The sequence below is a fragment of the Streptomyces sp. NPDC088252 genome (assembly GCF_044740965.1).
Classification (GTDB): domain Bacteria; phylum Actinomycetota; class Actinomycetes; order Streptomycetales; family Streptomycetaceae; genus Streptomyces.
On sequence record NZ_JBIURS010000003.1, the window covers coordinates 375,882 to 431,188 of the forward strand.

The following is a 55,307-nucleotide window of genomic DNA, read 5'->3' on the forward strand; positions in this document are numbered from 1 at the left end:
GGAGGTCATGCCGGAGGACAAGGTCGACGTCGTCAAGGAACTCCAGTCCCAGGGCCGTTCGGTCGCCATGGTCGGTGACGGCGTCAACGACGCGGCGGCCCTCGCCCAGGCCGATCTGGGCCTGGCGATGGGTACGGGGACGGACGCCGCGATCGAGGCCGGCGACCTGACGCTGGTGCGCGGGGATCTGCGGGCCGCGGCGGACGCCATCCGCCTCTCGCGCAGGACGCTGGGCACCATCCGTACGAACCTGTTCTGGGCCTTCGCCTACAACGTGGCCGCCCTGCCGCTCGCCGCGGCCGGACTGCTCAACCCGATGATCGCGGGCGCCGCGATGGCGTTCTCGTCGGTCTTCGTGGTCGGCAACTCGCTGCGGCTGCGCGGGTTCAGGGCGGCGGCGTAGGACGGCGGCGTCCGGGCCGTCCCTCGGCCCGCCCGCACGAACCGCACCCGGGTTCCCGGCACCGTCCGTGCCGCGCCCGCGAGTGCGGTTTCGTGCACGGCACCGACGACCGGGTGACGCCCGGTCGTCGGATGGTCGTCGAGGAACACCACCGGGCACCCGCCCGGTGGTGTTCCTCGCGAGCACACACTGCGGCCGGGCCTCGGCGCAGGCACCCGCTCCGGATCAACCCGCGGCGCGGGCGCGTCAGGCGAGCAACACATGACGCCATCGTCTCGTCCCCTGGCGTGTCCCGGAGCCCGGTCACGGCACTAGGGTCGTCCCATGACCGACAGCTCGCGCGGGAGCGGAAGCAGCGGAAGCGGAAACAGTGGCCACGAGGCGGGCAGCACCGACGCCGCTCTCCGTGACCGCTGGCGGGAGGCGCTCGTCGGGGCGCGGGGCGGGGCGTCCGGGCCCGATCCGTTGCCGTATGCCGACAATCTGCTGGCGCGCTGGGCCGAGCCGCAGCGGCGGTACCACACCACCGCGCACCTGGTCGCGGTGCTCGACCGCATCGACACGCTCGCCGGTCACGCGGCCGATGCGAACGCCGTGCGCCTCGCCGCCTGGTTCCACGACGCGGTCTACCGTCCCGACCGGTCCGAGAACGAGGAGCGCAGCGCCGCCCTCGCCGAGCGTGCCCTGCCGGAGGCGGGCGTACCGGCCGACGTCACGGCCGAGGTCGCCCGGCTCGTCCGGCTGACCGTCACGCACGATCCGGCGGACGGCGACACCGACGGCGAGGTGCTGTGCGACGCGGATCTGGCGATCCTGGCGGCGCCCCCGAAGGAGTACGCGGCGTACGCGGCGCAGGTGCGGGAGGAGTACGGCTTCGTGCCCGACGACGCGTTCCGCGAGGGGCGGGCGACGGTGCTGCGCCAGCTGCTCGGACTGCCGCGGCTGTTCCGCACGCCGTACGGGGCGGAGCGGTGGGAGTCGCGGGCGCGGCAGAATCTGCTGACCGAATGGGAACTGCTCAGTCACTGAGCAACGCGGTCCGGCGGCGGTCTCGGGAATGCGACGCCGCCGAGCGCTGTTGGCAGCTGTCATGCCCGACTCTGCCGCTCACCGCTCACGCATGCCACTTGCCGTGTACATTCTCGGCCTCTCCGTCTTCGCCCTGGGTACCAGCGAGTTCATGCTCTCCGGGCTGCTGCCGCCCATCGCCGACGACATGAACGTGTCCATTCCCCGCGCCGGACTTCTCATATCCGCCTTCGCGATCGGCATGGTGATCGGCGCCCCGCTGCTCGCCGTGGCCACGCTCCGGCTGCCCCGTCGCACCACACTGATCGCCCTGATCTCCGTCTTCGGCCTCGGGCAGGTCGCGGGCGCGCTGGCTCCGACGTACGAGGTGCTCTTCGCCTCCCGTGTCGTGAGCGCCTTCGCCTGCGCCGGATTCTGGGCGGTGGGGGCCGCGGTCGCCATCGCGATGGTGCCGGTGAACGCACGCGCCCGCGCGATGGCCGTGATGATCGGCGGCCTGTCGATCGCCAATGTGCTGGGCGTGCCCCTGGGCGCCTTTCTCGGTGAGAACCTCGGCTGGCGGTCGGCCTTCTGGGCCGTGGGTGCGGCGTCCGCCGTGGCGCTGGTCGGGGTGGCGACGCTGATTCCGCGGATCCCGCTGCCGGAGCAGAAGCCGCGGCTGAAGCGGGAGATGAGCATCTACCGGGACCGGCAGGTCTGGCTGTCGATCGTGATCACCGCGCTCGCGGCGGGCGGTGTCTTCTGCGCGTTCAGTTATCTGGCCCCGCTGCTGACGGATGTCGCCGGGCTGGACTCGGGCTGGGTGCCGACCGTGCTCGCGCTGTTCGGGATCGGCGCGCTGGTCGGCACGACGATCGGCGGCCGGGTCGCGGACGCGCATCTCTTCGGGGTGCTGATGAGCGGAATCGCGGCCTCGACGGTCTTCCTGGTCGCGCTGGCGCTGTTCGCGTCGAACCAGGTCGCCGCGGTCGGGCTCTCGTTCCTGCTGGGGGTGTCGGCGTTCTACACGGCCCCGGCGCTGAACGCCCGGATGTTCAATGTCGCGGGAGCCGCCCCGACGCTGGCCGGTGCGACGACGACGGCCGCGTTCAACCTCGGCAACACGGGCGGCCCCTGGCTGGGCGGCACGGTGATCGACGCGGACTTCGGTCTCGCGGCGACGGCATGGGCGGGGGCGGCGATGACGGTGCTGGCGCTGGCGGCCGTACTGCTCTCGCTGCGGCTGCACGGCGGAGGCAGGTCGCGACGGGTGACCGGGGCTCCGGCCGCGGCGTCGTCCCGGGCTGCTGAGGAGATCTCAGTGAAGGCCGCCGGCTGACGGCTGATCAACCGGGTCCGGTGCTGGATCACGGAGGGCCGGCACCGGACGCCCCTTGGGCCGCCGGAGCCCGGCCTCCGTGATCCGGCGGACGAGTTCCTTCGAGCCGATCTGCCGGGCCCCGGCCCGCACCGCGTCCGCGTACCGCGATTCCGGTACGTCGTAGTGGTCCCGCTCGAAGGCGCGCGGCGGGCAGCCGATGGATGCCGCGAAGGCGTGCAGTTCCTCGAAGGACACGTCGCTGACCAGGTGGGACCAGAGCCGCCCGTGCCCCGGCCAGTCCGGCGGGTCGATGTAGACCGTCACCGCCGCAGTATCCCGCCCAGCGAACCGACCGGCGCGACGGCGACGGCGGCCTTGGTGCACACCCAGTGCGGGTCCGGGCCCAGTTCCGGTTCGACGTCCAGGGCGTGCGGGTCGCCCGCGTCGCAGACCGGGCACAGCGGCCACCGCCCGTACCGTTCGAGCAGCGCGTCCTGCACGTCCTGAGCGACGAGGCCGACCACGAACGCGGCGCCGTCCGGCCATTGTTCGACCCACCAGCGGCGGTGGGTCACGGCGTCCTCGACCAGCGAGACGATCCCGGCCTCGGCGACGTCACCTGCGGCGAGATCGGCCATGACCAGCGCTCGGGCCGTGTGCAACGCCTGTTCCAGGGGATTCATCTCCATGGGCCCATTGTCACCCCGCCCGCGAACCCGCTTCCCGCGCCCGCCCCCGCCGTTTCCGCGCTGTCGGAGGCGCTGCAGTCGGCACGGCCGGAAGCACTGCCGGAGGTGCCGACGGAAGGGTCGTCGGCGGCACCGCCGGACAGGTCCGTCAGAGGCAGGGACCAAAGGGGGCTTGACGGGCAACCGGGTTGAAAATATCTTTCAAATGTGACCCATGACCTGAAGGAAAGTTTCAGCGCTGATTCACCGCCCGCCCCGGCGGCTCTCGCGGCCAAGGTGCGCACGCTCGCGCCGTCCATGACCCGCTCCATGCAGCGCGTCGCCGAGGCCGTCGCCGGTGACCCCGCAGGCTGCGCAGCCCTCACGGTCACCGGTCTCGCCGAGCTCACCGGCACCAGCGAGGCGACCGTGGTCCGTACGGCCCGTCTCCTCGGCTATCCCGGCTATCGCGATCTGCGCCTGGCCCTCGCCGGGCTCGCCGCGCACCAGCAGTCGGGCCGGGCTCCCTCCGTCACTGCCGACATAGCGGTCGACGACCCGATCGCCGACGTGGTCGCCAAGCTGGCCTACGACGAACAGCAGACCCTCGCCGACACGGCCGCGGGGCTCGACACCGTCCAGCTCGGCGCCGCCGTGGCCGCCGCCGCCACCGCCCGGCGCATCGACATCTACGGTGTGGGCGCCTCCTCCCTCGTCGGGCAGGACCTGGCGCAGAAGCTGGCCCGTATCGGACTGATCGCGCACTCCCACACGGACCCGCACCTCGCGGTGACCAACGCCGTGCAGCTCCGCTCCGGCGATGTGGCCATCGCGATCACGCACTCCGGCTCCACCGTCGATGTCATCGAGCCGCTGCGGGTCGCGTTCGACCGCGGTGCCACGACGATCGCGATCACCGGCCGCCCCGACGGCCCGGTGACGCAGTACGCCGACCACGTGCTGACCACCTCCACCGCCCGGGAGAGCGAGCTGCGGCCCGCCGCCATGTCGAGCCGTACGAGCCAGCTGCTCGTCGTCGACTGCCTGTTCATAGGCGTCGCGCAGCGCACGTACGAAACGGCCGCACCGGCGCTCGCCGCCTCCTACGAGGCGCTGGCCCACCGCCACACCCCGCGCCCCCGCTGACCCCGGAGCGCGTCGAACCGACCGCACCGGACCCGGACCCGCACCCGCACCCGCACCCGCTGAACCGTACGAGATCGAGAAAGCAGAGCTGCTCTCCATGACCTCCACCACCGACGCCGACACCAGTTCCCCCGACGGATACGGGGAGCTGCGCGCCCAGCTCGAAACGCTCACCACCGAGGCGTTCCGGCCCGAGCTCGCCGAGATCGACCGTCTGGACACGCTTGAGATCGCCCGGATCATGAACGGCGAGGACCGGTCCGTCCCGGCCGCCGTCGGCGCCCGGCTCCCCGAGATAGCCGCCGCGATCGACGGCACCGCGGAGCGCATGGCCCGCGGCGGGCGGCTGATCTACGCGGGCGCCGGCACCGCGGGCCGGCTCGGCGTGCTCGACGCCAGCGAGTGCCCGCCCACCTTCAACACCGACCCCTCGGAGGTCGTCGGCCTGATCGCCGGCGGCCCGTCCGCCATGGTCAAGGCCGTCGAGGGCGCCGAGGACAGCAAGGAGCTGGCCACCGCCGACCTCGACGCCCTGGATCTCACCGCCGACGACACCGTGGTCGGCATCTCCGCCTCCGGCCGGACGCCGTACGCGATCGGGGCCGTCGAGCACGCCCGTACCAAGGGCGCGCTCACCATCGGGCTGTCCTGCAACGCGGGCTCCGCACTGGGCGCCGCGGCCGAGCACGGCATCGAGGTCGTCGTCGGCCCGGAGCTGCTCACCGGCTCCACCCGGCTCAAGGCGGGTACGGCCCAGAAACTCGTCCTCAACATGCTCTCGACGATCACGATGATCCGGCTCGGCAAGACGTACGGGAACCTGATGGTCGACGTCCGCGCCTCCAACGAGAAGCTGCACGCCCGCTCCCGCCGGATCGTCTCGCTCGCCACCGGGGCGTCCGACGAGGAGATCGAGGCCGCTCTCGCCGCGACCGACGGCGAGGTGAAGAACGCCATCCTCACCATCCTCGGCCAGGTCGACGGCCCCACCGCCGCCACCCTGCTGACCGCGGCCGACGGCCATCTCCGCGCCGCCCTCGCCGCCTCCCCCCGCACCGCAACCTGACCCACCGGCTCCACCCCGCACCCCCGCACAGCAAGGCACCACGCACCATGGCAACAGAAGACAAGAACCGCGCCACCGCCGCCGCGATCCTTCCGCTCGTCGGTGGCGCCGCGAACGTCAGCTCCATCGCCCACTGCATGACCCGGCTCCGGCTGGGTCTGCGCGACCGCTCGCTCGTCGACGACGAGGCCCTGAAGGCGATACCCGCCGTCATGGGCGTGGTCGAGGACGACACGTACCAGATCGTCCTCGGGCCGGGCACCGTCGCCCGGGTCACGCCGGAGTTCGAGCAGCTGGTGGAGGAGGGCAGGGAGGCCGCACCGGAACCGGCCGCGACCGAAACCGCCGCCCACCCCCAGGGCCCCGCTTCCACCTCCACCTCCGCCGCCGCTTCGGCGCCCGCTTCGGCGGACGAACTGGCTGCCCAGGGCGCCGCGATGAGGGCGGCGCGGAAGGCGAAGAACGCCACCCCGTTCAAGCTCTTCCTGCGCAGGATCGCGAACATCTTCGTGCCGCTGATCCCGGCGCTCATCGGCTGCGGCATCATCGCCGGTCTCAACGGCCTGCTGGTGAACCTGGGTTGGCTGACCTCGGTCACCCCCGCCCTCGCCGCGATGGCGTCCGGCTTCATGGCGCTGATCGCCGTCTTCGTCGGCTTCAACACGGCGAAGGAGTTCGGCGGTACGCCGATCCTGGGCGGTGCGGTCGCCGCGATCATCGTCTTCCCGGGCGTCGCGAACATCGAGGCGTTCGGCCAGAAGCTCTCCCCCGGCCAGGGCGGTGTGCTGGGCGCACTCGGTGCGGCGGTGCTCGCGGTGTACGTGGAGAAGTGGTGCCGCCGCTGGGTGCCCGAGGCACTGGACGTCCTGGTCACCCCGACGCTCACGGTGCTGGTCTCCGGCCTGGTGACGATCTTCGGCCTGATGTACGCGGCCGGTGAGGTCTCCACCGCCATCGGCACGTTCGCCGACTGGCTGCTCTCCAACGGCGGCGCGGGCGCGGGCTTCGTGCTCGGCGGTCTCTTCCTGCCCCTGGTGATGCTGGGCCTGCACCAGGCGCTCATCCCGATCCACACCACCCTGATCGAGCAGCAGGGCTACACCGTGCTGCTGCCGATCCTCGCGATGGCGGGCGCCGGCCAGGTCGGCGCGGCCGTGGCGGTCTACTTCCGCCTCCCCCGCAACGAGTCGATCCGCCGGACGATCAAGTCCGCACTCCCGGCCGGCCTGCTGGGCGTCGGCGAACCGCTGATCTACGGCGTCAGCCTCCCGCTGGGCCGCCCGTTCATCACGGCCTGCGTGGGCGGTGCGTTCGGTGGCGGCTTCATCGGGCTGTTCAACCAGCTCGGCGACAAGGTCGGCTCCACGGCCATCGGCCCGTCCGGCTGGGCGCTGTTCCCCCTCCTCGACGGCAACCACGGCCTCGGCACCACGATCGCGATCTACGCGGGAGGCCTGCTGGTCGGCTACCTCGCCGGGTTCCTCGCGACGTACTTCTTCGGCTTCGGCAAGGACCTGCTGACGGAGTTCAACGTCTCCCGGGAACCGGCGGCCTCCGCGATCGCGGCAACGGACGGCCCGATGTCACCGGCCCCCGGCCCCGACACCCCGGCGAAGGAACCGGCCGGGGTCTGACCCGGATACGTGGATGAGGGGTGGTACCCGCACTGCGGGTACCACCCCTCATCGGCGTCCACGGCTTCTCAGACCGGGAAATCCCCCGTGAGGAGCGTCGTACCGAACGGCTCCGGCAACGTGAGGGGCTTCCCGAACGGCACCGGATCGGACTGCTTGTACGTCCCGTCCTCATTCGGTTCCGTGAACAGCGTGGCCATCGCCCCACGGGTGTCGAAGCGGTCGATCAACAGGGAAGGGCGGAGTCACAGCCGGGGCGGCGCCCTTCCGGCCCTCGGCCCCGTCGAACCGATCCGGCCCGCGCCATACTGGCCGGGTGACCGCTGCACGCATTCTCGTCGTCGAGGACGACCACGGCCTGCGCGATGTCCTGGCCCGTGGCCTGCGCGACGAGGACTTCGACGTCGTGACCGCCGTCGACGGCGCGACCGCCCTCAAGACCGTCGACGAGTCGGTGCACGCGGTCGTGCTCGATGTGGGGCTGCCGGATTCCGACGGCCGCGATGTGTGCCAGGCCATGCGTGGTGCCGGGATCACCGTCCCGGTGATCTTCCTGACCGCGCGCGGCGATCTCACCGACCGGCTCTCCGGTTTCGCCTCCGGGGGCGACGACTACCTGGTCAAGCCGTTCCACCTCAGCGAACTCGCGGCCCGCGTCCGCGCGGTCCTGCATCGCGTCGGCCACCACGACAACGCCCTCGCCGACAGCGCGGGCGCGATGCGGCTGAACCCGGTCAAGCACGAGCTGACGGTCCACGGCCGGCCCGTGGCCCTGACTCCGACCGAGTTCCGTCTGCTGGCGTGCCTGATGTCCGGCCCCGGGAGCGTGGTGCGCCGCCGGGTCCTGCTGCGGGCCGGCTGGCCCGAGGGAGCCCAGGTCAGCGACAACACCCTGGACCAGTACCTGACCCGCCTGCGCCGCAAGCTCCGCGAGGCGGACAGCCCGCAGACCATCAGCACGGTGCGAGGTGTGGGTTACCGCTTCGGGGCTCCGCCTCCGTCCCAGGGGCGATGAAGGGCTGCCCCGCTCCTCTGAGGCGGCCCGGTGCGCCGCATGCCGGTAGCCGGTGTCAGCGGCCGGTGGATCCGTCGATCCGCTCGCGGAGGATGTCGGCGTGCCCGGCGTGTCGGCCGGTCTCTTCGATCATGTGCACCAGGACCCATCGCATCGATGGCGCCGCCCCCCGGCGCGGCGCGCGCGGGGCGGGAAGAGCCAGATCCGGGCAGGCGTCGATGACCTGGTTCGCTCGCTCGACGGTGTTCCGGTAGTCGGCGAGCACGCCGTCGACGGTGTCCTCCGCGGACGGCCGGAAGGTGGCACTCCAGTCTCCGGCGTCCTCACCGAGGAAGTAGAACCGTTCGACGGACGCCAGATGCCTGAGCAGCCCGAGAAGGTTGGTGCCCGAGGGCACTCCGTCCGTTCGGACCTGCGGCTCCGGCACGCCTGCGACCTTGTCCGCGACCGCGTTCCGCAGATGGTCGAGGAAGCCCCGCAAGGTGGCCTTCTCGTCGGCGCCGGTCGACGGCGGTCCGGTTTCCCTCGCCCGAGTCCGGGGTCGTCGCGCACTGTTTTCCGGCATCGAGTCACTCCCTTCCGACGTGACGTGCGGGTCGGGCGGTCATCGGGCGGTCAGTTGGACGAGCAGGACGTTGTCGATGACGGTGGCGGTCTCGCCAGCGGGCCCGGTGGCCCGGCGGCGGGGCATGTCGGCGCGCAGGACGGACCAGTGCGCGGGGTCGAGATCGAGTTCGGCGGCGATCTCGGTGGGTGCGGGGTGGTGGATGTCGGGATCCTGGTTCCATGACCAGGGCGCGGTGGAGCCGTGGTCGACGATCAGCAGGAGACCGCCGGGGCGCAGAGCCCGTGCGGCGGTGCGCAGGACTCGGCTGCGCGGCAGCGCGAACGGCGTGTGGAAGTACTGGGCGGAGACGAGATCGAACCGGCCGGCCGGGAAGCTTCTGGCCAGATCGTGCTGCTCCGTGGCGACCCGGTCCGCGACGCCGAGATCCTCGGCGCGTTCCCGCACCTGTTCGACGGCGGTGGTGGAGATGTCCACGGCCGTGACGTGCCAGCCCCGCTGGGCGAGCCAGATCGCGTCACCGCCGGCGCCGCAGCCGAGATCGAGGGCGGCGCCGGGGCGCAGCGGTGCGGCGGTCTCGGCGAGCAGCGGGTTGACGCGTGCGTCCCAGGTGCGCCGGGTGCGGTAATGCCGCTCCCAGAACAGCTCGGCGTCCTCGTCCGTCGCGCCCCGGTCGCTCGCGGCGTCCGCGGTGGGTGTGCGTCGGGTGGAATCCATCTGAGGTGCCCCTTCGTCGGCCGGCGTGCCGAGCGTGATCCGATACGCACCTTCGACGCCGGTGATGTACCGACAGCATCGACACCGCCGTTTCACCCTTGCAAGAAAAATTGCGGATCCGCATCATCGGGGCATGGACAATCCCGCAGAAGACGTTCTGGCCGGAGTCGGGCCGCGTCTGCGTGCCCTGCGCCGGGCGCGGGGCGCCACACTGGCGGCCCTGGCAGACGAAACCGGCCTCACGGCGAGCACCCTGTCCCGCCTGGAGAACGGCAAGCTGCGTCCCACGCTGGAGCAGCTGCTGCCCCTGGCTCGGGCGCACGGCGTCCCGCTCGACGATCTCGTGGCGGCGCCGCCCACCGGCGACCCGCGCATCCATCTGCGACCGGTGCGGCGGTCCGGGCTGGTGATGGTGCCACTGACCAGGCGGGCCGGCGGTATCCAGGCCTACAAGGTGATCCATCCGCCCGCCGGCCGAGCACCCACGATGAACCTGCAGACCCACGAGGGATACGAGTGGTTCTACGTCCTCGACGGACAGGCCAGGTTCGTGCTCGGCGAGCAGGAGTTCCGGCTCGGCGTCGGCGAGGCAGCGGAGTTCGACACCCGCGTACCGCACTGGATCGGCAGCGCCGACAGCCGGCCCACGGAGCTGCTCGCCCTGTTCGGCGCGCAGGGAGAGCGCGCACATCTGGCACCGTCCAGGCACTGACCGCCCCAGCCCCGCGCCGACCGGGTCCGACCCACGGGGGCGGCCTCCCCTCCACCAGCGCGGTCGCCCTGCCGTCCGTCGGCTCCCCGTCGCGCCGCGGATCGCACTCCCCACGAACTTGTCATGAGCAACACCAACAGATCGGCTCAGGGCAGTTACATTTACTTCAGCGAACCATGGCGCGCGGAAGTGGCCGCGATCATCGAGTGGGCAGCCGGACCCGACGACGAGACCCCCGACCGCTCCCGACGCGATCGAAACGACACCGGACGACAGCATCCGACGAGAGGACGGGAGGGCGAGGCGTGACGGTGTCGACAGGCACGGCCAAGGGCTCCGACAGGCCGGTGAAGCGCCTTCTCACTCCCCGGACCCTCCGCGGTCGCCTCGCCCTGATGGCCCTCGCCACCTGCGCCCTGTGGATCGGCGTCCTGACCACCGTCTTCAACCTCGCCCTCGACAACCGGCTCCACGGACAGGCCGACGACGTCCTGCGCACCCGCGCCGAAGCAGTGGCGGCGACGGTGGACGTACGACCCGACGGGCGGCTCGTCGTCCGGGAACCCACCGAGGACCGGGCCCTGGACGTCGGGGTCTGGATCTTCCAGGGCGACACGGTGGTCGAGAAGCCCCCCACCGCGCCCACCGGCCTGCAGGCTCAGGCGGCCCGGCTCGCCGGAGGCCGCGAGACGTTCACGGACACCAAAAGCGGTGGGGCGTGGCGGCTGTACGCGTTCCCCCTCGACACCCCCGCCCGGCAGGGACACCCACCCACCCAGGCCGGCACCGTCGTCAGCTCGGTCAGCCTCGACCCGTACCGCAGCACGGCGGACACCGCGCTGGTCGGCTCCATCGCGCTGGCCGTGCTGCTGCTGGCCACCATCTATCTGCTGACCCGCCTCGTCGTACGACGGGCCCTGCGCCCCGTCGCCGCGATGAGCGAACAGGCCACCCGGTGGAGCGCCGCGGGCGCCCCCGAACGGTTCGGCGCCGAGGGCCGGCCCGCCGAGCTCGCCGCGTTCGCCACCAGCCTGGACGCCCTGCTGGACCGGCTGGCCGCCGTCCTGCGGCACGAGCAGCAGCAGGCCGCCGAGCTCTCGCACGAACTGCGCACCCCGCTCGCCCGCATCACCGCCGAGACCGAGTGGCTGACCGGGCGTCCGCGCTCGGCCCAGGAACGGGAAACCTCCCTGGAGGCCATCGCGGGCGCCGCCACCACCATGCAGCAGATCTGCGACTCGCTGCTTTCGGAGGTCCGTACCCGCAACGCGCGGACTCCCGGCCGCTCCCGCTTCGCCGCCATCGCGCACCGCCTGGCGGCACGCAACGCGGCCCTGTTCCCCGACACCCCACCGGTGACCGTCGCGGCGGCAAATGACGCAACCTCCGACGGCGAACCCGGCGGCAGCCCCGGCACGGCAACCAACACCGCACCCGGCACCGCACCGGACGTGAGCATCGGCGTCTCGCAGGACGTCGCCGAGCGCATCCTGACGCCGCTCCTGGACAACGCCCGCCGCTACGCCGCCCACACGATCACCCTCACCTGCGCGGCGGGCGCGGGCGAGGTCACGGTCCACGTCGACGACGACGGCCCCGGCGTCCCGCCGGACTTCGTCGCCTCGCTCTTCGAACCCGGCCGCCGCGCCCGCCCGGAGGACGGACACGACGGCGCGGGTCTCGGTCTGGCCCTGGCCCGCCGACTGGCCAGGGCCGCGGGCGGCGACATCGCACTGGACGCCGCGGCCCCCGGCGCACGCTTCGTCGTCACCCTTCCCGCGGGCTGACTTCCCGTGCGCCGGCCGTCTCGACGGCACCGTCCCGCGCGACATCGCGCCGGGTCCGGGTCAGGAAGACGACCAGGCCGAGGATGACCGCGAGGAACAGGACGCTGGTGCCGACCGTGCCCAGCCCCAGCCCGCCGTCCGCGGTGGGCTGCGACAGATAGTCGCCCAGCGAGGCACCGAGCGGCCTGGTCAGGACGTACGCGATCCAGAACGACCACACCGCGTTGAAGTCCAGCGTGCGGTGCGCGAGCGCAACGGCCGCGATCAGTGCGGCGAACACGACCGCGGAGAGCCAGTACCCCAGGTTCAGCTTCTCCGCCGTGAGGTCGCCCGCGGACGTGCCCAGCGCGAAGGTGAACAGGATCGCCAGCCAGTAGAACGCCTCGCGGCGCGTCGTGCGGATGGTGTGGATGGACAGCGTCCGCTCACTCGCGTACCAGGCGAAGAACGTGACGGCGAGCGCCACCGCGAACACCACCGTGGTGGTCTGGAGCGGAACGCCTAGGTTGTCGGTGAGGTTGTCGCTGATCAGCGTGCCGACCACGCTGATCAGGACCACGGACAGCCAATACAGGCTCGGCACATAGGAGCGCGCCCGGAACTGGAAGACCAGGGTGACCACCAGCAGCGCGCTCATCAGGTACGAGGTGTTGGTCAGCCCCATGCCCAGGTTGTCGTTGAGCAGATCGGCCGCGGTCTCCCCCACGGTGGTGCACAGCACCTTGATCACCCAGAAGTAGAGGGTCACTTCCGGGACCTTGTTCAGCATCTGTCGCGCACGGGAGCGCGCACCCGGCGCATGCCTGCCGCCCGCGCCACGGGCGCCGGCGGTGCGGTCGGTGTCGGTCGCCCCGGCGGCGCCGTTCGTTTCGGTCGTCATGGAACGGCACGCTGACAGGGCTTTCCTGAACTTTTCCTGACTGCGTGCCCGGCGCGACCCCGCCCGCAGGGCGGGTCCGGTCTGCACCACGTGGGCCTGATCCAAGGGCGGCACCCATCCGAGATGTCGCCCTTCCCGCGCTCACCGTCACGTCGGCGCCGGTGTCCCCGACGCCGTCACGGCAGCCGGCCCTCCCGGTTGATCTCCCTGACCCGGGCCCGCAGCACATCCCCGAGCGGGGCGGGGCGCACCGCCCCCGGCGGGCATTCCCACTCGGGACCACCGCCCGGCGGGCGCAGCTGCACGTACGACCCGACGCGCCCCATGACACGCCCCACCCGCCCGTCCCGCGTGTCCACCGCGAACGACCCGGGTTCGAGCCCGGACGGCTCGACTCCCTCACCCGTCATGACCGGCCTGCCTCTGCGTCTCCAGCGCCGCACTCAGCCGCAGCGCCGTGTCGAGGTTGCACCGGCCGAGGTCGACCAGCGGCGACGCGGGTTCGTTCCCCGCGCACGACACCGGGTCGATCCGCAGCGAGGGCAGCGTGATCCCGACCCCGGAGAGACCCTCCTTCAACCGCGCCACCGCGTCCTCCGCGGCCCGCACTCTTCCCTCTGTCGCCCTGCGCCGTTCCATCGTCGTCATGATCCATCCCTTTCCACGCTGAGTAATGACAATGCATACCCAGCGTGTCCAACACGTCGCCGGCCTGGAAGAGGCGCAGAACCGACAACCGCACGTGTGTCACAGGGAGTTGTCATGCCAGGCCCCAAGAAGCTCGACCCCTCCCCTCGCCACGCGCCCTGCTCGGCGCCGAACCCCGCCAACGGAGGGGGCGCGGGCCTCTCCCAGGGGGACCCGGGCCTGCCCCTGTTCGTGAGCGGCTCCCTCATCGGACAACTGGGGTCCGGTACGGGCCGGATGCGGTCAGGTGGTGTCGGACGGCTCGCGCCGGGACCGGAACCAGGCCGTCACGGCTTCAGCTTGTCGGCCTCCCTGACCTCGTGGAGGTGGACGAGGACGTCGTAGGCCTTGGCGAGCGCGGTGTCGCGCGGCTCCTCGGGGAACAGCGTGCCGACGTTGAGCGTGGGCCGGGCGGTGCTCAGCCAGTCGCGCGCGGCGGCCGGAGCAGTACGGATGTCGAGGTAGAAGTCCCGGTAGCGGACCTGGTCGAGGGTGGCCTCGTTCCGGTCTGGCTCGGCGGCTGGAACGGTGAATTTCTTCCACTCGCCGCCCAGCGCGGCATCCTTCGACAGGAAAGAGCCCTGGTTGAAGGTGAAGCCGATGGGGAGGTAGTTCTTGCCCATCGCGTCGCGCAGGAACGACCCCTGCGTCTTGGAGTACGTCTCGGGATCGCCGGCGACGTAGGCGACATGGTCGTTGTGCGCGGACAGCAGCACCTTCTGGCCGGTGCGCTGCTGCCACCAGGAGACGTTCTGGGCCATCACCTCGTCGCGGAAGCGCTGGGAGGCGGCGTTCGACTCCGGGTCGTCGGGGTTCAGGGTGAGGAACTTGGCGGTCTGGGCGACGGACCGGGCGTTCTGCTCGGCCCAGTCGAAGGCTTCACCACCGGAGCCCTTCAGGCCGCTGACCAGCTCCAGGGCCTGCTGCGCCTTGACGGCGAGCTGCTGTCGTTCCGCGAGCGGCTTGCCCAGGTAGGCGAAGACGTCGTCGATCGGGCGCAGGCCGGTGTAGAGCTCGTTGAGCCGCGACAGCGCCTCCGGGTTGTTCCTCTGCACGTAGCCGGTCACCCGGCCGAAGAACTCGTCGCTCAGTGCGGGGGCGCCGATGTCGTCGCCCATGAAGTGGACGGTGCGGGCGGGGTGGTGGCGGTTGTAGTCCCGCATCCACTCGATGAGGCTGACGAACTCCTCACGATCCCAGGGCGAGTTGGTGAGCGTCTCCTTGGCGATCTTGCGGGCGTCGCCCTTGCCGGTCTGGAGGTAGTCGTCGATCCGGAGCCCGGCGGACCAGCTCAACTCCAGGGCGAAGGTGGTGAAACCCTTCTTCTCGACGAGGTGGCGGAAGACCCGCTCCTTCATGGTGAAGAACTCGTGGGAGCCGTGGGTGGCCTCGCCGAGGCCGACCACCTTGGCGTCGCCGATCATCGAGCCGAGGGCTCGTAGGTCGGCCGTGTTCCCCCCGGGCTCGGTCGAGCGCAGCGGGTGGGCCGCCCGCTCCAGTGCGCGGACCGGGTTCTGCCCCCTGCCGGCCGTGTCGGCCGTGGCCGCCTGGACCGTCGCAGGGGCGAGGACCGCTCCCGCCGCGACCGCCGCCGTCGCCAGCAGTACCCGTCGACCGATCCGTTTCCGGTGCCTAGCCATGCCGCTACCTCTCAACCGATGTATGACCACTTGAGAAGGATCATTGCCTGCGATTCCACTGCGCGCGCTGGGAGAAGCCCCCGACTCCTCCCGGGAGACAGCTCCCGGATCTTCCGGGGGACAGCCTCCTGAAGAGTCGGAGCGCAACGCCCGCCCACGCACTCGATCGGGTGGAGCTTCGGCCATGGACGCGGTTTGGGCGAGAAACGGACTGTCCGGGCGCAATCATTCGGCGGTGATCTCATCGAACCGGACGGTCCACCGTCCCAAGTCCCTGCTCCCGGCCGGGCTCGGCGCACTCGCCGTACTCGCGCTGCTCCCGGCGATCCCGGCCACGGCCGCGCCCGCTTCCGCGCCCGTGAAGGACCCCTCGGCCCGGCCCGCCGCGTACGCGTCGCCCCGCGCGGTGACCCGGGCCGAGCGCAGGACCGCCGCGTACCTCGACTCGTTGCGTGACAGGCCCGCGAGGCTGAGGTCCTTCTTCAAGGCGCTGCCCAAGGGGGGCGATCTCCACAACCACCTGTCGGGTGCGGCGAGGACCGAGTTCCTGATCAAGCTCGCGGGCGAGAAGGGGCTCTGCATCGACGCGACGATGACGGCTGTGGCGCCGCCGTGCGGACCGGGCAAGAGGCCCGCCGCCGACGCGCGGACCGATGCCGACTTCCGTCGGCAGATCGTCCGGGCCTGGTCCATGCAGGACTTCCCGGCCGACCAGTCCGGACACGACCACTTCTTCGACACCTTCAACAAGTTCGGCATGGCGACCTGGGATCGCGGCAAGCTGCTCGCCGATGTGGCCGACACCGTGGTGGAGCAGAACCAGTTCTATCTGGAGACCATGGTCACCCCGGCGTCGGACAGCGCCAAGAAGCTTGCCGACACCGTGGGTTACGACCCCGACTTCGCCGCCTTCCATCGCAAGCTCCTGGCCGGTGGGCAGCTCGACCGGGTCGTGGACGAAGCGGTCCAGGAGGCCAATGACGCCAACGCCCAGTTCCGGGTGGCCGCGCACTGCGACACCCGCCGCCCCGACCCGGGCTGCCGGCTTCCCGTCAGGTGGATCTCCCAGGTGTCCCGGGGCAGTTCCCCGGCACGGGTGTTCACACAGATCGCGGTAGGGATGCGGCTGGCGGAGCGGGACCCGAGGTTCGTCGCGGTCAACCTCGTACAGCCCGAGGACTGGGACAGCTCGCTGGCCAACTACAGCCTCCAGATGCGGATGCTGAAATACCTGCACGGCCAGTACCCGGGCGCCCACCTCACCCTGCACGCCGGCGAGCTGGCCCCCGGTCTGGTCAAGCCCGAGGACCTGACGTTCCACATCCGCGAGGCCGTACTCGTCGCCGGGGCCGAGCGCATCGGACACGGCGTGGACCTGGTCCACGAGAACGACTGGCGGCAACTGGCCCGGACGATGGCGCGGCGCAAGGTGGCGGTCGAGGTGCCGTTCTCCAGCAACAAGCAGATCCTCGGCATCGCGGGCGCCGACCACCCGTTCAACGCGTACCGCCGCTACGGCGTCCCGGTGGTCCTGTCCACCGACGACCCGGGGGTCTCGCGGATCGACATCAGCCATGAGTACCAGTACGCCGCCAAGACGTACGGCCTGCGCTACACCGAGCTGAAGGACCTGGCCCGCGCCTCGCTGGAGTACGCGTTCCGTCGCGGCCGGAGCCTGTGGGCCGCCGACTCCGCCCCCTCCGCCTACCAGCCGGTTTCCGCCTGCCGCGGCGACCGGCTCGGCGCCGACCGTCCGAGCGCGCGCTGTGCCCGCTACCTCGCCGGCAACCCGAAGGCTGCGACGCAGTGGCGTCAGGAGACGGCCTTCGCCGCCTTCGAGCGCCGTCACCGCTGACCGCACCCGCGCACACCTCCGGGCCCGGGGACCCGATCCCCGGGCCCGGCCTCCGGATCGGACCGCGGCCGCTACTCCGGCGCCGACCAGAGGTGGGCGAGCGTGCCGAGTACGAGTCGACAGACGTCGTCCGGTTCGGCGCCGGCCAGGGGCTCGCGGTGCACGACCGTCCGCATCAGGCCGATGCCGAGCAGCCAGGCCATGGCGAGATCCGCACGCAGGGCGCCGTCCCCGGTGCCGGAGAGCCCGGCCAGCGCGCCCTGGTATTCCTCGCCCAGTTCCCGCAGGGTTCCGGCCGCCTCGTCGCCCCGTCCTATGGAGCGCAGATAGACCTCCAGGGACCGGTCCCCCGCCCCGTCCGCGCTGCGGGTCAGCATCGAGCGCAGGGCGGTCTCGAAGAGTTCCTCGGGCGGCGTCGCCCGCAACTGCTCCAGTCCGCCCTGTGCGATCACCTGCGTGAGCAGTCCCTGCTTGGACCCGAAATACCTGAACAGCAGCGCCTGATTGGCACCGGCCCGTTCCGCGATGCTCCGGACGGTCGTCCCTTCGTATCCCCGTTCCGCGAACAGGTCGCGGGCCGCTTCCAGCAGTCGGCGGCGCGTGGCCGCGGCGTCCCGGCGGCGCTCTCCGGACGGGGGTGCGGCGGCGGACTCCATGAACGATTTCCTCTCGGGCGGCCCGTCAGGATAACGGCCGTAAAGCGTCGTTGACTGCGGGCGGTGCCACTTCTACTTTTGTAAGCAGCTGCTTACATATCGGAGGCCGTAGTGACGAAAGCAGACATCGCGCCCCTTGCCTACCCCTTCAACACTGCCGACGGGCTCCAGCTCGCGGACGAGTACGAACGCGTACGCGACCAGCCGGGCCTGTTACGGGTCCAGATGAAGTACGGCGAACCGGCCTGGCTGGTCACCCGCTACGCCGATGCCCGGTTCGTCCTGGGCGACCAGCGCTTCAGCCGCGCCGAGGGCCTCGCGCACGACGAACCCCGGCAGTCCGAGGGGCGGCGCGACAGCGGCATCCTCAGCATGGATCCGCCCGACCACACCCGGCTGCGTTCCCTGGTCGCCAAGGCCTTCACGGTCCGCCAGATCGAGAAGCTCCGCCCCCAGGTCAAGGAGCTGACCGCGAGCCTCCTCGACGACCTGGAGGCGGCCGGACCGCCCGCGGACCTGGTCGACCTCTATGCGCTGCCCCTGCCCGTCGCGGTGATCTGCCGGATGCTGGGCGTGCCCACCGAGGACCGCCCGCTCTTTCGCGTATGGAGCGACGCGGCGCTGTCGACCACTTCCCTCACCGCCGAGGAGTTCGACGCCAGCCGGGAGGAACTACGCGCTTACATGAGTGAGTTGATCGCCCAGCACCGCAGGTCACCGCAGGACGACCTGATGACGGCACTCATCGAGGCCCGCGACGGCGGCGACCGGCTCTCCGAGCTCGAACTCGTCGATCTGTGCGTGGGCATCCTGGTGGCGGGCCACGAGACCACCGCGTCCCAGATCCCCAACTTCGTCCTGACCCTGCTGGACCACCCGGACCAGCTGGCCAGGCTCAGGGCCGAGCCCGAGCTCGTCCCGAACGCGGTGGAGGAACTGCTGCGCTTCGTGCCGCTGGGCAGCGGTGCCGGCCAGCCCCGTTACGCCACCGAGGACGTCGAGGTCGGCGGCACCCTCGTCCGGGCGGGCAGCCCGGTCCTGGTCGCCACCGGTGCCGCCAACCGCGACGCGCTGCGGTTCACCGCCCCGGGCGTGCTCGACATCACCCGCGAGGGCAATCAGCACCTCGGCTTCGGCCACGGGGTCCACCACTGCCTGGGTGCCCCGCTGGCCCGGCTGGAACTCCAGGAGGCGCTGATCGCGCTCATCACCCGTTTCCCCGGGCTCCGGTTGGCGGGCGATGTGACATGGAAGTCCGAGATGCTGGTGCGCGGCCCGCGCGTCATGCCGGTCGGGTGGTGACCGCCATGGCCTGGAACGTACGCGTCGATCCGCAACTCTGCCAGGCGTCGGGCATGTGCGCCGGGACCGTCCCCGAGGTGTTCGCGCTGGACGGCGAGCACGCCCGGGTGCGGACGGACGGCATCGAGCCGGACGAGCGGGTCCTGGACGCGGCCGACATCTGCCCGGCCCAGGCGATCACCGTGCACGACGGAAACACCGTCATCGGCCCCCGCCGCGACTGAGCTCCCCACGGAGAAACCGCCCCGTGCCGGGAAGAACGATCCGGCACGGGGCGGCTGCGTGGTCAGTCGAACGGACCGGCCCCGGGGCCGGTCCTTCGGATCGGGCCGGGCTCGTGAACCCCGGTCACCGATCCGGCGCGATCCGGGCGAAAGACCCTAACCGACCCGCTCCAGGACCCACTGCGGCCCGCCCTCGTAGCTGATGACCGCGCGTTGACCCTGCGTGGTCAGGAGGCCGAACTCGCCCCGGTCGAGGGCGATGGCGACCGGGCCCTCCTGGTCCGGGCCCTGGATCGACCACTGGTCGGGCTGCCTGCCGCACTGGTCCACCCACACGGCCGGCGGGTAGATCCGGATCGGCGAGAGCGCCAGGCAGCGGTTCTCCCCGCGCGGCTCACGGATCTGGGCCAGGCCGTTGCCCTGGTTGCGGATCTCCCACACGGTGCCGGGGTTGCAGGGCTCGACGTGGCCGCCCAGCGGACCTTCGCCGCCCGCGAGACACAGGCCGCTGCGCACATCACGGATCAGATAGGAGCCGTCGTCGGCGGCCTGGGCGGGGGTGGCCAGCGCCGCCACCGCGACGGCGGCCGCGGCGAGGGAAAGAATCGAACGAATACGCACGGGACTCCTCGTACGAGAGAGAAATACGAAATGCCGGGCCACGTCGGCGGCGGCCCGGGATCCCCAAGATCACAAAGATGTGCGGCCGTTCACGCACCCGGCAGACCACCGGCCCGAGTTTCCACCCCAACGGCAGCGGCGCGCGCGCATCACGCACGGCGCACTCGAACCTCTCTCGCGCCCCGGCCACGGGAGAATTTCCTTCCGGAGCTCAAGCCGCGAAGTCCGAGCGCTCTTTCCGAGGAAGGGGAGGTGGGCCACTTCCCACCCGCCCTCCCCGCCCGGCGAGTTGACTTCTCGTGACCGACTTGCCACGGACGGTGGCGACGCTCTGGCGTTCCGAACAACGAACGGCCCCTGCCGGTGCTGCAACACCGAACAAGGGCCTGACCACTTCGATCGTCAGGAGCGATCTCATGGCTGCCGACCAGCCTAGTACCGCCCCATGCGCCCCGCACGTATCCCAGCCCACGCTCCCGCACCCGATGGCCGATCCGAGCTACGGCAAGCGCTCCGCCCCGGCGCAACTCCCTCGCACCGAGCGCGATTCCGCACAGCTGCCGCCCCGCGAGGCATCCATCGCGGCGTACATCGACCGGCTCCCCGAGGGCGCCGACATCTCCGTGAAGACGCCGGCCAAGGTCCTCCCGTACGGCCAGTGCGCGCTGCGCACCACCCTCAACCGACTCCAGGACGCCGGTCATCTGCGGCGCGGCAGCGAATGCGTCGCCCATGACGAGGCCCCGCTCTGGGTGACTCGCACATTCTTCTCCCGCACCGCGCGGGACGACGACTGGTGGGCGGCGTTCAGCCGGGGCGACGCACCACCCGAGCAGCAGCGGCAACAGCAACGCCCCACCCGTTCCCGCACGTTCGTACTGCTGGCCGCACTGGGCCGCGCCACCCCGGCCCCCACCCTCTCCGCGGCGGACTGCGCGGGACTGGAGCCGCAGGTCACCGAATGGTTCGAGCGCGGCGCCACGGAAGCGGAACTGCTCCACGCCCTCACCGACGGCCTCCCGGCCCCCATCCACCACGCCGCGGCTCTCGTCCGCAGGCGGCTGACCGACAAGATGCCACCCGAACGGGCCGCTCCGACGCACCACCGGACGGTGTTGCGCACCCTGGAGTGCGGCGAATGCCGCGCACCCGGCAGCGCGGAGGCCCTGATCGGTGGCCGCTGCGGACCCCTGCCGGGGCAACCCCGTCGACACTCCCACCGGCCCGGCCGGAACCATCCCGCCCACCGGCGTACGCAGCCGCATGAACGATGTCCGGGCAGCGATGAAGCCGCGCTCCGAGCGGATCGGCCGCCCGCCCCGCCCCCGCCTCCGTGATCGCGAGGTGTCCGAAACCGGCTCCCACCTGGGAGTGGTTTGATCCACTCCCCCTTCCGGGCCGCTACTTTCCGTGTTCATCTTGGCACGCTTTGTAACGAATCAACCCAAAGGGGAACGAACCATGTCTGAACCGACCCACGAGCAGATCGCCTCGGAGCTTCGCAGCAGGGCCGCCATCGCCCTGGCCCCCGGCCCCCGCCTGGACGCCGAGAAGCACGGAGCCCTCCCCCTGCCACCCAACACCGTGTGGGACCTGCCGGGCGGTACCGCCTGGGTCTACTACGGCGAGGGGAACCGGGGCCTCGTACGGCCCGTGGTCTTCGCCGACGGATTCAACACCGGTCCGAGCAGTCTGGACTTCTGCTGGGAGATCATGGAGTTCGGCGACTACGCGCTCATCAGCGAGCTGCGTCGCCGAGGACACGACGTGATCCTTCTCGGCTTCCATGAGCGCAGTGCGTCGATTCTGGACAACTCCAGGACCGCGCAGGCCGCCATCCAGCACGCCATCGCGGAGCGGATGGGCGACGCACCACTGGCCGTCGGCGGATTCAGCATGGGCGGGCTGGTCACCCGGCACGCCCTGGCCAAGATGGAACAGATGCGCCTGGACCACCAGACCGCTCTCTACTTCTCGTACGACAGCCCGCACCGCGGCGCCTGGATTCCCCTCGCGCTCCAGGCATTCGCGCACTACATCAAGGATCTCGACAGCCGGTTCTCCGACCAGATCAACAGCCCGGCCGCGCGCGAGCTGCTGTGGCGGCACATCGCGACGTGGGACGGGACACCGGTCCGGAGCGACGAACGCGCCGCGTTCCTCGCGGAGATGGCAGCCGTCGGCGAATGGCCGCAACGGCCGCGGCGGATCGGTGTCGCCAACGGCGTGGCCGTCGGCACCGGCACCGATGCGGGGGCCGGCGAACTGGCCCTGGAGGGCAAGGGTCTCTCGGTCGCGGGCACCAAGCTCTACACCCAGGCCCCGGGCGACGACGAAATCGTCGCGAAGCTGCGGGTGGTGACGCTGAAGACCAACGAGGTGCGTACGTCCGGGCTCCCGTCGATCGACGGCGCCCCCGGCGGTTCGCTGGAAGGCTTCGGCATTCTCGCGGACGCCTTCAACGCCCTCAACCCCGTCCTCGGGTTCAAGACCGACGTGCGCATCCGCTCGCACTGCTTCGTCCCCGCCGTCAGCGCGGTCGACGTCCGCGACCTGGACACGGACGAGGAGCTGTACACGGACATCTCCGAACTCCCGCAGGAGGAGAGCGGGCTGGACGAGTACGAGCTCGCGTCCCGGAACGAGGGGCACACCCTCGTGACGGAGGAACTCTGCACCTGGCTCCTCGACCGGCTCCCGTAGGACGGTGCGTCGCGGCGTCCGGCGCCCCGTCCTACCGGGGAATCAGGCGTCCATGCCGAAATGGGGACTGCGGTATCACGCGCCCACGATGCTCCGGCGGGCATCGTGGGCGCGTCCACCGCGCATCTACGGGGAGCCCCACATGACCGTTGTCCCGCACGACCGCAGCCGTACGCTCAACCGCCGTCAGGCGCTCGTCACCGGACCGATGACCATCTGCTGTTCGGGACCCTCGGCACGCTTCCCGGAAATGGTCTTCGCACGCTGAGGGCTGTCCCGTAGGCGGTGTCTCAGGGAGCGCGCAAGCACCCGTACCCGCCCCGGAAACGACATCGGCCCCTGGGACCAGCTGGTCCCAGGGGCCGATACGGCAAAGCTGTGCGGGAACTACCGATCCGTCAGGATCAGAAGTCCATGTCACCGCCCGGCATGCCGCCCGGAGCGGCCGCGGCGGCCTTCTCCGGCTTGTCGGCGATGACGGCCTCGGTGGTGAGGAACAGCGCGGCGATGGACGCGGCGTTCTGCAGGGCGGAGCGCGTGACCTTCGCCGGGTCGAGAATGCCCTCGGCGATCATGTCGACGTACTCGCCGGTCGCGGCGTTCAGACCGTGGCCGACGGCCAGGTTGCGCACCTTCTCGACGACGACGCCGCCCTCAAGACCACCGTTGACGGCGATCTGCTTCAGCGGGGCCTCCAGCGCCAGCTTGACGGCGTTGGCGCCGGTCGCCTCGTCACCCGAGAGCTCCAGCTTCTCGAAGACGGCCGAGGCCTGGAGCAGAGCCACGCCACCACCGGCGACGATGCCCTCCTCGACGGCGGCCTTGGCGTTGCGCACCGCGTCCTCGATGCGGTGCTTGCGCTCCTTGAGCTCGACCTCGGTCGCTGCACCGGCCTTGATGACGGCCACGCCGCCGGCCAGCTTCGCGAGGCGCTCCTGGAGCTTCTCGCGGTCGTAGTCCGAGTCGGAGTTCTCGATCTCGGCGCGGATCTGGTTGACGCGACCCTGGACCTGGTCGCTGTCACCGGCACCGTCGACGATCGTGGTCTCGTCCTTGGTGATGACGACCTTGCGGGCGCGGCCGAGCAGGTCGAGACCGGCGTTCTCCAGCTTGAGGCCGACCTCCTCGGAGATGACGGTGCCACCGGTGAGGATGGCGATGTCGCCGAGCATGGCCTTGCGGCGGTCACCGAAGCCCGGGGCCTTGACGGCGACGGACTTGAAGGTGCCACGGATCTTGTTGACGACCAGGGTCGACAGGGCCTCGCCCTCGACGTCCTCGGCGATGATCAGCAGCGGCTTGCCGGACTGCATGACCTTCTCCAGCAGCGGAAGGAGGTCCTTCACGTTGCTGACCTTGGAGTTCACGATCAGGATGTACGGGTCGTCGAGGGACGACTCCATGCGCTCCATGTCGGTGGCGAAGTACGCCGAGATGTAGCCCTTGTCGAAGCGCATACCCTCGGTGAGCTCCAGCTCCAGACCGAAGGTCTGGGACTCCTCGACGGTGATGACGCCTTCCTTGCCGACCTTGTCCATGGCCTCGGCGATGAGCTCGCCGATCTGGGTGTCGGCGGCGGAGATGGAGGCCGTCGAAGCGATCTGCTCCTTGGTCTCCACGTCCTTGGCCTGCTCCAGGAGGGCGGCGGAGACGGCCTCGACGGCCTTCTCGATACCCCGCTTGAGGGCCATCGGGTTGGCACCCGCGGCGACGTTGCGCAGGCCCTCGCGGACGAGAGCCTGGGCGAGAACGGTGGCGGTGGTCGTACCGTCGCCGGCGACGTCGTCCGTCTTCTTGGCGACCTCCTTGACCAGCTCCGCACCGATCTTCTCGTACGGGTCCTCCAGCTCGATCTCCTTGGCGATGGAAACACCATCGTTGGTGATCGTGGGGGCGCCCCACTTCTTCTCGAGGACGACGTTGCGACCCTTGGGGCCAAGGGTGACCTTGACGGCGTCGGCGAGCTGGTTCATGCCGCGCTCGAGACCGCGCCGGGCCTCCTCGTCGAACGCGATGATCTTGGCCATGTGAAGTGGTCCTCCCGGACAGGGGTGGATTGCTCCGGACCGAGTGGCGCCCGCGACGGACGGCCTGCGTGACCGGTGGTTCCTTGCCCCACCGGACCTGCGGGCCTCACCGGCCCGGTCCAAGTTCTGTCACTCTCACCTGGAGAGTGCTAACGCCAATGATTAGCACTCGACCCCCGAGAGTGCAAGCGTCCCCCTCCGGATGTGGACAAGGACGACTCCGCACGGCGCGCCCTGGCGCGGATGCACGGCGGGCCCGGACGCCGACGCGCGGAGGGCCCGTACCCCTGGGGTACGGGCCCTCCGTGCGTGAGTGGTGTCGTTGGCCGACCGCGTCGAGCTCAGCCGACGGCGAGCTTGACCATGTCCGCCTGCGGCCCCTTCTGGCCCTGCGAGATCTCGAACTCAACTCGCTGACCCTCTTCAAGGGTGCGGTACCCGTCCATCTGGATCGCGCTGTAGTGGACGAAAACATCCGCACCACCGTCGACCGCGATGAAGCCGTACCCCTTCTCCGCGTTGAACCACTTGACGGTGCCCTGAGCCATGCCTAACTCCCCTATTACTGGCCCTTGCGCAGGACCGCACTTCGCGGACCCGGGTCAGAACTCACCCTCCGACAGGAGAGGGTGCGTGCGCCGGAACGCGTCGACCGCGGCCGAATGTATCTGCCCAACTGCCCTCTGCAACAGGTCAATCGGACGAGAATTCTGGGCAGCGCCGCACGCCCGAATATGCGGAATTCATGGGATTCCCGGGCAAGTCGGGCCGGGCAAACGTGACTTATGACGCAAGGAGATCCAACACTTTGGCTGCATCTTGTCGCGACCAGGCGCATTCTCATATGCGGGCGGCGCGGGCAGCTGGGGGGACTTCCCACACTGTACCGCGCTCAACCATGCAGAATTGCCCCCTCCGCTTCTCTCGCAGAGGGGGCAATTCCCATAACGCTGTGCAGTCGGGCACAGGATCAGCAGCCGCCCGCGACGGCCGGAATGATCGAGATTCCGGCGCCGTCCGGCGTCGCCGTCTCCAGACCGCCCTCGAAGCGCACGTCGTCGTCGTTGACGTACACGTTCACGAAGCGGCGCAGCTTGCCCTGGTCGTCCAGGACGCGGGCGGCGATGCCCGGGTGGTTCTGCTCCAGGGACTCGATGACCTGGGAGAGGGTCGAGCCCTCGGCCGGGACCTCGGCCCGGCCGCCCGTGTAGGTGCGGAGGATGGTGGGGATACGGACCTTGACGCTCATGGCGGATGCCTTCCTTCGGTCTCGGGTGGTCAGCTGGTGGCGAGGCCGGCGGCGCGGAACGCGTCCAGGCTCGGCCGGATCGTCGCGGTCGCCTGCGAGGTGGCGGCCACCGCGTCCAGGGTCTTGAGGCCGTCGCCCGTGTTGAGGACGACGGTGGTCAGCGCCGGGTCGAGCAGACCGGCCTCGATCAGCTTCTTCGTCACGCCGACCGTCACCCCGCCGGCCGTCTCCGCGAAGATGCCCTCGGTGCGTGCCAGCAGCTTGATCGCGTCGACGACCTGCTCGTCGTCGACGTCCTCGACCGCGCCGCCGGTGCGGCGGGCGATGTCCAGGACGTACGGGCCGTCGGCCGGGTTGCCGATCGCCAGGGACTTGGCGATGGTGTTCGGCTTCTGGGGCCGCACGACGTCGTGACCGGCCTTGAAGGCGGTGGAGACCGGGGAGCAGCCCTCGGCCTGGGCGCCGAAGATCTTGTACGGCTTGTCCTCGACGAGTCCGAGCCTGATCAGCTCCTGCAGACCCTTGTCGATCTTCGTGAGCTGCGATCCGGACGCGATCGGGATGACGATCTGGTCGGGCAGCCGCCAGCCGAGCTGCTCGCAGATCTCGTACGCCAGGGTCTTGGAGCCCTCGCCGTAGTACGGGCGCAGGTTGACGTTGACGAAGCCCCAGCCCTCGCCGAGCGGGTCGCCGATGAGCTCCGAGCAGAAGCGGTTGACGTCGTCGTAGTTGCCCTCGATGCCGACCAGCTCGCCGCCGTACACCGCGGCCATGACGACCTTGCCCTGCTCCAGGTCGTGCGGGATGAAGACGCAGGAGCGGAAGCCGGCGCGGGCGGCGGCGGCACCCACCGCACCGGCGAGGTTGCCGGTGGAGGAGCAGGAGAGGGTGGTGAAACCGAAGGCGCGGGCGGCCTCGACGGCGATGGCGACGACGCGGTCCTTGAAGGAGTGCGTCGGGTTGCCGGAGTCGTCCTTGACGTACAGGCCACCGGTGACGCCCAGCTCGCGGGCGAGGTTGTCGGCCTTGACCAGCTTGGTGAAGCCGGGGTTGATGTTGGGCTTGTCCGCGACATCGGCGGGGACCGGCAGCAGCGGCGCGTAGCGCCAGATGTTGTCGGGCCCGGCCTCGATGCGCTTCTTCAGCTCGTCGGGAGAGCCGCTCGGCAGGTCGTACGCCACTTCGAGCGGCCCGAAACAGGACGCGCAGGCGAAGATGGGGCCGAGTTCGAAACGCTCGCCGCACTCGCGGCAGGAAAGTGCCGCGGCGGGGCCGAGGTCGACGACGTCGTTGGAAGAATTGGTGCTTACTGCAACGGTCTGCGCAGCCATGGAGGCGAGGCCCTTTCTCCTCATCTTCCTCGCGGCGCGTTTCGCCACGAGACGGAATTGGCACCTTCCCCACCTGACCTCGCGGTCGGCAGGAGGGTTGCCGGGACTTCAACGGGCCGTTCCCTCAGTCCCTCTGGATGAGCGCTGTGGCACTGGATCTCCGATCCAGGCATTTATTGGCGGACCGACCCCGACATGCGACGGCCGTCCGCGTTGTTCAAGACTGTAACCGAAGCACCGGACAGTTGAGATAGTCGTCCGAACCGCGAGATGGATCACATACAGGGAGTATCGACCGTGCTGGAAGAGGTCGAAAGCTGGCTGGCCAGGCGCTCCTGGTCGGCCGCCGACCGCCCGCTGGACCGGCTCCTCGCCGCCAAGGCCCGGGACCCGCGTCGCGGGAGCGTGAGCGTCGTGCTGCCCGCGCTGAACGAGGAAGCGACGGTCGGCGAGATAGTCACGGCGATCCGGCGCGAGCTGATGGAGAAGGTCCGGCTGGTCGACGAGCTCGTGGTGATCGATTCCGGTTCCACGGACGCCACGGCGAAGGTGGCCCGGGAGGCCGGTGCGCGGGTGGTGCACCGCGACGACATACTCCCGCGGATACCGGCCGTGCCCGGCAAGGGCGAAGTGCTGTGGCGGTCGCTCCTGGTGACCGGCGGTGACATCGTCTGTTTCGTCGACGCCGATCTGAGGGAATTCTCGGCCGACTTCGTCTCCGGCATCGTCGGCCCGCTGCTGACCGACCCGGACGTGCGGTTCGTCAAGGCGATGTACGACCGCCCGCTCGGCGACACGGCGGGGCAGGGCGGACGGGTCACCGAGCTGGTGGCCCGTCCACTGCTCAATCTGCACTGGCCGCAGCTGGCCGGCTTCGTCCAGCCGCTGGGCGGCGAGTACGCGGCGCGCCGCTCGCTCCTCGAACAGCTGCCCTTCCCCGTCGGTTACGGGGTGGAGCTGGGCCTCCTGGTCGACGCGCTGCACACCGTGGGCCTGGACGCGCTGGCCCAGGTGGACGTGGGGGTCCGCAAACACCGCCACCAGGACGGGCAGGCGCTCGGCCGGATGGCGGCGGCGATCTACCGGACCGCCCAGCTCCGGCTGTCCCGCGGCCACTTGGTGCGGCCTTCGCTCACCCAGTTCGAGCGCGGCGAGGACGGCTTCGTACCGCGCACCCATCCGGTGGACACCGAGGAGCGCCCGCCGATGCGCGAGATCGAGGAGTACGTTTCGCGCCGCGCGGCCTGACGTCGCCTGACTTCGCACGTTTGGGTGGTTCGTGATCGGGCTAGATTCCGCAACATGGTCTCCGAGCACGAAGCCCAGTCCGCCGCCCGGCCCTCCGCCCGGCTCCCTGCCGAGCCTTCTGCCGCGCCTTCGGATCAGCCGCCCGCCGAGCCCTGTGAGCAGGTTCTCGTCGCGTCCAACCGCGGCCCGGTGTCGTACACCCTGGGCACGGACGGATCGCTCGACGCGAAGCGGGGCGGCGGCGGGCTCGTATCCGGGCTGAGCGCCGTGAAGGACAAGCTGTGGGTGTGCGCCGCGCTCAGTGACGGGGACCGGGAGGCGGTCCGGCGCGGGGTCGGTGAGCAGGGCGTCCGCATGCTCGACATCGACGCCGCCGTGCACGCGGACGCGTACAACGGCATCGCGAACTCCGTGCTCTGGTTCGTCCATCACATGCTGTACCAGACCCCGCTGGAGCCGGTCTTCGACGCGGAGTTCCGGCGCCAGTGGGCATCGTTCGAGACCTACAACCGGGCCTTCGCCGTTGCGCTCGCCGAGGAGGCGGGTCCGGGCGCGGCCGTGCTGGTGCAGGACTACCACCTGGCGCTGGTGCCCGGCATGCTCCGTGAGCTCCGCCCCGACCTGCGGATCGGCCACTTCTCGCACACCCCGTGGGCGCCCGTCGACTACTTCCGCCTGCTCCCCGACGACATCGCCGAGCAGCTGCTGCACGGCATCCTGGGCGCGGACCGGGCGGCCTTCCTGACCCGGCGCTGGGCGGACGCGTTCATCGGCTGCTGCACGGAGATCCTGGGCGGCACCGGCCGGACCAGGGTCGGGGTGCACGGCCTGGGCGCGGACGCGGACTTCCTGCGCCGGCGCGCGCACGAGGCGGATGTGGACGAGCGGATGGCGGCGCTGCGGGAGCAGGTCGGCCCCGGGCGGAGGACGATCGTACGAGTGGACCGAACGGAACTGTCCAAGAACATCGTGCGCGGCCTGTTCGCCTACCGCGCGCTCCTCGAAGAGCGGCCCGAATGGCGCGAGCGCGTCGTCCATGTCGCCTTCGCCTACCCCTCGCGGCAGGACCTGGCGGTGTACCGCGGCTACACGGCCGAGGTGCAGCGGGTCGCCGACGAGATCAACGCCGTGTACGGCACCGCGGGCTGGACCCCGGTCGTGCTCCACGTCAAGGACGACTTCGCCCGTTCGCTCGCCGCCTACCGGCTGGCCGACGTGGCACTCGTCAACCCGATCCGCGACGGCATGAACCTGGTCGCCAAGGAGGTCCCGGTCGTCTCCGACCACGGCTGCGCGCTGGTGCTGTCGCGGGAGGCGGGGGCGTACGAGGAGCTGGGCAGCGACGCGGTCGTGGTGAACCCGTACGACGTGTCCGCGACGGCGGTCGCGCTGCACGAGGCGCTGACGATGGCGGACGACGAACGGGCCGCGCGCACGGAGCGGCTGGCGGCGGCAGCGGTGGCGCTGCCGCCGCAGCAGTGGTTCCTGGACCAGCTGGACGCGCTGCGGCAGCAGGCTTGAGAACGAACCCGTCCGGCGTTCGAGGACACGGCGGGGCAGCCGTCAGGCCTCGCGCTGACCCGACGCGGCCTGATCCGAGTGTCCCGGCCCACCCCCGTGCACGGCCGGGACACGTCCTGCGTCGGTCAGGGAACGACGTAGAGCTTCTTGGGCCAGCCCGTACGGTCCAGCCGCGAGAACAGGTCCTTGATGTCCCGCGGATTCAGCTTGATGCAGCCGTTGGAGAAGTAGTCGTTGGGGTTACGGTCGGTCCACTTCTCGGACTCGATCGTTCCCTGCTGCCCGTTCGGCTTCATCTCGCTGTGGATGAACAGTTCGGTGCGCTTGGTGCGTCCGTTCTTGCAGACCTTGTCCGACAGCTTGATCACGAAGCCGTTGATGATGCCGTCGAAGTTCTTGCGGTGCCATTGGACGGCGTACGGGTGCCGGGCGTCGGCGTCGGGCAGCCATCCCCTGCCGACCGTGCACTCGTTCGTGACCTGCCCGGAGCCGGCCTTCCACCGCTTGATCACCTTGTCGCGTCCGGGCACCCGCTTCACGAGTTCCAGACGGGAGTCGGTGACCGTCCCCTTGTTGAAGCGCAGGTAGTAGGTATCGGTGACAGCGGCCGATGCGCCTGTCTCCTCCCGCGCCTGCGCCGACGGTGTCAGCGTCGCGCTCAGTCCTGCGGCGAGGACAGTGGCGAGGGCGAACGGTACGACGCGTGTATTCAGGTTCACTGGATCCCTCCGTGTGGGCCATTGGTCGTGGAAGCGTTCATCCACCGCGTCCGCTCGACCCCGGTGGAGAAGGCTTCGCGCGGTGAGGCGTTGCTCAGGCGTCGCGGTGCCGGAACGTCCGGCCACCGGTCGTCGGCCTGTGCTCCGCGCCTGCTTCGACCGCAATCCTGCTGACGCCCAGCAGGCCGGGCCAGCCTTTTCGGTCCTGGCCGAAGCGCCTGCCCAAAACCCCCCGGCGATCTCCGCCGAAACGGATGTTTTCCGGAACTCGTCATGCCGAAGCGGGACTTGAAGGTTCCTTGCGACCTCCGGGAGAAGAAGAAGACTGGGTGGTCCGAGGACGGGCAAGTGGAGGGTTCCCCATGCTGCGCATTCACTTCACATCGGAAGATCTCGCCAGGACGAGAGTCCTGACCACCTGGGGCCCGCTCGGGGAGACGCTCCTCAGCCTGACGACCCTGCGGCAGAGCAACACCGAGGCGCTGTTCGGGGGATGGCGCCAACGCGTGTCCCGCACATCGGAAGCGCCCGCTCACCCTGCCTCGGGACTCTTCTGCGGCGGGGCCCTGGACCTGTTCACCGTCACCGGGCCCGCCCAGTCCTTGGAGGAAGGCCTGGAAGCCCTCCGGGCCGCCCGCCCGGACCACGTCCAGGACGAACTCGCAGGGGCTTTCGCCGCCCTCGCCCCCTACGCCGGGCGCACCGCCCCTTGGGCCGGAACGTCGTGGTCGGACCTGGCCCACGACCGTGCCGCCCGTCAGGAACTGGTGCGCTTTCTCCACGACTATCACCGCGTCGCCGTAGCCCCCCACTGGTCACGCATACGGTCACGGCTTCAGTCGGAACAGACCAGCCACGCCCGCATCCTCGCGAGTTCCGGTGTCGAGGCAATGCTCGCGGGACTGCCGCCGGGCTTCCGCTGGCGCTCCCCGGTACTGGAGGTCGGGCACGGCGCACTGACCGGTGAGGTCACCCTGGGCGGCCGAGGCCTCACGCTGGTGCCTTCCGCCTTCTGCCGCACACGGCCCATCACTTACAGCAGCACGGCGGACAACCAGGCCCCGCTCGTGCTGTTCGTCCCTGTCATCCGTAGCGTTTCCGACTCCGCCGACATGCTCACCGGGCCGGGGAGCGGAACCCACCGTGCCCTGGCCGCTCTCCTCGGACGGACCCGAGCCCAAGCACTCGACGCCATCGGCCAAGCCCCCTGTACCACCGGACAACTCGCCGAACTCCTGTCGGTCTCCCCGGCCACCTCCAGCGAGCACGCCACCGTGTTACGACAGTCCGGACTCATCTCCACCACCCGCCACGGCAGCACCGTCGTGCACGCGGTGACCCCCCTCGGTTCCGCCATGCTGAACGGCCGTCCGGACCCCGCAGATCCGGCCTGACCCGAACGGAGGACCCTGGGCGTGTTGTCCCGGGCATGTGGGCTGGGCGGTCGTCCAGTCATGACTTGTCCCGGTACAGCGTCAGCATCGGCGTCACGACGGCAACGCCCACCGAGACCGCGGCGCCGAGCTGTTCATCGCGCCGGGATTCGCGCATGACGAAGAAGCCGACGACGGCGATCGGGGCGAGAGTGAGCGTGTCGGGCCTTCACGCCTCCCGTTCTTCCGCTGCTGCGCAGTTATCGGCTCGGCCGATGACAGGCGGCCGGGTCGCTCGGATGCGGACGTTTCCTCGCCACCCTGCCTGTGGCGCTCGCGGTGACCAAGCCGCTTGAGCTTGCGGCGTACTCGCCCGCCCAAAGCCTCGGCATCACCCGGCACCTGCGCCTGGGTGGCGAGGGCCAACACGTCGTCCGCGCCTGGGAGGGCCCACCGCACATGCTCGTGAAGGCCACCGGCCTCGGAAGAAGGGTTCACCGGCTCGCGACGCCCGGCACGGCACTAGAGGTGCTGCGCCAGAACCGAGAGGAAGTCGACGACGCCCTTCGGGCCGTTCAGCAGCAGGTCGGCGCGCTCGGCCAGGTCGGGGACCTCCGCGCTGCCGCTGCAGACCAGCAGGCCCGGGATGCCGTCGGGGCCCTCGGTGCGGAGCTTCTCCACGGCGGCGTACGCGGCGAGGTCGCCCAGGTCGTCGCCCGCGTACAGGACGGACTCGGCGTCCATCTCCCGTACGTACTGGGCCAACGCCACGCCCTTGTCCATGCCCGGCGGGCGCAGCTCCAGGACCAGGCGGCCCGGTTCGACGATCAGCCCGTGCCGGGCGGCGAGCTCGCCGAGGGGTTCGCGCAGGGCCTCGAACGCGGCCGACGGGTCGGCGGCGCGGCGGGTGTGGACGGCGAGGGCCTGCCCCTTCTCCTCGATCCAGGTGCCGTGCCAGGAGTCGAACCGGTCGAGCACGCCGGGGAGTTCGGCGCGGACCGCGGCCACACCGGGGTGCGGGGCGGGGGCGTGGACGGTGCCGGAGACGGCGTCCCAGCGTTCGGCGCCGTAGTGGCCGAGGACGACGAGGTGGTCCAGTCCTCGCACTCCGGCGAAGCCGCCGTACCGGACCGCGACGCCGGCCGGGCGGCCGGTGATCACGGCGATGGAGGCCACTTTCGGGGCGAGCGCGACGAGCGCGTCGACGGCGCCGGGGTGGGCGCGGGCCTGGTCCGGGTCGGGGACGATGTCGGCGAGGGTCCCGTCGAAATCGAGCGCGACGACGGCACGGTCCGGACGCGCGAGGATCGCGGCCAGGGCTTCTCGGCCGGGTGGGGTGGCGGGGGTCGGGAGCTCGGACGGGATCTCGCTCGGCGCGGGTGCGTGCGGGTTGCTGCCCATGGGGCCGAGCCTATAGGCGTACCACCGGGCACAGCCATGGCCGACATGGCATACGGACGGCGTCCGCGGCGTGACGGACCGCGCCGCGGACGGCTGCCGCGGGCGCGTGCCGCATCGAACCGGAAAACCGTCCCGGACCGCTGCGGGGCGCCCGTGGCCGGCCGGGAGGGACCGGCTTCAGCGGCGCCCTCGCCGTGCCTGCCGGACCCGGCGCAGGCGGTTCACCGTCACCGGGTCCTCCTCCAGCGCGCGGCGGTCGTCGAGCAGGGCGTTCAGCAACTGGTAGTAGCGCGTGGGCGAGATGCCGAGCCGCTCGCGGATCGCGCGGTCCTTCGCCCCGGGGCCGGCCCACGACTGCCGCTCGACGGCGAGCACGGCGCGGTCCCGGTCGGAGAGTCCGGCGGGGCCGTTCGTGTCGTCGGTGCCGTTCGTGGGGGTGGTCATATCAGCCAACATATCGCCCGGCCGGAGGGCCGCCACCCGGTCGTCACTCCGCGTGCTCGGCCGCCGCCGATTCCCGCGCGATCCGCCCCAGCACGCTCTCGGGGCTGCCGTTCGGCTCGACCGCACTGCCGATGTTCTCCTTGATCGACTCGCTGGCACGGGCCCAGGACGTCTTGCCGTACGGGTAGAACTCCGCGTTCGGCAGCGCGGCCAGGAACTTCCGCAGCGGCTTGTAGCGGGGGTCGGACTCCATCGCCGCGGAGGCGCTGTCGGTGACCGGCAGCAGGCCGTACTCGTCGGCGAAGTCGATGACGTTCTTGTCGGTGAACAGATAGTCGAAGAACTTGCCCAGCTGCGCCCGGTGGCCGCGCTGCCTGAAGCCCATGATCCAGTCGGCGACGCCCATCGAGCCCTTGGTGGGGCCGCCGACACCGGGCAGCGGCACCATGCCGACGGAGACGCCCTTCTTCTCGGCCTCCTGCATCAGGGTCGGATGACCGTTCAGCATGCCGACCTCGCCGCGCGTGAACGCGGCGAACGCCTTGGCCCGGTCGAGCTTGCCGGGGGCCACGGGGCCGACGAGGCCCTTGTCGACCAGGTTCGTCTTCAGCCAGTCGAAGGTCCTGACGTTCTCGGCCGAGTCGATCTCGTACGAGCCCGCGTCGTCGATGTAGCCGCCGCCCCCGCTCAGCAGCCACATCATGGTCTCGGCCTGGGGCTCCTCCGGCCCGAGCGGCAGCGCGAACGGGTAGGTCACGCCGCGCTGTTCGAGCACCGTCGCGTCGTCGCGTATGTCGTTCCAGGTCCGCGGGGCGGCCAGGCCCGCCTGCGCGAAGACCTTCTTGTTGTAGAAGAGCAGCCGGGTGCTGGCGACGAACGGCAGTCCGTACTGGGTGCGGTTGACGCTGCCCGCGTCGGCCAGGCGCGGCAGGAAGTTGGCCTGGGCGGTGATGTTCAGCAGCTCGTCGGCCCGGTAGAGCTTGCCCGCCTCGGCGTAGTCGGCGTACGAGGCGATCTGGGCGATGTCGGGGGCCTCCCCCCGCTTCACCATCCCGGCGACCTCGCGGTCGACGTCCTTCCACGAATAGACGCTGACCTCGACCTTGATGCCGGGGTGGGATGCCTCGAAACCCTTCACGAGTGCGGCCCAGTACTTCTTGGAACTGTTGGCCGCACTGTTGCCGTAGTCGGCCGCGACGAGCCTGAGGGTGACGTCCCCCGAGCCGCCGCTGCCACCGCCGCATCCCGTCAACGTCGCCGTCAATGCCAGCGCGGCCCCAGCCGCGGTCAGTCCCAAGTAGCGCCGCTGCACAGCCCAGTCCGTCCTCGTGGGGGCCTTCGAATGAGCTGTGATCCTCCCCGAGCGATCGCCGAAGGTCTACACCAGAGCGGTATCGCTTTTACAACACCGCCGGATCCACGCCCCGTTGCCGCGCGGGGGCATTGCCCTTGACCTGCGCCGACTGCTAAGCAGGTTGCGGCGCAAGGCTCTTCGAGAGCCGGACCTTCCCTCCATCGCCGTACCGCAGCGCCCTCCCCGTCACCGTTCCACGCCGCAAGGAGCCGTCGAGCATGTCGCGTACCGCATCGGAAATTGCCACCCAGCCCGACTGCTGGCGGCGTGCCGCGGAGGCCGGGGCGGTGTTCGACGGGCTGCCGCGTCCGGGCGAGCGGGTCGCCGTCACCGGGTGCGGCACCTCCTGGTTCATGGCCATCGCGTACGCGGCGCTGCGCGAGGCGGCCGGGCAGGGCGAGACGGACGCGTACCCCTCGTCGGAGTTCCCGGCCGGGCGCCCGTACGACCGGGTCGTGGCGATCACCCGCTCCGGCACGACGACCGAGGTGCTGGAACTCCTCGCCGGGCTGCGCGGCAAGGTCACCACCGTCGCGCTGACCGCCGACCCGAGGACGCCGGTGATGGACGCCGCCGACACGGTGGCCGTACTGGACTGGGCGGACGAGGAGTCGGTCGTCCAGACCCGGTTCGCCACCACCGCGCTGGCCTTTCTGCGGGCCGGCCTGGAGGCGTCGGGTCCGCTTCCGGCCGGGGTGAAGACGGTGGCCGCCGCGGCGGTCGACGCGGAACTCGCGGTGACCGAGCCGCTGGACGAGGCGGTGGTCTCGGCCGAGCAGTGGACGTTCCTGGGGCGCGGCTGGACGTACGGTCTGGCGCAGGAGGCCGGGCTGAAGATGCGCGAGGCGGCGGGCGCCTGGACGGAGTCGTACCCGGCCATGGAGTACCGCCACGGCCCGATCTCGATCACCGGACCCCACCGGGTGGCGTGGGTGTTCGGTCCGCTGCCGGAGGGGCTCGCCGGCGAGGTGGCACGGGTGGGCGGCACGCTGGTCGCGCACGCCACCGCGGACCCGATGGCCGATCTGATCCGGGCGCAGCGGCTGGCGGTGGCGCTCGCGGAGTCGAAGGGGTACGACCCGGACCGTCCGCGCAACCTCTCGCGCAGCGTGATCCTTTCGTCCTGAGTCCGCTGCTCGGGCCGCCGCGGCGATACCGCGGCGGCGATTTTGTATGGATGCGCAACAAACCGCACTAGTGGACTAGACCTATCGGGGTTCCTCGGGCGAAACTGTTTCCCGTGAAACACGTCATCGCCCTCGATGTGGGCGGCACCGGAATGAAGGCCGCACTGGTCGGGGCCGATGGCGCCCTGCTGTACGAGGCGCGGCGGGCGACCGGCAGAGAGCGCGGCCCCGACGCCGTCGTGGAGTCGATCCTCGCCTTCGCCGCGGACCTGCGGGCGTACGGCGAGGAGCACCTCGGCGAGAGCGCCGTCGCGGCCGGTGTCGCCGTACCCGGCATCGTCGACGCGGAGAACGGGATCGCGGTCTACGCCTCGAACCTGGGCTGGCGCGACGTACCCATGCGGGACCTGCTCGGCGAGCGGCTCGGCGGCGTCCCCGTCGCGCTCGGCCACGATGTGCGCACCGGCGGGCTCGCCGAGGGCCGGATCGGCGCGGGCAAGGGAGCCGACCGCTTCCTCTTCGTACCGCTGGGCACCGGGATCGCCGGGGCCATCGGCATCACGGGCACCATCGAGTCCGGCGCGCACGGGTACGCGGGCGAGATCGGCCACATCGTGGTCCGGCCGGACGGCCCGGACTGCGGCTGCGGCCAGCGCGGCTGCCTGGAGACCCTGGCGTCCGCCTCCGCGGTGACCCGTGCCTGGGCCGCCGCGTCCGGCGACCCGACGGCGGACGCCGCCGACTGCGCGAAGGCCGTCGAGTCGGGCGATCCGGCGGCCGTGGAGGTCTGGCGGAACGCGGTGGACGCGCTCGCCGCCGGGCTGGTCACCGCGCTGACACTGCTCGACCCGCGCGCCCTCATCATCGGTGGCGGGCTCGCCGAGGCCGGGGAAACCTTGTTCACACCACTCCGTGCGGCCGTCGAGGAACGTGTCACGTTCCAGAAGCTGCCCCACATCGTCCCGGCGGCCCTCGGGGACACCGCCGGATGCCTGGGCGCAGGGCTGCTCGCCTGGGATCTTCTCTCCACGGAGGTATCCGCCTGATGGCCGGACGCGCAGACAGCACAGTTCTCGCAGGTGCCCGGGTGGTGCTTCCCACCGGGACCGTCGAGGACGGCCGGGTGATCGTCGAGGGCACCCGGATCGCCGGCTCGGTACCGGAGGGCGCCCCGACCGTCGACCTGAGCGGCCACTGGGTGGTCCCGGGCTTCGTCGACATGCACAACCACGGCGGCGGCGGCGCTTCCTTCACCTCGGGCACCGTGGACGAGGTCCTCACCGGCATCCGCACCCACCGCGAGCACGGCACCACCACCCTGGTCGCCTCCACCGTCACCGGCGAGATGGACTTCCTCGCCCAGCGGGCGGGCGTCCTCTCCGAACTGGTCGAGCAGGGCGACCTGGCCGGTATCCACTTCGAGGGACCGTTCATCTCGCCGTGCCGCAAGGGCGCGCACAGCGAGGACCTGCTGCGCCACCCGGACCCGGCCGAGGTCCGCAAGCTGATGGACGCGGCGCGCGGCACCGCGAAGATGTTCACGCTCGCCACCGAACTGCCCGGCGGCATCGAATCGGTGCGGCTGCTCGCCGAGCACGGCGTGATCGCCGCGATCGGGCACACCGACGCGACGTACGAGCAGACCGTCGAGGCGATCGACGCGGGCGCCACCGTCGCCACGCACCTGTTCAACGCGATGCCGCCGCTCGCCCACCGCGAGCCCGGTCCGATCGCCGCCCTCCTGGAGGACGAGCGGATCACCGTCGAGCTGATCAACGACGGTACGCATCTGCACCCCGCCGCCCTGGAGCTGGCCTACCACCACGCGGGCGCCCACCGCGTCGCGCTGATCACCGACGCCATGGACGCGGCCGGATTCGGCGACGGCCGGTACCAGCTCGGCCCGCTCGCGGTCGAGGTCAAGGACGGCGTCGCACGGCTGGTGGAGGGCAACTCGATCGCGGGCTCCACGCTCACCCTGGACACCGCGTTCCACCGTGCCGTGACCATCGACCGGATCCCGGTCGACGACGTCGTGCAGTCCATCTCCGCCAACCCGGCACGGCTGCTCGGCGTGTACGACCGGGTCGGCTCGCTGGAACCGGGCAAGGACGCGGACCTGGTGGTCCTGGACGCGGACTTCACGCTCAAGGGCGTCATGCGCAAGGGCGAATGGATCATCGATCCGCAGATCGGCTGATTCGACCCGTTGTTGACGGCGAATCGAATGCGTAACGAAGAGACGGCGGTTGGTCCGGAGGTCTGGGCCGACCGCCACCTCTTTGACATGATCGCCTTGGAAACAGGCAGAGAAAGCGCATTCCGTCCAAGGATTCGCGCTCCAGAGCAGGGATCGAGGGAGCGGCCGCGGTGATCCTGACGGTCACACTGAATACGGCACTCGACCTGACGTACGGCGTCCCGGAACTCGTCCCGCACGCCAGCCACCGCGTCAGCGACATGTCCGAGCGCCCCGGCGGCAAGGGCCTCAACGTGGCACGGGTGCTCTCCGCCCTCGGCCACGACACGGTGGTCACCGGATTCGCCGGGGGCACCACCGGAGCCGTACTGCGCGAGCTGCTGGCCGTACCGGCGCCACGGGACACCGATCCGGCGGCCGCCACCGGCACCGCGCCGGCCGTCGCGTCGATCACCGACGCCCTCGTCGCCGTCGCCGGGAACACCCGCCGCACGATCGCCGTCGTCGACCGGGCCACCGGCGACACCACCCAGCTCAACGAACCCGGCCCGCTCGTCAGCGCCGACGAATGGGCCGCACTCCTCGGCCGCTACGAGGAGCTCCTCACCGGGGCCGACGCCGTCGCCCTCTGCGGCAGCCTGCCGCCCGGCATACACGTCGGCGCCTACGCCGAACTGGTCCGCCTGGCCCGTGCGGCGGGCGTCCCGGTCCTCCTGGACACCAGTGGCGAACCCCTGCGCCGGGGAATCGCCGCCCGCCCCGACCTGATCAAGCCCAACGCGGACGAGCTCACCCAGCTCACCGGCTCCCGCGAACCGCTGCGCGCCACGCGCGACGCCCGCCGCCGCGGTGCGCACGGGGTCGTCGCGTCCCTGGGCCCGGACGGCATGCTGGCGGTCACCCCCGACGGCGTCTGGCAGGCGTCCCCGCCCGCCAAGGTCCGGGGCAACCCGACCGGTGCGGGCGACTCCGCGGTGGCCGGGCTGCTGTCCGGCCTCGTCGAGGGGCTGAGCTGGCCGGACCGGCTGCGGCGGGCGGTGGCACTGTCGACGGCGACCGTGCTCTCCCCGACGGCCGGGGACTTCGACCGCACGGCGTACGAGGAGCTGCTGCCGCGCGTCGGCGTCGAGGAACACGCAACGGCGGCCTGAGGCCGCACCCGTACCGAACCCGCCCGAGCGCGGGTCCGAAGAAGTAGCAAGAGGTCAGCATGCCGCTCGTCAGCACCGGTGAACTCGTCTCCGCCGCACAGGCCGAGGGACGCGGAATCGCCGCCTTCAATGTCATCACGCTGGAGCACGCGGAGGCCATCGCGGCCGGCGCCGAGCGTGCCGGGGCACCCGCCATCCTGCAGATCTCCGAGAACGCCGTGAAGTTCCACGGCGGTCGGCTCTCGGCCGTCGCCGTCGCGGCCGCCGCCGTCGCCCGCGCCTCCGACGCCCCCCTCGCCCTCCACCTCGACCACGTCGAGTCCGTGGAGCTGCTGCACCAGGCGCACACCGAGGGGTTCGGCTCGGTCATGTTCGACGCCTCCAAGCTGCCGTACGAGGAGAACGTGCGCGCCACGGCCGAGGCGGTGGCCTGGGGGCATGAGCGCGGCATCTGGATCGAGGCCGAACTCGGCAAGGTCGGCGGCAAGGAGGGCGAGGCCCCGCTCGACGCCCACGCCCCTGGCGTCCGCACCGACCCGGCCGAGGCCGCCGCGTACGTCCGCGACACCGGAGTGGACGCGCTGGCCGTCGCGGTCGGCTCCTCGCACGCCATGACCGAGCGCACCGCCGCCCTGGACCACGCCCTGATCGGCCGGCTCCGCGACGCCGTCCCGGTCCCGCTGGTGCTGCACGGCTCCAGCGGCGTCCCGGACGACGAGATCCGACAGGCCGTCGCCTCCTCCGGCATGGTCAAGATCAATGTGGGCACGGCACTGAACACGGCGTTCACCGGCGCGGTACGGGCCTACCTGGCCGAGAACACCACGGGCGTGGACCCGAGGAAGTACATCGCCCCCGGGCGCGAGGCGATGGCCGCGACGGTGGCGGGGTTCCTGGCGCTGATGGGCTGACGCCCCGCACGCAAGAGCGGTCCGGCCCCCACACCCGAAGGCGTGGGGGCCGGACCGCTCGCGTAGGGGTCAGCGCTTCACGTGACCGGCCTTCAGCGACAGCTGATCAAGATTGGCGTCGCACTGGTCGCCCTCGTTGCACGAGATCGTGATCGAGTTCGAGCCCTTGCTGAGCTGGATCCAGGAGTACGTGGTCGTCCAGCCCTTCTCCAGGTCGCCTTCCGGCGCCTTCGCGTAGTTCTCCATGTTGATGCCGCGGGGAGCCTCGGAGTTGACCGTGAGGGACGTCTTGGCGTCCTTGCCCGGCACGCCGTACGTCACGAACAGCGTGTACTCACCGGCCTCCGGCACCTCGACCGACCAGGTCGCGGACCTGCCGACCTCGTTGAGATTGATGTACTGGCCGTTGGCGCTCTTGGCACCCGGGGTCGTGTTGTCCAGCTGGGCCGAACCGCCGAGCTTCAGCGTCGCCGCGTCCTGCTTGGGGAGCTCGACCGGAGCCTCGGAGCTCGGGGACCCCTTGGGCTTCGGGGACTCCTGCACCTGGCTGCCGGGACCGGCGGAGGTGGTGGCCTCGTCCTTCTTCTTGCCCTTGTCGTTGCCCGTGATCAGCGCGGCGCCGATACCGATGAGGACGACCAGGACCACCGCGACCGCGCCGATGAGCAGGCCCTTGGTGTTCGGGCCGCCCTTGCCGGGGCCGCCGGTGCGGCCGCGGCCGCCCTGCTGCTGGACCTGCGCGGTGGGGGCGCCGCCGGGGTACGTCTCCGGGGCCGCGTACTGCGTGTTCGGCTGGCCGTACGCCTGCTGGTGCGGCACCTGCTGCCCGTACTGGCGCTCGCCGACGGTCCGCACCTGGTTGTACGAGGTCCGGGGCACACCGGGCTGCGGAGCCACCGGAGGGTAGCCGTAGCCGCCCTGCCTCGGCGGCTGGGCGCCCGCTGCCTGTCCGTCCTCGTACAGGTAGCCGAACGGATCGTCGTCCTCGGGCGTGTTTGCGCCGTTGTTCCCGGCCGTCATCCCTGGGTCACTCCTCACCATGTCGCCAGCCGTCGCCGAAAATTGCCAGCCGTGGCCGACCGGCCGAGCCTACCCCGAACGGCCCGCACCAAGAATTGCCGTCGTCCGCCCCGCAACCGCGGCCGTGCGCGGGAACGGCGCCGCCGTGAACATCAGCCGGCCCTGCGGTGAACCTTCGCCCGGGACCGCTTCTCCACGTACATCCGCTGGTCCGCGGAGCGCAGTACCTCTTCGGCGGTCATGCCGCAGGCGGCCCAGCCGATGCCGAAGCTCGCCCCGACGCGTACCGCCCGCCCGTCGACCCTGATGGGCGGAATGATGGCGTTACGGAGGCGTACGGCCAGGTCCGCGGCATCCGCGGCGCCGAGTCCGTCGGCGAGCACGACGAATTCGTCACCCCCGAGCCGGGCGACGGTGTCGCCGTCGCGGACACAGGTGGTCAGGCGTCGGGCGACCTCGATCAGCACGGCGTCGCCGGTGTGGTGGCCGAAGCGGTCGTTGATCGACTTGAAGCCGTCGAGGTCGCAGAAGAGGACCGCGAGGCCCTTCGCCCCGTCGTCGTTCTCGGTGTCGGGTGCGACGGAATGCACATGGTGGTCGTACGGCCCGCCGGGCGCCGCGTCCACGTCGTAGCCGTGCGTCCGCGCGTCCGGATCGTCGGCGTCGCCGTACGCGGCGTCCAGCGCCTCGACCGGGGTGGTGGCCACCGAGTGCGGGCGCTCGCAGAGCCGGGAACCGAGCCGGGAGCGCAGTTCGGCGCTGTTGGGCAGACCGGTGAGCGCGTCGTGCGAGGCACGGTGTGCGAGATGCAGCTCGTGGCGCTTGCGCTCCTCGATGTCCTCGACGTGGGTGAGCAGGAAGCGCGGGCCGTCCGCGGTGTCGGCCACGACGGAGTTGCGCAGCGACACCCAGAGGTAGGTGCCGTCCCGCCGGCCGAGCCGCAGCTCGGCCCGACCGCCCTCGGCGGAGGTGCGCAGCAGAGTGCCGATGTCCTCGGGGTGGACGAGGTCGGCGAAGGAGTAACGGCGCAGCACGGACGCCGGGCGGCCGAGCAGCCGGCACAGGGCGTCGTTGGCGCGCAGCAGCCGGCCGTGCTGGTCGCCGCCCATCTCCGCGATGGCCATGCCGCTGGGCGCGTACTCGAAGGCCTGGCGGAAGGACTCCTCGCTGGCCCGCAGCGCCTGCTGCTCCCGCTCCAGACGGACCAGGGCGCGCTGCATGTTTGCTCTCAGCCGGGCGTTGCTGATCGCAATGGCCGCCTGCGACGCGTACATCTGGAGGGCCTCACGGCCCCAGGCGCCGGGGCGGCGGCCGTTGCGGGGGCGGTCGACGGAGATGACGCCCAGCAGATCGGGGCCGCCGCCGGACGCGTACATCGGGGCGTAGAGGCGGTCCTGGGGGTGCCACTCGTCCTCGAAGCGGGGATCGGGCCCGTCGGTGTGCCACTGCGGTACGTCGTCGTCGAGGAGGACCCAGCCGTCGGTGTGGGGTATGAAGCGGAGCTCGTCCCACTCCTCACCCATCGAAAGCCTGCGCTCCCAGGAGCTGCGCGAGCCGACGCGGCCGGTGATGAGGGCTTCCGCCGCACTGCTGCCCGCGAAGGCGGCGACGACGAGATCGCCGTCGGCACGGACCAGGTTCACGCAGGCAAGCTCGTAGCCGAGGCCGGCGACGATTCCGTCGGCCACGGTCTGCAGCGTGTCGGCCAGGCTCCGCGCCGTGTTGAGATCGGCGACGGCCTGGTGCAGCTGCCGCAGCGTCGCAAGACGGACGTACGGCTCCGACTCGGCCTCCATTGCTCGCACTCCCCGAGACCTCGACAGCACTCCAGGTTTCATATCGACGTACTTACCGCAGTGTCACGGCCACTGAATCACAGTGAGCTGTGCAGTCGGTACACAGGGTCAGCAAATATTGCACTCTGTGACTCAAGTCACAACAGATGGTAAAGGGGCGTGCGTGCCGCGCGGCTGCGGTCCGTCCTTTTCTTGAACGCAAATCCCGGCGTTGCAGTACCGGCCGCCGCGGCCGTGACCGGGGTCCTAGGACCGGCCTGGTCCCCTGGTCCGATGCGGCGGGACGGCCGGCGCGGCTAGCGTGCCGGGTGTGTTGCAGACGAAATCCCCCGCCCCGCGTTCCGAGCCCATCCTCCATGCTGAGGGGGTGAGCAACGATGAGTTCCGGGGCGCCCTCGCCCGACTGGCCGCCGGAGTGGTGCTGATCACCGCCGAGGAACCGCCCCTGGACGAGAACGGACGCGGCGAGGACGTCGGGATGACGGCGACCGCCTTCATGTCGGTGTCGCTGGACCCGCCGCTGGTCCTGGTCAGCCTGCGCAACGACTCACGGATGGACGACCTGCTGGCGGAGCAGCCGCTGTGGGCGGTCTCCGTGCTGGCCGAGAGCCAGCGGCACATCGCCGGACGGTTCGCGATGAAGGGCCGGATCAGCGACCGGCTGCTGTTCGAGGACATCCCCTACAAGAGGGGAGAGGTCACCGGCGCACCACTGGTCGGCGGCGCGCTGGCCACGCTGGAGTGCCGCACCGAGCAGCGGGTCCTGGCGGGCGACCACACGCTGGTGATCGGCCGGGTCCTGAGCGCGGCCCTGCCGAGCGGGGACGGCTCGCCGCTGACGTACTTCCGGGGGCGGTACCGGCAGTTGGGGTGAGTCTCCCCCGACCGCCGCGCGGCCGGTCCTGCGTCGTCACCGGTCGCGGCCGGCCATGCGTCGTCACCAGTCGCGGCCGGAGCGCCCGCGCTTCGTCTCGCCGCGCTGCTTCTTCTCGCGCAGCCGGCGTTCGTTGATACCGCGCGGAATCCTGGTCTTGCGGCGCGGCCTGGGGGGCGGTGCCGTGGCCTCGGCCAGCAGGGAGGCGAGCCGCACGAGCGCCGTCTCCCGGTTGCGCCACTGGGAGCGGTGTTCGGACGCCCGTACCGCGATCACTCCGTCCACCAGCCTGTTCTCCAGACGCTGGAGCGCCCGCTCCTTCCACACCTCGGGAAGCGATTCGGTCGCCGCGAGGTCGAAGCGGAGCTCCACCTGGGAGTCGCTGGTGTTGACGTGCTGCCCGCCGGGCCCGGAGGACCGCGAGAAACGCCACATGAGCTCGGCCTCCGGCAGGGAGACCGAACCGCGGATGACATAGGGCCCGGACATGACACCCATGTTCCCCGGCCCACGGGGCGTTCGTCATCTTCTTTTGCCGTACGGGCTGTGCCGCACGGCACGGGCAGGACATCGGGCCGACCGGGGGACTTCAGTAAAGAAAGTAAAGGGAGAAGGAACCTCCCGGCCCCTCGTCCGCGTTATGACCTGTGACGGTAGCTTCTTGATGGCATGAAGCCCGCACTCGACGATGAAAGGGACTTCCCATGGCTGTAAGCCTGTCCAAGGGCGGCAACGTCTCGCTCACCAAGGAGGCCCCGGGCCTGACCGCCGTCACGGTCGGCCTCGGATGGGACGTCCGCACCACCACCGGCACCGACTTCGACCTCGACGCCTCGGCGATCGCGGTGGACACCGGCGGCAAGGTCGTCTCCGACGGCCACTTCGTCTTCTTCAACAACAAGTCGACGCCGGACCAGACCATCGTCCACACCGGTGACAACGTCACGGGCCAGGGCGAGGGCGACGACGAGCAGATCAACGTCAACCTGGCGGGCCTGCCGGCCGAGGTCGACAAGATCGTCTTCCCGGTCTCGATCTACGACGCCGAGACGCGCAGCCAGAACTTCGGCCAGGTGCGCAACGCCTTCATCCGCATCGTCAACCAGGCCGGGGGCACGGAGATCGCCCGTTACGACCTGAGCGAGGACGCCGCCACCGAGACCGCCATGGTCTTCGGCGAGCTCTACCGCAACGGCGCGGAGTGGAAGTTCCGCGCGGTCGGCCAGGGTTACGCCTCGGGCCTGCGCGGCATCGCCCAGGACTTCGGCGTCAACCTCTGACGTCCCGCAGCCGGTAGATCCGTACACACCGGGAGCCCCCGGCCGCGTCTCCCGCGGCCGGGGGCTCCCGTGCGTCTGCGCGATGTTGCACAACTTCCCCTGGATCCCGCCGAATAGCGAACACAAGCGCACTTCATTCGGACAAGAAGTGGTCAAAAAAATGTGAGGTATTTGTTAGTACACCGTCAATCTTGGTCATTCGGTGGCACGCTCTCCGCTCGTAACCCCCCACGGAACGAGCAACGGAGAACACATGACCCCCCACATGAACACCCGTCGCGCCGCAGCCCTGGCCGCCGTGGCCGCGATGGTCGTCGTCGGCGTCCAGACCGGATCGGCGAACGCCGCCCCGGACAACGGCACCGACGCCCCCTCCGCCTCTCGCAGCACCGTCCCCTTCGCCGCGAACAGCGGCTCGCAACGCGCCGCCGCCATCAAGTCCGCCCAGGCCGACGCCTCTTCGACCGCCGACTCCCTCGGTCTCGGCAGCAAGGAGAAGCTGATCGTCCGTGACGTGATCAAGGACGCCGACGGCACGGTCCACACCCGCTACGAGCGCACCTACGCCGGGCTCCCGGTCATCGGCGGCGACCTGGTCACCCACACCGCTCGCGGCGGCGGGCTCAAGGGCGTCACCAAGGCGGCCAAGGCCCGGATATCCGTGCCGTCGACGACGGCGAAGATCAAGACCGCGGCCGCCGCCCGCAAGGTGATCTGGGCCGGCGACGGCAAGCCCGTCCTCGCCTTCGAGACGGTGCGGACCGGGGTGCAGAAGGACGGCACGCCCAGCAGGCTGCACATCATCACCGACGCGACCACCGGCAAGAAGCTCCGGAGCTACGAGGCGATCGAGACCGGCATCGGCAACAGCCAGTACAGCGGCCAGGTGGATCTGACGACCACCAAGACCGGCTCCGGTTTCGAGCTGACCGACGGCGACCGGGGCGGCCACAAGACGTACGACCTCAACCAGGGCGAGAGCGGCACCGGCTCCCTCGTCACGGACGACGACGACACCTGGGGCGACGGCACCGGCAACGACCGCCAGACCGCCGCCGTCGACGCCGCCTACGGTGCGGCGAAGACCTGGGACTTCTACAAGTCCGCGTTCGGCCGCGACGGCATCGCCGGTGACGGCAAGGCCGCGTACTCGCGGGTCCACTACGGCGACGCGTACGTCAACGCCTTCTGGGACGACAGCTGCTTCTGCATGACGTACGGCGACGGCGCCGACAACAAGAGCGCCCTCACCGCTCTCGACGTCGCGGGCCACGAGATGAGCCACGGCCTGACCGCGTCCACCGCCAACCTCGACTACTTCGGCGAGTCCGGCGGACTCAACGAGGCGACCAGCGACATCCTCGGCACCGCGGTGGAGTTCTCCGCCGACAACAGCACGGACGTCGGCGACTACCTCATCGGCGAGAAGATCGACATCAACGGCGACGGCACCCCGCTGCGCTACATGGACGAGCCGAGCAAGGACGGCGGCTCCGCGGACTACTGGGACAGCAGCGTCGGCGACCTCGACGTGCACTACTCCTCCGGCGTCGCCAACCACTTCTTCTACCTGCTGTCCGAGGGCAGCGGCGCGAAGACGATCAACGGCGTCGACTACGACTCCCCGACCGTCGACGGCTCCACGGTCACCGGCATCGGCCGGGACAAGGCCGTCCAGATCTGGTACAAGGCCCTCTCCGAGTACATGACGTCGAGCACCGACTACGCGGCCGCCCGCACGGCGACCGAGAAGGCGGCGACCGACCTGTACGGGGCGGACAGCGCCGAACTGGAGGCCGTCGACGCCGCGTGGAGCGGCGTCAACGTGAAGTAGCGCCACCCGCTCGTGCACGGGAGCCGGTCAGCCCTCCGAGGCGGGCCGGCTCCTGCCGTACAGCCAGGTGTTCCACAGCTTCGTCAGATCCTGACCGGTCGTCTTCTCCACATAGGCGGTGAAGTCGGCGGTGGACGCGTTGCCGTGCCGGTGGGCCTTCGTCCAGCCCTTGATGAGCGCGAAGAACTTCTTGTCGTCGTGCACGGCCTGCCGGATCTTGTGGATCACCATCGCCCCGCGCCCGTACACCGGCGCCTGCGAGATGTCCGCGGCCGTCGGTGGATCGGCGGGCGGAAAGGCCCAGTTGTCGTCGTCCTCGAAGGCGGCGTCGAACCGGTCCTGGACCGGGTTGTCCTCCTTGTCGGCCTCCCACATCCACTCCGCGTAGGTCGCGAAGCCCTCGTTGAGCCACATGTCCCGCCAGCTCTCGGGCGTGACGGAGTTCCCGAACCACTGGTGGGCCATCTCGTGGACGAGCAGCCCGGTGCTCGGCGGGCCCGGGAAGTACGGCCGGTTCTGGGTCTCCAGCGCGTATCCGGCGTCCCCGGGACGCCCGACGATCGCGCCCGTGGCGGAGAAGGGGTACGGGCCGAAACGTTCCGCCTCCCATTTCACGACCTCGGGAACACGGGCGAGCACCCGCGCGCTGTCCGCCGCCACCTTCGTGTCCGCGGCGGTGAACACCTTGATGCCGTCCGGGGTGGTCGACGACTTCGTGTCGAACCGGCCGATGGCGACCGTCGCGAGATAGCTCGCCATCGGTTCGGCGACGTGCCAGTGGTACGTGGTGCTGCCGTCGGAGGTCGCGCGGGACGCCAGCTCGCCGTTGGAGACGGCCGTCAGCCCCTTGGCGACGGTGACGGTGATGTCGTACGACGCCTTGTCGCTCGGGTAGTTGTTGCCGGGGAACCAGGCCATGGACCCGGTCGGTTCACCGAGCGCGACCGCTCCGTCCGCCGTCCTCAGCCAGCCCTCCTTCGACTTGTCCGGGTCGGTGATGGTCTGCGGGGTGCCGGAGTAGTGGACGACGGTACGGAACGTCCTGCCCTTGCGGAGGTGGCTCCCGATGTCGGCGTCGGGACGCAGCGTCAGCTCGTGGCCTGCCCGGTTGACCGCGGCCGGGCGGCCCTCGACGGTCGCGGACTGCACGGTGAGTCCGACGAGGTCCAGGTTGAAGGCGCTGAGGTCCTGGGTGGCGCGCGCGGTGATGGTCGCGGTGCCGCGCAGCCGGCGGGCGGGCGCGTCGACGTCGAGGGCGAGGTCGTAGTGCGTGACGTCGTAACCGCCGTTGCCGAGCCTCGGGAAGTACGGGTCGTGCAGACCGGCCGCGCCGGGGGTGCCTTCGACCCCTCCGGCGCACCCGGTCGAGGTCGTCAGCACCAGCAGGGCGAGGGCGGCGTTGCGTGCCGTACGGCGAACCGGTGTTCGGTGATCCACACACGTGATCCTAGGCACGGGACCGATCCTAGGCGCGGGGCGTCTGAACGCGGGGTGCCGACGCGGCGGACCGGCCGGGCGCGGGGCGGGGGTGAGCCAGGTGGGGGAGGCGGGCCGGGCCGGGCGAGGAAACGGAATGACGCGCGCCGGGCGGCGGGCCGGAAAACCCTGTTCGCCCGGTCCGTCCGTCCTGTCCTGCCCCGCCCGTCCTGTCCGCCCCGCGGACCGGACGGGCCGCTCGGACTACTTGGCGAGGGCTGCGACGCCGACCGTCGCGAACTTCTCGTCGAGGTCACCGCTGGGGGCTCCGGCCACGCCGATGGCCGCCACCGGGGCCCCCTTGACCTGCACCGGGGCGCCGCCCGCGAGGAACAGGGTGCCGGGGATGTCCTTGAGGGTCGGGGCCTGCTGCAGGCGCTTGGCCAGCTCGGAGGTGGGCGCGTTCCAGGAGACGGCGGTGTACGCCTTCTTCACGGCCGACTCGTACGACTGCGGGCCGGCCCCGTCGCCGCGCAGCGTCACGATGGTGTTGCCGTTGCGGTCGACGACGGCGACGGAGACACGCTGGTTCTCCTTCTGCGCGGCGTCGAGGGTGGCCTGCGCGGCCTTGGTGGCGGCGGCCACGGTCAGGTGGGTGGTCTGCTGGAGGTTACGGTTCGCGGTGTCGGCCTGGACGGTGGCCGCGGGCGCGGCGGCCGGGGTGGAGGCGTTGGCGGACATGGCGCCGAAGGTCCCGGCGCCGAGGGCGACGGCGGCGACGGCACCGGTCAGGACGCGGGTACGCGGCGACAGCTTCTTCATGGTGGGTTCCTTCGGCAGCAGTTCGGTGGTTGAGCTTCTTCCGCTCTGCCATCGATCCTCCGGCCGCACCGGGCGCCGTACGGTCGGCGGACCGGCTCGATGCCACGCGCGGGACGACCGACGGCCCCATCGGCCGATCGGTTGATGCGGGGGTGGCCGTCCGGGGTGACCATGGATGTGTCTGTGCAGGTCAGCAGTGCCGATGACGACGGTGAGGAGCGAGAGCACAAGGTGAAGCACCGAACCCGATCGGCACCCGGCACGGCCACGGGACGGACCGACGGCACCGGAACAGGCGGGAGCGGCGACCCCGAAGCACGTCGGCTCACGCTCCTGATGCACGCCGCGTTCTTCCTGCTGCTCGGTGCCTCGCTCGCCCGCTTCCTGCTGCGGCACCCCGGCGAGGGCCGCACCCCGTGGATCATCGCGCTCTCCGTCGCGCTGGCCGTGCTGTACGTGCTCGGACCGGTGCTCGGTTCGCGTCCCACACCGCGCAGCCTGGTGTGGCTGGGGGTGCTGGTCGCCGTGTGGATGGTGCTGGTCGTCCTCGCGCCGAGCTTCGCGTGGTGCGCGGTCCCGCTGTTCTACACCGGGCTGCGGATCCTTCCGCCACGCGCCGCACTCGTGCTCGTCGCCCTGCTCACCCTGTTCGTCGTCGCCGCACAGCTGCGACTGGCCGAGGGTTTCGACCCGAACCTGGTGCTCGCACCGCCCGCGGTGGCGGCCGTCGCCACAGCGGTCTTCGTCCATATGCAGCGTCAGGCCGTGCGGCAGCGCGAACTGATCGACGACCTGCTGCGCACCCGCCGCGAACTGGCCGCCACCGAACGCCGCGAGGGAACCCTCGCGGAACGACAGCGGCTCTCGATGGAGATCCACGACACCCTCGCGCAGGGCCTGTCCAGCCAGCAGATGCTGCTCCAGGCCGCCGACCGCACCTGGGACGCCGACCCCGCGACCGCCCGCCGCCATGTCCGCACGGCGACGGGTATCGCGGAACGCAATCTCGCCGAGGCCCGTCGCTTCGTCCACGACCTGGCCCCGGCGGATCTCGCGGAGGGCGGCGGCCTGGAGGCGGCGTTGCACGCACTGGCCGCACGCGAGACGGCGCAGGCGCAGGGGCGGCTCACCGTCCGCTGCCATGTGGAGGGAGAGCAGCACACCCCGCCGCCCGACCGGGTGCAGTCCGCTCTGCTGCGCATCGCACAGGGCGCCCTGGCCAATGTGAAGGAGCACGCGCACGCGACGGAGGCCGCGCTGACGCTGACCCGTCTCGACGACCGGATCGTCCTGGACATCGCCGACAACGGGCAGGGCTTCACACCCGCCGGGCGCTCCGGACCCGCCGACGGCGTACGCGGCCACGGGCTGCCCGCGATGCGCGCCAGGCTGCACCAGCTCGGCGGCACACTGACGATCGAGTCGGCACCGGGCGAGGGCACGGTCCTGTCCGCCGCCGTCCCCCTCACGCCCGCCGCCCCGGAGGACCCCGTCACGCCCGCCCCCGCCCCGAAGGACCCCGCATGAACGCGAAGCCGCCCGTACGCATCCTGCTCTGCGACGACCACGCCGTCGTACGCGCCGGGCTGCTCGCGCTGCTCGGCAGCGAACCGGACATCGAGGTCGTCGGCGAGGCCGGCAGCGGCGAGGAGGCCGTCGCCCTGGCCGCCAAGCTCGCCCCCGACGTCGTCCTGATGGACCTCCAGCTCGGCGAGGGCATGGACGGCGTCGAGGCCACTCGCCGCATCGCCGCCGCCGATGCCCACGTCCTGGTCCTCACCACGTACGACACGGACGCCGACATCACCCGCGCCATCGAGGCGGGCGCCACCGGCTATCTGCTGAAGGCCGAGCGCCCGGAGGAACTGTTCGCCGCGATCCGCTCGGCCGCCCAGGGCCGCACCACGCTCTCCCCGCCCGTGGCCAGCCGCGTCATGGCCCGCATGCGCAAGCCCCGGCCCGGCCTCACCGACCGCGAACTCGACATCCTGGCCCAGCTCTCCCAGGGCCTGGGCAACCGGGACATCGCCCGCGCCCTGTTCATCAGCGAGGCCACGGTGAAGACCCACCTGGGCCGCATCTACGACAAACTCGGCGTCGACACCCGCGCGGGCGCCGTCGCCGTGGCGAAGGAGCAGCGGCTGCTCCCGTAGACCCCGGACCGGCCCCGGTGGACCCCGGACCGGCCCCGGTGGATCCGGCGAGGACCGCCGCGGCACCGGCCGCACCCGATCGAGCAGCCACCCGCCCCGGCGTCGGCCCGTGCTCGGGCATGACACCATCGAACCGTGCTCGACATCGGCTACTCCCTCTCCCGGCGCTTCCCCGATCCCCCGCAGACCGACTACCGCCGCGCGGGCGTCCACGCCCTGCGGCACGACCTCTTCTCCGGGGACGTCTATCTCGCGGACACCAAGGCGGACCGCGAGGTGTCCACAGCCTGGGGATGGGTGCCGGTGCTCGACTTCGCGTGGGCGCTGTGCGACATCGTCGAGCAGATCGACCAGGACCCGCGCGGCAACCGCTCGCACCGGCCGCAGTTCGCGGAGCTGGACTTCACGGAGTCGTCCGACCGGATGCTCTTCGAACGCCGCTTCGGCTGGGTCGACGTCGAGGCCGACTGGATGCCCGGCGACGAGCCCCCGCTCACCTTCAACCACTCGATGCTGCGCCGCGAGGCCCGCGACTTCCTGCACGATCTGATCGCCGACCTCGCCGACATGCACGAAGGGCTCGCCGACAATCCCGTGATCTGGGACCTCCAGGCCCGCTTCCCCCGTATCTGATCCGGGCGTCCGGCCCGGTCCGGCGGCTACGCCTGCACCCGCACCCCGATCTGCGCCGCGAACGCCGGAGCCAGCTCCATCAGCTGCGCCGGGCTGATCACCGCACCCGCCAGCCGCTCCACCCCGCGCGCGATGTCCAGCCCCGCCACCGTCCGCAGGTCCACCGCCTCCATCCGTACGGAACTGAAGTCCGCCCGCTTCAGCACGCAGTCACGGAACTCCACCCGCATCAGCTCCGCGTTCCCGAAATCCGGCTCGGACAGCACACAGCCCTCGAACACCACGTCCTTCAGCCGCGCCTTCCGCAGATTCAGGTAGTCGATCTTCCCGCCGCGCACCAGCACCCGCTCCAGCACCGCGCCGTGCAGCTGCACCCCGCCCAGCCGCGCGTCCACCACCTCCACGTCCCGCAGCGACGCCCCCGCGAGATCGGTGCCCACACCCCGTACGCCCGTCAGCACCGAGTCGATGAAGCGGGCCCTGACCAGCTCCGTGCGGTCCAGTGCGCAGCCGTTCAGCGCGCAGTCCATGAACCGGGCGCCCGGCCCCGACTCGTCCGCCAGATCCGCCCCCTCGAAGCACACCCCGTCGTAGTCCCCGTCGGGCTCCAGGCCCTCCCCGTCGTACGGGACGAGCGGCGGAAGCCGCACCTCCGGCCGCCGTGCCGTCGCGATGGTGTCCGTCTTCCTGCTGCTGCGTGCCATGCCCCCCATCGTCACCCACCCCACTGACAACACCCCTCACGGCTGCGGGTGAAACGGAACGACCGCGGCGCCACGACGGGGCTTGACCTCAAGCGGACTTGAGGTCGGAGGGTGGCTCCACAGGTCCCGCAGGACCTGCCCGCCCCACAGCGACCGATACGACGGGGAGTCCACCGTGCATGCCATTCGCCTTCACACCTTCGGCCCGGCCGAGAACCTCGCCTACGAGCGGACCGACGACCCCGTGCCAGGCCCCGGCCAGGTCCGTGTCGCCGTGGCCGCGGCAGGCGTACACCTTCTCGACACGGCTCTGCGCGAGGGCATGAGCGGCCCGTTCCCGGCCCCCACCGAGCTGCCGACCATCCCCGGCCGCGAGGTCGCCGGCCGGGTCGAGTCACTCGGCGAGGGCACCGATCCCGGCTGGCTCGGCCGCCGCGTCGTCGCCCATATCGGCACGGTCCCGGGTGGCTACGCCGAACTCGCCGTCGTGGACGCCGAGAAGCTGCACCCGATCCCGGACGCCCTCGACGAAGCCGCGGCCGTCGCCATGATCGGCACCGGCCGCACCGCCCTGGGCATCCTGCAGTTCACCGAGCTCGGCCCCGGTTCCACCGTCGTCGTCCCGGCAGCGGCGGGCGGCATCGGCACCCTGATCGTGCAGTACGCCAGGAACGCCGGGGCCACCGTCATCGGCCTCGCCGGAGGCTCCGCCAAGGTCGCCGCCGTCCGGGCGAACGGCGCGGACCTCGCCGTCGACTACACGCTCCCCGACTGGGACCGGCAGGTCCACGCCCGTCTCGACGGGCTCGGCCGCCGCGCCACCGTCGTCTACGACTCCGTCGGGGGGACCACCGGCCGGGCCGCCGTCGGCCTCCTCGGCGCGGGCGGGCAGCACATCGTGTTCGGCTGGGCCGGCGCCGGACTCCACGACGGAGCCCCGCTCACCTTCACCGACGAAGAACTCGCCGAACGCGGCATCACCTCCGAGAGCGTGCTCGGCCCCGTCATGCTGGCGAAGGCGGGCGGTCTGCGCGCCCTCGAAACCCGTTCGCTCGCCGAAGCCGCCGTCGGCCGGCTCCGCCCCGCCGTGCAGCGCTTCCCGCTCGCCGAAGCCGCCGCCGCCCACCGCGCCCTGGAGACCCGGGGCACGATGGGCAAGGTGGTCCTGATCCCGTAGCCCGGCATCCCGGGGCCGGGCGGCACCCCTTGGCCCGGCATCCCGCGGCCGGGGGCGCTGCCGGGCCCGGCCGTCGGCCGTGGACCGACAGGTCCGTCACCCGGCGCCCGTCCCGGGTGTCCGCCGCATCCCCGTGAGGACTTACCGTCCGCCGAGCTCCGCCAACGCCCCGTCCGTCAGCCGGTACACCGTCCACTCGTCCTGCGGCCGCGCGCCCAGCGACTCGTAGAACGCGATGGACGGGGCGTTCCAGTTCAGCACCGACCACTCCAGGCGCTCGTAGCCCCGCGCCACACAGATCCGCGCCAGCTCCGTCAGCAGAGCCTTCCCGTGCCCACCGCCGCGCCGCTCCGGGCGCACGTACAGGTCCTCCAGGTAGATGCCGTGGACCCCACGCCACGTGGAGAAGTTCAGGAACCACAGGGCGAAGCCGACCGCCTCGCCGTCGTCCGACTCCGCGATGTGCGCGTACGCGGCGGGCCGCTCGCCGAACAGCGCCTCGTGCAGCTGTTCCTCGGTGGCCCTCACCTCGTGCAGGGCCTTCTCGTAGTCGGCCAGCTCACGGACCATGGCGTGGATGACGGGAACATCAGCAGGGGTCGCGGTGCGAATCATGAGGGCAGCGTAAGCACCGGCCCGTGACCGGCCGACTCCGCCCCCAGCAGCTGCCGCGCGATCTCGGCCTGTTCCGGATCCAGCCGCCGCCGCCCGTCCGACACGTCCCACAGACCGTTCTGCAGCAGCCGCCCCAGAGTCCAGGCCCGCGCCCGCTCCCGGTCCAGCCCCAGTGCCTGCGTCAGCACGTCGAACCGCCACCGCACCGCCGCCGCGTCGAACCTGTTGACCAGCGCCGGGAGCAGCTCGAACCCCGGATCGCCGACCAGTGGTTTCGGGTCGATGGCCACCCACCGGCCCTCCCTCCCGGCCAGTAC

General features: G+C 71.0%; 55 protein-coding genes, 4 pseudogenes and 1 riboswitch (2 of these 60 cut by a window edge). Of the genes and pseudogenes, 31 read left to right on the forward strand and 28 right to left on the reverse strand.

The features are described from left to right. On the forward strand, nt 1–403 hold the 3' portion of the coding sequence (locus tag ACIOHC_RS08700) for a heavy metal translocating P-type ATPase (RefSeq protein ID WP_401842045.1). Its footprint begins 1,886 nt before the window's first position; the window shows 403 of its 2,289 coding nt (coding positions 1,887–2,289); its start codon lies beyond the left edge, outside the window; its stop codon occupies nt 401–403. A gap of 29 nt (nt 404–432) precedes the next feature. On the opposite strand, the pseudogene ACIOHC_RS08705 reads toward ACIOHC_RS08700, so the two are convergent. Further along, nucleotides 433–573, reverse strand: a pseudogene (locus ACIOHC_RS08705) (allophanate hydrolase subunit 2 family protein); the annotation flags it as partial. Nucleotides 574–727: 154 nt separating this feature from the next. Here ACIOHC_RS08705 and ACIOHC_RS08710 point away from each other — a divergent pair. Both ACIOHC_RS08710 and ACIOHC_RS08715 read left to right on the forward strand, forming a co-directional pair. Beyond that, nucleotides 728–1,432, forward strand: a complete 705-nt coding sequence (locus ACIOHC_RS08710; protein ID WP_351075209.1) for a hypothetical protein — start codon at nt 728–730, stop codon at nt 1,430–1,432. Between the two features lie 91 nt (nt 1,433–1,523). Then, nucleotides 1,524–2,750, forward strand: coding sequence for a Cmx/CmrA family chloramphenicol efflux MFS transporter (locus ACIOHC_RS08715; RefSeq protein ID WP_401842048.1), 1,227 nt, complete (start codon nt 1,524–1,526; stop codon nt 2,748–2,750). Here ACIOHC_RS08715 and ACIOHC_RS08720 read toward each other — a convergent pair. Next, nucleotides 2,730–3,056, reverse strand: a complete 327-nt coding sequence (locus tag ACIOHC_RS08720) for a DUF4031 domain-containing protein (RefSeq protein ID WP_351075212.1) — start codon at nt 3,054–3,056, stop codon at nt 2,730–2,732. The genes ACIOHC_RS08715 and ACIOHC_RS08720 overlap by 21 nt on opposite strands. Next, nucleotides 3,053–3,421: a hypothetical protein gene (locus ACIOHC_RS08725; RefSeq protein WP_351075214.1), complete on the reverse strand. Its 369-nt coding sequence runs from the start codon at nt 3,419–3,421 to the stop codon at nt 3,053–3,055. The genes ACIOHC_RS08720 and ACIOHC_RS08725 overlap by 4 nt, the downstream gene beginning before the upstream one ends. 207 nt (nt 3,422–3,628) lie before the next feature. Between ACIOHC_RS08725 and ACIOHC_RS08730 the strand changes: the two genes are divergently transcribed. The 3 genes from ACIOHC_RS08730 to ACIOHC_RS08740 all read left to right on the forward strand — a co-directional run bounded on the left by ACIOHC_RS08730 (nt 3,629) and on the right by ACIOHC_RS08740 (nt 7,246). Then, a complete protein-coding gene (locus ACIOHC_RS08730) occupies nt 3,629–4,546 on the forward strand; it encodes a MurR/RpiR family transcriptional regulator (protein ID WP_351075215.1) in 918 nt (305 codons plus the stop codon). 97 nt (nt 4,547–4,643) lie between these two features. Continuing rightward, a complete protein-coding gene (gene murQ, locus ACIOHC_RS08735) occupies nt 4,644–5,612 on the forward strand; it encodes an N-acetylmuramic acid 6-phosphate etherase (RefSeq protein ID WP_401842052.1) in 969 nt (322 codons plus the stop codon). Nucleotides 5,613–5,659: 47 nt separating this feature from the next. Beyond that, complete coding sequence (locus ACIOHC_RS08740; protein WP_401842055.1) at nt 5,660–7,246, forward strand: PTS transporter subunit EIIC; 1,587 nt, start codon at nt 5,660–5,662, stop codon at nt 7,244–7,246. A gap of 68 nt (nt 7,247–7,314) precedes the next feature. On the opposite strand, the pseudogene ACIOHC_RS08745 reads toward ACIOHC_RS08740, so the two are convergent. Further along, nucleotides 7,315–7,479: pseudogene (locus tag ACIOHC_RS08745) on the reverse strand (Uma2 family endonuclease); the annotation flags it as partial. Between the two features lie 83 nt (nt 7,480–7,562). Here ACIOHC_RS08745 and ACIOHC_RS08750 point away from each other — a divergent pair. Next, on the forward strand, nt 7,563–8,261 hold the full coding sequence (locus ACIOHC_RS08750) for a response regulator transcription factor (protein ID WP_351075219.1): 699 nt from the start codon (nt 7,563–7,565) through the stop codon (nt 8,259–8,261). A gap of 55 nt (nt 8,262–8,316) precedes the next feature. Here ACIOHC_RS08750 and ACIOHC_RS08755 read toward each other — a convergent pair whose 3' ends face one another. Beyond that, on the reverse strand, nt 8,317–8,826 hold the full coding sequence (locus ACIOHC_RS08755; protein WP_401842057.1) for a DinB family protein: 510 nt from the start codon (nt 8,824–8,826) through the stop codon (nt 8,317–8,319). Between the two features lie 39 nt (nt 8,827–8,865). After that, the gene (locus ACIOHC_RS08760; RefSeq protein ID WP_351075221.1) at nt 8,866–9,543 is read right to left on the reverse strand and encodes a class I SAM-dependent methyltransferase; all 678 of its coding nucleotides are present in this window, start codon (nt 9,541–9,543) and stop codon (nt 8,866–8,868) included. Between the two features lie 133 nt (nt 9,544–9,676). Here ACIOHC_RS08760 and ACIOHC_RS08765 point away from each other — a divergent pair, with 133 nt between their 5' ends. Next, nucleotides 9,677–10,255 carry an XRE family transcriptional regulator gene (locus tag ACIOHC_RS08765; RefSeq protein WP_351075222.1) on the forward strand — a complete coding sequence of 193 codons (579 nt, stop codon included), beginning with the start codon at nt 9,677–9,679 and terminating at the stop codon, nt 10,253–10,255. Between the two features lie 305 nt (nt 10,256–10,560). Next, nucleotides 10,561–12,042: an ATP-binding protein gene (locus ACIOHC_RS08770; RefSeq protein ID WP_401842061.1), complete on the forward strand. Its 1,482-nt coding sequence runs from the start codon at nt 10,561–10,563 to the stop codon at nt 12,040–12,042. On the opposite strand, the gene ACIOHC_RS08775 is transcribed toward ACIOHC_RS08770, so the two are convergent. From ACIOHC_RS08775 to ACIOHC_RS08785, 3 genes are all read right to left on the reverse strand, one after another. Further along, nucleotides 12,023–12,922 (reverse strand): hypothetical protein, encoded by a 900-nt coding sequence (locus ACIOHC_RS08775; protein ID WP_389636527.1) that lies wholly within the window; start codon nt 12,920–12,922, stop codon nt 12,023–12,025. The genes ACIOHC_RS08770 and ACIOHC_RS08775 overlap by 20 nt on opposite strands. Nucleotides 12,923–13,098: 176 nt before the next feature. Further along, nucleotides 13,099–13,332 (reverse strand): hypothetical protein, encoded by a 234-nt coding sequence (locus tag ACIOHC_RS08780; RefSeq protein ID WP_351075227.1) that lies wholly within the window; start codon nt 13,330–13,332, stop codon nt 13,099–13,101. Next, on the reverse strand, nt 13,322–13,573 hold the full coding sequence (locus ACIOHC_RS08785) for a hypothetical protein (protein ID WP_376221782.1): 252 nt from the start codon (nt 13,571–13,573) through the stop codon (nt 13,322–13,324). Before ACIOHC_RS08785 ends, ACIOHC_RS08780 begins: the two co-directional genes overlap by 11 nt. A gap of 111 nt (nt 13,574–13,684) precedes the next feature. Between ACIOHC_RS08785 and ACIOHC_RS08790 the strand changes: the two are divergent. Next, nucleotides 13,685–13,852, forward strand: a pseudogene (locus ACIOHC_RS08790) (transcriptional regulator); the annotation flags it as partial. Nucleotides 13,853–13,896: 44 nt separating this feature from the next. Here ACIOHC_RS08790 and ACIOHC_RS08795 read toward each other — a convergent pair. Further along, nucleotides 13,897–15,249, reverse strand: coding sequence for an erythromycin esterase family protein (locus ACIOHC_RS08795; protein ID WP_401842065.1), 1,353 nt, complete (start codon nt 15,247–15,249; stop codon nt 13,897–13,899). Between the two features lie 235 nt (nt 15,250–15,484). Between ACIOHC_RS08795 and ACIOHC_RS08800 the strand changes: the two genes are divergently transcribed. Then, the gene (locus ACIOHC_RS08800) at nt 15,485–17,104 is read left to right on the forward strand and encodes an adenosine deaminase (RefSeq protein ID WP_351075230.1); all 1,620 of its coding nucleotides are present in this window, start codon (nt 15,485–15,487) and stop codon (nt 17,102–17,104) included. Between the two features lie 71 nt (nt 17,105–17,175). Here ACIOHC_RS08800 and ACIOHC_RS08805 read toward each other — a convergent pair whose 3' ends face one another. Then, nucleotides 17,176–17,760, reverse strand: a complete 585-nt coding sequence (locus tag ACIOHC_RS08805) for a TetR family transcriptional regulator (RefSeq protein ID WP_351075232.1) — start codon at nt 17,758–17,760, stop codon at nt 17,176–17,178. A 111-nt stretch (nt 17,761–17,871) separates the two neighbouring features. Here ACIOHC_RS08805 and ACIOHC_RS08810 point away from each other — a divergent pair, with 111 nt between their 5' ends. Then, nucleotides 17,872–19,062, forward strand: coding sequence for a cytochrome P450 (locus tag ACIOHC_RS08810; RefSeq protein ID WP_351075233.1), 1,191 nt, complete (start codon nt 17,872–17,874; stop codon nt 19,060–19,062). A gap of 5 nt (nt 19,063–19,067) precedes the next feature. Continuing rightward, nucleotides 19,068–19,286 (forward strand): ferredoxin, encoded by a 219-nt coding sequence (locus ACIOHC_RS08815; RefSeq protein WP_351075234.1) that lies wholly within the window; start codon nt 19,068–19,070, stop codon nt 19,284–19,286. A 156-nt stretch (nt 19,287–19,442) separates the two neighbouring features. On the opposite strand, the gene ACIOHC_RS08820 is transcribed toward ACIOHC_RS08815, so the two are convergent. Then, a complete protein-coding gene (locus tag ACIOHC_RS08820; protein ID WP_351075235.1) occupies nt 19,443–19,907 on the reverse strand; it encodes a hypothetical protein in 465 nt (154 codons plus the stop codon). 485 nt (nt 19,908–20,392) lie between these two features. On the opposite strand from ACIOHC_RS08820, the pseudogene ACIOHC_RS08825 reads away from it, so the two are divergent. The 3 genes and pseudogenes from ACIOHC_RS08825 to ACIOHC_RS08835 all read left to right on the forward strand — a co-directional run bounded on the left by ACIOHC_RS08825 (nt 20,393) and on the right by ACIOHC_RS08835 (nt 22,878). After that, a pseudogene (locus ACIOHC_RS08825) lies at nt 20,393–21,287 on the forward strand (hypothetical protein). A gap of 81 nt (nt 21,288–21,368) precedes the next feature. Next, nucleotides 21,369–22,610, forward strand: coding sequence for a hypothetical protein (locus ACIOHC_RS08830; RefSeq protein WP_401842070.1), 1,242 nt, complete (start codon nt 21,369–21,371; stop codon nt 22,608–22,610). 142 nt (nt 22,611–22,752) lie between these two features. Then, nucleotides 22,753–22,878, forward strand: a complete 126-nt coding sequence (locus tag ACIOHC_RS08835) for a hypothetical protein (protein ID WP_351075238.1) — start codon at nt 22,753–22,755, stop codon at nt 22,876–22,878. A 136-nt stretch (nt 22,879–23,014) separates the two neighbouring features. On the opposite strand, the gene groL is transcribed toward ACIOHC_RS08835, so the two are convergent. The 4 genes from groL to thrC form a co-directional block, all read right to left on the reverse strand. Continuing rightward, nucleotides 23,015–24,637 (reverse strand): chaperonin GroEL, encoded by a 1,623-nt coding sequence (gene groL, locus ACIOHC_RS08840; RefSeq protein WP_072487928.1) that lies wholly within the window; start codon nt 24,635–24,637, stop codon nt 23,015–23,017. A gap of 341 nt (nt 24,638–24,978) precedes the next feature. Continuing rightward, entirely contained in the window at nt 24,979–25,185 is a 207-nt protein-coding gene (locus tag ACIOHC_RS08845) for a cold-shock protein (RefSeq protein WP_003967346.1), read from the reverse strand. Between the two features lie 422 nt (nt 25,186–25,607). Further along, on the reverse strand, nt 25,608–25,886 hold the full coding sequence (locus ACIOHC_RS08850) for a MoaD/ThiS family protein (protein WP_266913776.1): 279 nt from the start codon (nt 25,884–25,886) through the stop codon (nt 25,608–25,610). Between the two features lie 29 nt (nt 25,887–25,915). Beyond that, nucleotides 25,916–27,217 (reverse strand): threonine synthase, encoded by a 1,302-nt coding sequence (gene thrC / locus ACIOHC_RS08855; protein WP_351075240.1) that lies wholly within the window; start codon nt 27,215–27,217, stop codon nt 25,916–25,918. Between the two features lie 17 nt (nt 27,218–27,234). Next, nucleotides 27,235–27,361, reverse strand: a riboswitch (SAM riboswitch). A 153-nt stretch (nt 27,362–27,514) separates the two neighbouring features. On the opposite strand from thrC, the gene ACIOHC_RS08860 reads away from it, so the two are divergent. Next, on the forward strand, nt 27,515–28,465 hold the full coding sequence (locus ACIOHC_RS08860) for a glucosyl-3-phosphoglycerate synthase (RefSeq protein ID WP_365689708.1): 951 nt from the start codon (nt 27,515–27,517) through the stop codon (nt 28,463–28,465). 54 nt (nt 28,466–28,519) lie between these two features. Then, the gene (locus ACIOHC_RS08865) at nt 28,520–29,986 is read left to right on the forward strand and encodes a trehalose-6-phosphate synthase (RefSeq protein ID WP_401842074.1); all 1,467 of its coding nucleotides are present in this window, start codon (nt 28,520–28,522) and stop codon (nt 29,984–29,986) included. 125 nt (nt 29,987–30,111) lie between these two features. On the opposite strand, the gene ACIOHC_RS08870 is transcribed toward ACIOHC_RS08865, so the two are convergent. After that, on the reverse strand, nt 30,112–30,705 hold the full coding sequence (locus ACIOHC_RS08870) for a L,D-transpeptidase (RefSeq protein ID WP_351075244.1): 594 nt from the start codon (nt 30,703–30,705) through the stop codon (nt 30,112–30,114). 362 nt (nt 30,706–31,067) lie between these two features. Here ACIOHC_RS08870 and ACIOHC_RS08875 point away from each other — a divergent pair, with 362 nt between their 5' ends. Beyond that, nucleotides 31,068–32,099, forward strand: coding sequence for an ArsR family transcriptional regulator (locus ACIOHC_RS08875; RefSeq protein ID WP_401842076.1), 1,032 nt, complete (start codon nt 31,068–31,070; stop codon nt 32,097–32,099). Nucleotides 32,100–32,600: 501 nt separating this feature from the next. Here the strand turns inward: ACIOHC_RS08875 and otsB are convergent. The 3 genes from otsB to ACIOHC_RS08890 all read right to left on the reverse strand — a co-directional run bounded on the left by otsB (nt 32,601) and on the right by ACIOHC_RS08890 (nt 35,220). Further along, entirely contained in the window at nt 32,601–33,479 is an 879-nt protein-coding gene (otsB, locus tag ACIOHC_RS08880) for a trehalose-phosphatase (protein ID WP_401842079.1), read from the reverse strand. 177 nt (nt 33,480–33,656) lie between these two features. Continuing rightward, complete coding sequence (locus ACIOHC_RS08885) at nt 33,657–33,923, reverse strand: DUF3263 domain-containing protein (protein ID WP_351075248.1); 267 nt, start codon at nt 33,921–33,923, stop codon at nt 33,657–33,659. A 43-nt stretch (nt 33,924–33,966) separates the two neighbouring features. Continuing rightward, entirely contained in the window at nt 33,967–35,220 is a 1,254-nt protein-coding gene (locus ACIOHC_RS08890) for an extracellular solute-binding protein (protein WP_351075392.1), read from the reverse strand. A gap of 275 nt (nt 35,221–35,495) precedes the next feature. On the opposite strand from ACIOHC_RS08890, the gene ACIOHC_RS08895 reads away from it, so the two are divergent. From ACIOHC_RS08895 to ACIOHC_RS08915, 5 genes are all read left to right on the forward strand, one after another. Further along, nucleotides 35,496–36,404, forward strand: coding sequence for a sugar isomerase (locus tag ACIOHC_RS08895; protein ID WP_351075249.1), 909 nt, complete (start codon nt 35,496–35,498; stop codon nt 36,402–36,404). Between the two features lie 113 nt (nt 36,405–36,517). Then, nucleotides 36,518–37,450: an ROK family protein gene (locus ACIOHC_RS08900; protein ID WP_351075251.1), complete on the forward strand. Its 933-nt coding sequence runs from the start codon at nt 36,518–36,520 to the stop codon at nt 37,448–37,450. Continuing rightward, nucleotides 37,450–38,604 carry an N-acetylglucosamine-6-phosphate deacetylase gene (gene nagA / locus ACIOHC_RS08905; protein WP_351075252.1) on the forward strand — a complete coding sequence of 385 codons (1,155 nt, stop codon included), beginning with the start codon at nt 37,450–37,452 and terminating at the stop codon, nt 38,602–38,604. The genes ACIOHC_RS08900 and nagA overlap by 1 nt, the downstream gene beginning before the upstream one ends. 170 nt (nt 38,605–38,774) lie before the next feature. Further along, nucleotides 38,775–39,755 (forward strand): 1-phosphofructokinase family hexose kinase, encoded by a 981-nt coding sequence (locus ACIOHC_RS08910; protein ID WP_351075253.1) that lies wholly within the window; start codon nt 38,775–38,777, stop codon nt 39,753–39,755. A gap of 59 nt (nt 39,756–39,814) precedes the next feature. Continuing rightward, nucleotides 39,815–40,666 carry a class II fructose-bisphosphate aldolase gene (locus tag ACIOHC_RS08915; RefSeq protein ID WP_351075254.1) on the forward strand — a complete coding sequence of 284 codons (852 nt, stop codon included), beginning with the start codon at nt 39,815–39,817 and terminating at the stop codon, nt 40,664–40,666. A 69-nt stretch (nt 40,667–40,735) separates the two neighbouring features. Here the strand turns inward: ACIOHC_RS08915 and ACIOHC_RS08920 are convergent, their stop codons facing one another. Both ACIOHC_RS08920 and cdgB read right to left on the reverse strand, forming a co-directional pair. After that, nucleotides 40,736–41,686: a carbohydrate-binding protein gene (locus tag ACIOHC_RS08920; RefSeq protein WP_365689702.1), complete on the reverse strand. Its 951-nt coding sequence runs from the start codon at nt 41,684–41,686 to the stop codon at nt 40,736–40,738. A gap of 152 nt (nt 41,687–41,838) precedes the next feature. After that, a complete protein-coding gene (cdgB, locus tag ACIOHC_RS08925) occupies nt 41,839–43,482 on the reverse strand; it encodes a diguanylate cyclase CdgB (RefSeq protein ID WP_351075256.1) in 1,644 nt (547 codons plus the stop codon). A 367-nt stretch (nt 43,483–43,849) separates the two neighbouring features. Between cdgB and ACIOHC_RS08930 the strand changes: the two genes are divergently transcribed. Continuing rightward, on the forward strand, nt 43,850–44,356 hold the full coding sequence (locus ACIOHC_RS08930) for a flavin reductase family protein (protein ID WP_351075257.1): 507 nt from the start codon (nt 43,850–43,852) through the stop codon (nt 44,354–44,356). A 63-nt stretch (nt 44,357–44,419) separates the two neighbouring features. Here ACIOHC_RS08930 and arfB read toward each other — a convergent pair whose 3' ends face one another. After that, a complete protein-coding gene (gene arfB, locus ACIOHC_RS08935) occupies nt 44,420–44,854 on the reverse strand; it encodes an alternative ribosome rescue aminoacyl-tRNA hydrolase ArfB (RefSeq protein WP_351075259.1) in 435 nt (144 codons plus the stop codon). 206 nt (nt 44,855–45,060) lie between these two features. On the opposite strand from arfB, the gene ACIOHC_RS08940 reads away from it, so the two are divergent. Both ACIOHC_RS08940 and ACIOHC_RS08945 read left to right on the forward strand, forming a co-directional pair. Continuing rightward, nucleotides 45,061–45,636 (forward strand): TerD family protein, encoded by a 576-nt coding sequence (locus ACIOHC_RS08940; RefSeq protein WP_351075261.1) that lies wholly within the window; start codon nt 45,061–45,063, stop codon nt 45,634–45,636. Nucleotides 45,637–45,889: 253 nt separating this feature from the next. Beyond that, nucleotides 45,890–47,470 carry a M4 family metallopeptidase gene (locus ACIOHC_RS08945; protein ID WP_351075262.1) on the forward strand — a complete coding sequence of 527 codons (1,581 nt, stop codon included), beginning with the start codon at nt 45,890–45,892 and terminating at the stop codon, nt 47,468–47,470. Between the two features lie 27 nt (nt 47,471–47,497). Here ACIOHC_RS08945 and ACIOHC_RS08950 read toward each other — a convergent pair whose 3' ends face one another. Next, nucleotides 47,498–48,907, reverse strand: coding sequence for a M1 family metallopeptidase (locus ACIOHC_RS08950; RefSeq protein ID WP_351075264.1), 1,410 nt, complete (start codon nt 48,905–48,907; stop codon nt 47,498–47,500). A 243-nt stretch (nt 48,908–49,150) separates the two neighbouring features. Further along, a complete protein-coding gene (locus ACIOHC_RS08955) occupies nt 49,151–49,708 on the reverse strand; it encodes a heme-binding protein (RefSeq protein ID WP_351075265.1) in 558 nt (185 codons plus the stop codon). Between the two features lie 171 nt (nt 49,709–49,879). On the opposite strand from ACIOHC_RS08955, the gene ACIOHC_RS08960 reads away from it, so the two are divergent. The 3 genes from ACIOHC_RS08960 to ACIOHC_RS08970 all read left to right on the forward strand — a co-directional run bounded on the left by ACIOHC_RS08960 (nt 49,880) and on the right by ACIOHC_RS08970 (nt 52,494). Continuing rightward, nucleotides 49,880–51,235, forward strand: a complete 1,356-nt coding sequence (locus tag ACIOHC_RS08960) for a sensor histidine kinase (protein WP_351075266.1) — start codon at nt 49,880–49,882, stop codon at nt 51,233–51,235. Then, on the forward strand, nt 51,232–51,861 hold the full coding sequence (locus ACIOHC_RS08965; RefSeq protein ID WP_365689696.1) for a response regulator transcription factor: 630 nt from the start codon (nt 51,232–51,234) through the stop codon (nt 51,859–51,861). Before ACIOHC_RS08960 ends, ACIOHC_RS08965 begins: the two co-directional genes overlap by 4 nt. A 135-nt stretch (nt 51,862–51,996) precedes the next feature. Next, nucleotides 51,997–52,494 (forward strand): hypothetical protein, encoded by a 498-nt coding sequence (locus tag ACIOHC_RS08970; RefSeq protein ID WP_401842086.1) that lies wholly within the window; start codon nt 51,997–51,999, stop codon nt 52,492–52,494. Nucleotides 52,495–52,520: 26 nt separating this feature from the next. Here the strand turns inward: ACIOHC_RS08970 and ACIOHC_RS08975 are convergent, their stop codons facing one another. Further along, the gene (locus ACIOHC_RS08975; protein WP_401842088.1) at nt 52,521–53,198 is read right to left on the reverse strand and encodes a pentapeptide repeat-containing protein; all 678 of its coding nucleotides are present in this window, start codon (nt 53,196–53,198) and stop codon (nt 52,521–52,523) included. A 175-nt stretch (nt 53,199–53,373) separates the two neighbouring features. Between ACIOHC_RS08975 and ACIOHC_RS08980 the strand changes: the two genes are divergently transcribed. Beyond that, nucleotides 53,374–54,375 carry a zinc-binding dehydrogenase gene (locus ACIOHC_RS08980; protein WP_351075270.1) on the forward strand — a complete coding sequence of 334 codons (1,002 nt, stop codon included), beginning with the start codon at nt 53,374–53,376 and terminating at the stop codon, nt 54,373–54,375. Between the two features lie 141 nt (nt 54,376–54,516). On the opposite strand, the gene ACIOHC_RS08985 is transcribed toward ACIOHC_RS08980, so the two are convergent. Next, nucleotides 54,517–54,990 carry a GNAT family N-acetyltransferase gene (locus tag ACIOHC_RS08985; protein WP_351075272.1) on the reverse strand — a complete coding sequence of 158 codons (474 nt, stop codon included), beginning with the start codon at nt 54,988–54,990 and terminating at the stop codon, nt 54,517–54,519. Next, nucleotides 54,987–55,307, reverse strand: the final stretch of a protein-coding gene (locus tag ACIOHC_RS08990; protein WP_401842194.1) for an aminoglycoside phosphotransferase family protein. Its footprint extends 678 nt past the window's final position; the window shows 321 of its 999 coding nt (coding positions 679–999); its start codon lies off the right edge, out of view — the gene reads right to left on this strand; the stop codon is at nt 54,987–54,989. The genes ACIOHC_RS08985 and ACIOHC_RS08990 overlap by 4 nt, the downstream gene beginning before the upstream one ends.

Bases quoted from the DNA above. Each gene is read 5' to 3' on its own strand.
- cdgB (WP_351075256.1), bottom strand. From the start codon at position 43,482: ATGGAGGCCGAGTCGGAGCCGTACGTCCGTCTTGCGACGCTGCGGCAG.
- ACIOHC_RS08985 (WP_351075272.1), bottom strand. From the start codon at position 54,990: ATGATTCGCACCGCGACCCCTGCTGATGTTCCCGTCATCCACGCCATG.
- ACIOHC_RS08710 (WP_351075209.1), top strand. From the start codon at position 728: ATGACCGACAGCTCGCGCGGGAGCGGAAGCAGCGGAAGCGGAAACAGT.
- groL (WP_072487928.1), bottom strand. From the start codon at position 24,637: ATGGCCAAGATCATCGCGTTCGACGAGGAGGCCCGGCGCGGTCTCGAG.
- ACIOHC_RS08895 (WP_351075249.1), top strand. From the start codon at position 35,496: ATGTCGCGTACCGCATCGGAAATTGCCACCCAGCCCGACTGCTGGCGG.
- ACIOHC_RS08760 (WP_351075221.1), bottom strand. From the start codon at position 9,543: ATGGATTCCACCCGACGCACACCCACCGCGGACGCCGCGAGCGACCGG.
- otsB (WP_401842079.1), bottom strand. From the start codon at position 33,479: ATGGGCAGCAACCCGCACGCACCCGCGCCGAGCGAGATCCCGTCCGAG.
- ACIOHC_RS08865 (WP_401842074.1), top strand. From the start codon at position 28,520: ATGGTCTCCGAGCACGAAGCCCAGTCCGCCGCCCGGCCCTCCGCCCGG.
- ACIOHC_RS08960 (WP_351075266.1), top strand. From the start codon at position 49,880: ATGGATGTGTCTGTGCAGGTCAGCAGTGCCGATGACGACGGTGAGGAG.
- ACIOHC_RS08915 (WP_351075254.1), top strand. From the start codon at position 39,815: ATGCCGCTCGTCAGCACCGGTGAACTCGTCTCCGCCGCACAGGCCGAG.
- ACIOHC_RS08780 (WP_351075227.1), bottom strand. From the start codon at position 13,332: ATGACGGGTGAGGGAGTCGAGCCGTCCGGGCTCGAACCCGGGTCGTTC.
- ACIOHC_RS08740 (WP_401842055.1), top strand. From the start codon at position 5,660: ATGGCAACAGAAGACAAGAACCGCGCCACCGCCGCCGCGATCCTTCCG.
- ACIOHC_RS08725 (WP_351075214.1), bottom strand. From the start codon at position 3,421: ATGGAGATGAATCCCCTGGAACAGGCGTTGCACACGGCCCGAGCGCTG.
- ACIOHC_RS08805 (WP_351075232.1), bottom strand. From the start codon at position 17,760: ATGGAGTCCGCCGCCGCACCCCCGTCCGGAGAGCGCCGCCGGGACGCC.
- ACIOHC_RS08775 (WP_389636527.1), bottom strand. From the start codon at position 12,922: ATGACGACCGAAACGAACGGCGCCGCCGGGGCGACCGACACCGACCGC.
- ACIOHC_RS08965 (WP_365689696.1), top strand. From the start codon at position 51,232: ATGAACGCGAAGCCGCCCGTACGCATCCTGCTCTGCGACGACCACGCC.
- ACIOHC_RS08955 (WP_351075265.1), bottom strand. From the start codon at position 49,708: ATGAAGAAGCTGTCGCCGCGTACCCGCGTCCTGACCGGTGCCGTCGCC.
- arfB (WP_351075259.1), bottom strand. From the start codon at position 44,854: ATGGGTGTCATGTCCGGGCCCTATGTCATCCGCGGTTCGGTCTCCCTG.
- ACIOHC_RS08795 (WP_401842065.1), bottom strand. From the start codon at position 15,249: ATGGCTAGGCACCGGAAACGGATCGGTCGACGGGTACTGCTGGCGACG.
- ACIOHC_RS08945 (WP_351075262.1), top strand. From the start codon at position 45,890: ATGACCCCCCACATGAACACCCGTCGCGCCGCAGCCCTGGCCGCCGTG.
- ACIOHC_RS08755 (WP_401842057.1), bottom strand. From the start codon at position 8,826: ATGCCGGAAAACAGTGCGCGACGACCCCGGACTCGGGCGAGGGAAACC.
- ACIOHC_RS08850 (WP_266913776.1), bottom strand. From the start codon at position 25,886: ATGAGCGTCAAGGTCCGTATCCCCACCATCCTCCGCACCTACACGGGC.
- thrC (WP_351075240.1), bottom strand. From the start codon at position 27,217: ATGGCTGCGCAGACCGTTGCAGTAAGCACCAATTCTTCCAACGACGTC.
- ACIOHC_RS08920 (WP_365689702.1), bottom strand. From the start codon at position 41,686: ATGACGGCCGGGAACAACGGCGCAAACACGCCCGAGGACGACGATCCG.
- ACIOHC_RS08830 (WP_401842070.1), top strand. From the start codon at position 21,369: ATGTCTGAACCGACCCACGAGCAGATCGCCTCGGAGCTTCGCAGCAGG.
- ACIOHC_RS08940 (WP_351075261.1), top strand. From the start codon at position 45,061: ATGGCTGTAAGCCTGTCCAAGGGCGGCAACGTCTCGCTCACCAAGGAG.
- ACIOHC_RS08885 (WP_351075248.1), bottom strand. From the start codon at position 33,923: ATGACCACCCCCACGAACGGCACCGACGACACGAACGGCCCCGCCGGA.
- ACIOHC_RS08975 (WP_401842088.1), bottom strand. From the start codon at position 53,198: ATGGCACGCAGCAGCAGGAAGACGGACACCATCGCGACGGCACGGCGG.
- ACIOHC_RS08715 (WP_401842048.1), top strand. From the start codon at position 1,524: ATGCCACTTGCCGTGTACATTCTCGGCCTCTCCGTCTTCGCCCTGGGT.
- murQ (WP_401842052.1), top strand. From the start codon at position 4,644: ATGACCTCCACCACCGACGCCGACACCAGTTCCCCCGACGGATACGGG.
- ACIOHC_RS08835 (WP_351075238.1), top strand. From the start codon at position 22,753: ATGACCGTTGTCCCGCACGACCGCAGCCGTACGCTCAACCGCCGTCAG.
- ACIOHC_RS08815 (WP_351075234.1), top strand. From the start codon at position 19,068: ATGGCCTGGAACGTACGCGTCGATCCGCAACTCTGCCAGGCGTCGGGC.
- ACIOHC_RS08765 (WP_351075222.1), top strand. From the start codon at position 9,677: ATGGACAATCCCGCAGAAGACGTTCTGGCCGGAGTCGGGCCGCGTCTG.
- ACIOHC_RS08875 (WP_401842076.1), top strand. From the start codon at position 31,068: ATGCTGCGCATTCACTTCACATCGGAAGATCTCGCCAGGACGAGAGTC.
- ACIOHC_RS08845 (WP_003967346.1), bottom strand. From the start codon at position 25,185: ATGGCTCAGGGCACCGTCAAGTGGTTCAACGCGGAGAAGGGGTACGGC.
- nagA (WP_351075252.1), top strand. From the start codon at position 37,450: ATGGCCGGACGCGCAGACAGCACAGTTCTCGCAGGTGCCCGGGTGGTG.